Origin of the sequence: Methylobacterium sp. E-025 (assembly GCF_022829705.1) — a bacterium.
Taxonomy (GTDB): domain Bacteria; phylum Pseudomonadota; class Alphaproteobacteria; order Rhizobiales; family Beijerinckiaceae; genus Methylobacterium.
This window is the reverse complement of sequence record NZ_JAKSYR010000090.1, coordinates 1-45,289: the sequence shown is the minus strand read 5'-3', so window position 1 is coordinate 45,289 and position 45,289 is coordinate 1. Positions and strand designations below refer to the sequence as shown.

Here is a 45,289-nt window from a genome sequence, read left to right as displayed (position 1 = left end):
CAAGCGCTTCGAGCGCTCGGGCGGAGCGGCGAGCGGCGCGGGCTGAGGATGGCTGGAGATCGGAAGACGAAGGGCCGGGCGGCGATCCGCCGGTCCTTTTTCGTCGGGTCGATATCGTGAAGCTAGCGAAGTCGGGGGAGGTGCCTCCGCACGCCGCGGGGGAGCGTTTCGCGCGCGGCGCGTCGGGGGAGGCGGGCGCGCTGTTCGGAGAGGTCCCTCCCAGCTACCGCCCCTCCCTCACGCGGGGCCCCGCCTCCCCCGAAGAGGGGGGAGGCAAGGTGCGTCTGCCGCGACGAGGGAGCGAAGGCTCCCGACAGGAAGGAGGGCTCCGGCGGCGAGGCTCACCCGCCGCCCGGGTCGGTATCCTTGTCAGTGCCGCCGCCCTTCGGCCCCATGCCCGGATGGCCCTCGGTCTTCTCGTTCGGGTCCATCACCGCATCGGGTGCGGAATTCGCGGGCTTCTTCGTGTCCGGCGTCTTGTCCGCCGGCTTGTCGTGATCGCTCATTCGCCCTCCTCGCGCTCGGCCTTGTAATGCCCGGAAGCGACGGTCTCGTCGGCCTGCGGGCCGCGCGACGCCTTCTGGTCGGAATGCCCGCCCGACGAACCGCCGGGCGTCGGCGGAGCGCGGCCGGGCTCGCCGCCCTGCTTCCAGTCGGACTTGCGCTCGGGGTCGGACTTGCCGCCCGTGCCCATGTCGGTGATCGCCGACTGCTCGGCGGTGTGGCCGCCGCCGCCGGCCGCGGGCTCGCCGCTGCTGCCGACCTGATCGTCCGGCTTGCGGGTGACGGTCTGCGAGGCCTCGTCCGTGTCGCGGGCCATCAGCGCTTGCCGTCGTCGTGGCCGACCGGCGCGGTGGCACGGTCGATCGCCTCGGAGGCGGAGGCGCCCGGCTGACCCTCGCCGCGGATCGCCCGCAGGTTCTCGGCCGGCGTCTCGGCCTCGGTCTGGTCGGTCGCGTCCTCGCTCGGCATGCCCGAGGCGATCCGCGCGGTCTCGGCCTCGCCCGCCGGATCGCCCTTCAGATCGGCCTGGGTCCGGGCCGGGCTGCCGACGTCGAGAGGCGAATCCTGCCCGAGATCCTGCCCGTTGCGGTCCGCGTTCGCGGAAAACCCCTTCAGCGAGGGGCGGTCTGCGTCGTGCTCGGCCATGATGCGCCTTTCGGGCTGTCGATCCATCGTGTGGACCAACAACACCGACCGCAGGCAGCGGTTGCTTCCGACCGCCGGGCGCGATCGTCACGCGCCCCGCCCGCCACATGGCGCAACGCGGCGTCTTCGGCGTCGCGAGGGCGGCGGAACCGGTCGATCAGGCGGCCGTCTCGGGCTTGCGGGATTCCGGCGTGCCCGAGCGCATCAGCGTCACGAACCGCTCGAACAGGTAGTGGCTGTCGCGCGGGCCCGGCGAGGCTTCCGGGTGGTGCTGCACCGAGAAGGCAGGCCGGTCGGTGAGCGTCAGACCGCAATTCGAGCCGTCGAACAGCGAGACGTGGGTCTCGACCGCGGTCTCCGGCAGGCTCGCCGGATCGACGGCGAAGCCGTGGTTCATCGAGACGATCTCGACCTTGCCGGTGGTCTTGTCCTTGACCGGATGGTTCGCGCCGTGATGGCCCTGGCCCATCTTCACCGTGCGGCCGCCGAGCGCGAGCCCCATCAGCTGATGGCCGAGGCAGATGCCGAAGGTCGGCACCTTCTCGGCGAGCAGCTCGCGGATCACCGGGACGGCGTACTCGCCGGTTGCCGCCGGGTCGCCGGGGCCGTTCGAGAGGAAGACGCCGTCGGGCTTCAACGCTAGGATGTCGGCCGCGCTGGTGGTGGCCGGCACGACCGTGACCGAGCAGCCGGCCTCGGCCAGCAGCCGCAGGATGTTGCGCTTCACCCCGTAATCGATCGCAACGACGCGCAGGCCCTCGCCCGGAACGCCGCGGCCGTAGCCGGCCTTCACGGTCCAGGTCGATTCGCTCCAGTCGGAGCGCTCGCGGCTGGTGACCGGGGGCACGAGGTCGAGGCCTTCCATCGGCGCCAGCGCGGCGGCGCGCGCCTTCAGCGCCTCGCGGTCGAAGTTGCCCTGGGGGTCGTTGGCGATCACCGCGTTCGGCATGCCGTGGTCGCGGATGCGGGCGGTCAGCGCGCGGGTGTCGATCCCGGTGATGCCGAGGATGCCGCGGGCCTTCAGCCACGCATCGAGGTGGGACGACGAGCGCCAGCTCGACGGCTGCGTCACGGCCGAGGCGATCACTGTGCCGCGCACGCCCGAGGCCGGGGCCGCGTCGAGGCTCTCGAGGTCCTCGTCGTTGGTGCCGGTGTTGCCGATATGCGGGAAGGTGAAGGTGACGATCTGCCCGGCATAGGACGGATCCGTCAGGATCTCCTGGTAGCCGGTCATCGCGGTGTTGAAGCAGACCTCGCCGTCGGCGATCCCGGTCTGGCCGATGCCGAAGCCTTCGAGGATGGTGCCGTCGGCCAGAACCAGCAGGGCGGTTGCGACGGGCTCGGCCCAGGGGGCGGGGGCGGGGCGCGCCTGAGCGGCGGCGCCGTCTTTCGGCGCGGAAGCGCTGTCTTGCAGCATCGGCGTGATCTCGCTTATGTCCGGCCTCGACCGGCGCCGTCGAGACGGCGCGAGCGGGCGGCTGATGATCGTGTGCCGCGGTCTTATCGAGCCCGCGGCGATGGGGTCAATGTGGGGCCGCGTCGAAGGCGGCTCAATCACTGCAAACCGCAGGCCAGCCACCCGTTTCTGCACAACAAGGACAACATCGATGCTGCGCGTCCGCCTCACCACCGAGATGAAGGAAGCCATGAAGGCCGGCGAGAAGGCCAAGCTCGCCACGATCCGCATGATCCAGGCGGCGCTGAAGGACAAGGACATCGAGGCGCGCGGGCTCGGCAAGGAGCCGGCGACCGACGACGAGATCTTGGCGCTTCTGCAGAAGATGATCAAGCAGCGCGCCGAATCGGCCTCCGTCTACGAGCAGGGCGGTCGGCCGGAGCTCGCCGAGAACGAGCGCGCCGAGATCGCGATCATCGAGGGCTACCTGCCCCGGCAGATGGACGAGGCCGAGACCAAGGCCGCCGTCGACGCCGCAATCGCCGAGGCGGGCGCCGCCGGCCCGAAGGACATGGGCAAGGTGATCGCCGTGCTGAAGGGCGCCTATGCCGGCCGCATGGATTTCGCGAAGGCGAGCGGGCTGGTGAAGGCGGCGCTGAACGCCAAGGCGTGAGGGCACCTCAGGCACGGAGGTCCATTCTGCGCGCTTCCGCGTTGGCGCGCAGCCCCGCGTCGACGCGGCGAGTCGTTACGATCGAAGGGTCGATCCGGCGCGTCGGCCGGCCGCCTGGATCGGGCGATTCGACCCGGAGGACTCGTTAGGACCGAAAGCGCTATACTCGGCGGCCAACGACATTCGAGTCCCGCATCTCCGTGCGCTACCCGCCCCACATCCTCGAAGAGATCCGCAACCGGCTTCCCGCCTCCGACGTGGTCGGCCGGCGGGTCAAGCTGAACAAGGCCGGGCGCGAGTGGCGTGGGCTGTCGCCGTTCAACGCCGAGAAGACGCCGTCCTTCTACGTCAACGACCAGAAGCAGTTCTACCACTGCTTCTCGTCCGGCAAGCACGGCGACATCTTCAGCTTCCTGATCGAGACCGAAGGGCTGAGCTTCCCGGAAGCCGTCGAGCGGCTCGCCGCCGACGCCGGCGTGACGTTGCCGGCTCCCACCGCCGACACCCGCGAGATGGAGACCAAGCGCCGCGGCGCGATCGAGGTGATGGAGCTGGCCACCGCGTGGTTCGAGGAGCGGCTGGCCTCGCCCGCGGGGGCGGCCGCCCGCGCCTACCTCGACCGGCGCGAGCTCGGCCCCGAGATCCGCAGGAGCTTCCGCCTCGGCTACGCGCCGGCCGACCGCTACGGCCTGCGCGACCACTTGGCGGGCAAGGACGTCGACAAGGCGCTGATGGGCGAGCTCGGCCTGCTGGTGACCGGCGACGACATCGCCGTTCCCTACGACCGGTTCCGCGACCGCATCATCTTCCCGATCGCCGACGTGCGCGGCCGGGTGATCGCCTTCGGCGGCCGGGCGATGCAGGCGGACGCCAAGGCGAAGTACCTGAACTCGCCCGAGACGCCGCTCTTCCACAAGGGGCAGGTGCTGTACAACCTGAACCGGGCGCGGAAGGCCGCCCACGATCGCGGCACGATCATCGCTGTCGAGGGCTACGTCGACGTCATCGCGATGACGATGGCGGGCCATGCCAACACCGTCGCTCCGCTCGGCACCGCGCTGACGGAGGAGCAATTGGCGTTGCTGTGGCGGCATGCCGACGAGCCCGTGCTGTGCTTCGACGGCGACGGCGCTGGGCAGCGCGCCGCCTTCCGCGCCCTCGACGTGGCGCTGCCGATGCTGGAGCCGGGCCGGTCGCTGCGATTCGCGATGCTGCCGGAGGGCCAGGACCCGGACGACCTGCTGCGCTCGGGCGGCTCGGACGCGATCGACAAGGTGGTCGAGGCGGCCAAGCCCCTGGTGGAGATGCTGTGGAGCCGCGCCGTCGAGACCGGCTCGACCGACACGCCCGAGCGCCGGGCGGGCCTGGCCAAGACGCTGCGCGGCCTCGTCGCCGGCATCCGCGACGAGACGGTGCGGGGCTACTACCGCGACGAGATCGAGGAGCGGTTGCGCGGGCTCTCGCCGCGCGGCGCGACGCAGCAGCGCGGCGCCTACCAGCCGGGCGGTCGGCCGAATGCCTACGTCCGCAAGCCGCGTCCCGGCGATCCGCCGCCCTCGCCGCGGCTGACGGCCGGGCCGAGCGCGGGCCTCGCCCGCTCGAACGGCTTCTCCGGCAGCGGCGGCTCGCGCGAGGCGATGATCGTGGCGAGCCTCCTCGTGCATCCCGAGCTGCTCGGGCTCGAAGCCGAGGATCTCGCCGCCCTCGATCTCGAGGACGCGGATGCGGTGGCCTTACGCTCGGTTCTGCTCGACCGCGCCGCCGACGCGGCGGACCCGGACGTGGCGGTGGTCGAGAATCGGCTGGCGCGGGCCGGTCTCGAGGCGGCGAGCGCGCGGCTGGCGGCACGGGTGCGCCCGGGCGACCGCTGGGCCCTCGATCCGCACGCCGATCTCGTCAAGCTGGAGGACGCTTTGCGGCAGGCCGTGATCTTGCACCGCAAGGCCGGCGCGCTAAATAGCGAACTCCGACAGGCGGAACGTGCGCTCGTCGAAGAAGAAACAGAGGCGAACTTCGCTTGGCTGTGCGACGTCAAGGAGCGCTTGGCGGTGATCGCGGGAGCGGAGACCGAGGCGGACCTGCAGGACACGAACGACTCGACTGTGTCGTAGGGCCTGTGCGATGGCGGAATACGACACGCCTTCGCGGCATGGTTAACAATCGGTCAAGCGTCTCGCTTGCATACCGAACTCGAGAATACGACGCGGTCGAAGCGGTTCGCCCGGGTCTCACACGCATTGCGGCGCCGACGGCGCGGCGTGGCCGAAAGGCCCCCGCATCGTGGCGCGCCGAAACAATAGGCTGATCATGGCGACGAAGGCAACGGAACGGGACGAGACGGACACCGCTCCGGCAGAGCAGACCGATGGGCCGCTCCTCGACCTGACGGATGCTTCGGTCAAGCGGATGGTGAAGCTCGCCAAGAAGCGCGGCTACATCACCTACGAGGAGGTCAACGAGGTCCTCCCCGAGGGGCAGTCCGACCCCGACCAGCTCGAGGACGTCCTGTCCCAGCTCTCCGAGATGGGCATCAACGTCGTCGAGGCCGAGGAGACCGACGAGGCTGCCGCCGACAAGCCGGCCAACGGCGAGGCGTCGGACGACGAGGAGAGCGCCGAGGGCACGGAGGTGGCCGAGGTCGCCCCGACGCGCGCCGTCGCCGTCGTCACCGCGACCAAGGAGCCGACCGACCGCACCGACGATCCGGTGCGGATGTACCTGCGCGAGATGGGCTCGGTCGAGCTGCTGTCGCGCGAGGGCGAGATCGCCATCGCCAAGCGGATCGAGGCAGGGCGCGAGGCGATGATCGCCGGCCTGTGCGAGAGCCCGCTGACCTTCCAGGCGATCATCATCTGGCGCGACGAGCTCGTCGACGGCAAGGTGCTGCTGCGCGACATCATCGATCTCGAAGCGACCTATGCCGGCCCCGACGGCAAGAACCCGCAGATCGCGGAAGCGGCCGCCGAAGGCGAGGATGCCGAGCCGGAAGCGCCGACGCCCGAGGGCGGCGACGACGACGACGACATGGAGAACAACGTCTCGCTCGCGGCGATGGAAGCCGAGATCAAGCCGCGCGTGCTCGAGACGTTCGACGCGATCGCCAACAACTACCGCAAGCTGCGCAAGCTCCAGAACGAGGAGACCGAGCGCAAGGCGAACAGCGAGAAGACCACGCCGGCCCAGGAGAAGAAGCAGGCCGAGTTCAAGGACACCGTCGTCGCCGACGTGAAGTCGCTGTCGCTGAACAACAACCGCATCGAGGCCCTGGTCGAGCAGCTGTACGACATCAACAAGCGCCTCATCTCGCATGAGGGCCGGCTGATGCGCTACGCCGAGAGCCACGGCGTCGCCCGCGACGAGTTCCTGCGCCACTACCAGGGCTGGGAGCTCGACCCGAACTGGATGACCCGCGTCGGGACGCTCGGCGGCAAGGGCTGGAAGAACCTCGTCGAGAAGGGCTCGAAGCAGGTCTCGGACCTGCGTGAGCAGATCCTGACGCTCGCCTCCGAGACGGGCCTGGAGATCGGCGAGTACCGCAAGATCGTCAACATGGTCCAGAAGGGCGAGCGCGAAGCCCGCCAAGCCAAGAAGGAGATGATCGAGGCCAACCTCCGCCTCGTGATCTCGATCGCCAAGAAGTACACCAACCGCGGCCTGCAGTTCCTGGACCTGATCCAGGAGGGCAACATCGGCCTGATGAAGGCGGTCGACAAGTTCGAGTACCGCCGCGGCTACAAGTTCTCGACCTACGCCACCTGGTGGATCCGCCAGGCGATCACCCGCTCGATCGCCGACCAGGCGCGCACCATCCGCATCCCGGTGCACATGATCGAGACGATCAACAAGATCGTCCGCACCTCGCGCCAGATGCTGCACGAGATCGGGCGGGAGCCGACCCCGGAGGAGCTGGCCGAGAAGCTGGCCATGCCGCTCGAGAAAGTCCGAAAAGTCCTGAAGATCGCCAAGGAGCCGATCTCCCTCGAGACGCCCATCGGCGACGAGGAGGACAGCCACCTCGGCGACTTCATCGAGGACAAGAACGTCGTCCTGCCGATCGACGCGGCGATCCAGAGCAACCTCCGCGAGACCACGACGCGCGTCCTCGCCTCGTTGACCCCGCGCGAGGAGCGGGTGCTCCGCATGCGCTTCGGCATCGGCATGAACACCGACCACACCCTCGAGGAAGTCGGCCAGCAGTTCTCGGTGACCCGCGAGCGCATCCGTCAGATTGAGGCGAAGGCCCTGCGTAAGCTGAAGCATCCGAGCCGGAGCCGGAAGCTGCGGAGCTTCCTGGACAACTGAGCGTCGGATACGCCATTCTCGAATTCGCCGAATGCGATCGTCGGATCGCGCCGTGCTCGCGGCGCGATCTCGCGTTCCAGGCGGCGAAGGGATGATGGTCTTCGATCCGGATCGATCTCGCCATCGTCAGCCGGAACCTTGCTTTGGCGGTTCGTGAACCCACCTTGGCCGTATGCTTGAGCGTCGCCAGCATCCACCCGTGCCGCCGACCGCCGCAGCCGACGGCTCGGAGGCGGACGACGTGCCGTTCGGCGCGCTGCAGGATTGCGTCGCGATCCGCGACTGGCTGCTGAGCGAAGGCGCCCGCCTGCCCGAGCCCGACGACCTGATCGCGGGCTTCGCCGAGCGCCTCAACGCGGTCGGCGTTCCGGTGGACCGGACCTCGACGGCGATCGATACGCTGCACTCGGAATATTCCGGCATCGGCCGCATCTGGACGCGCGAGTCCGGCACGACGGTGCGCCTGTTCCCGCACGGCGAAGCCTCCGAGCGCGCCTACGCGGCGAGCCCGTTCCGCAAGGTGCACGAGGACGGCGAATGGCTGATCCTCGACCTCGCCGAGACGCCGGACGACGCCTACTCGGTGATCCCCGACCTGAGGGCCGCCGGCTACCGCCACTACATCGTGGTGCCGCTGTTCTTCACCAACGGCACGCATAACGGCATCACCTTCGCCACCCGCGACCCGGACGGATTCCGCGACGAGGACGTGGCGATCCTGCGCTTCATCATGCCGGCCCTGGCCGCGGTGATGGAGATGCGGATCGTCACCAAGCAACTTGACACGGTGCTGCGCATCTACGTCGGCGACGAGCCGCACCGCGCCATCCTGTCGGGCGACATCCGCCGCGGGCAGGTGAAGCGCATCCGCTCGGCGATCCTGTTCGCCGACATGCGCGACTACACTCGCATCTCGGCGAACATGACGCCGGAAGAGGCGGTCGACCTGCTCAACATCTTCTTCGACTGTCTCGTGCCGCCGATCGAGCGGGAGGGCGGCGAGGTGCTGAAGTATCTCGGCGACGGCCTGCTCGCCATCTTCCGCGAGCCGGGTGACGACCTCGGCGGCGCCGCCAAGGGGGCGCTGACGGCGGCACAAAGTGCGCTCGCGGCGCTGGAGGAGGCCAACACCCTCCACCAATTCACAGTGCCGATGATGGCCGGCATCGCGCTCCATCACGGCGAGGCGGCCTACGGCAACGTCGGCTCGGGCACGCGCCTCGACTTCACGGTCATCGGCCGCGACGTGAACATGGCGAGCCGCATCGCCCGGCTCAACAAGACGCTCGGCGAGCCGCTGCTGATGTCGAAGCCCTTCGTCGACTTCCTGTGGGGCGATCCGGTGCCGCTCGGCGAGCACGTGCTCGACGGGTTCGCCGAGCCGATGATGGTCTATCGCCCGCGCCCGAAGCCGCACCGCGGCCAGGGCTGAGGCGGGCCTCAGCCCCGCAGCGTCATCGTCCCGCCGGCGATGCTGAAGTCGCGCACGCGCTTCAGGAACGACATGCCGAGGAGGTTCGTGCCGAGGCGTCCGCTCGGGACGATCACGGCCTCGACGTCGCGCACGGTGACGGGCCCGATCCGGATCGTGCCGATCCGCACCGGCGCGACGCGGATCGTCCCGTTGGCGGTCATCACCGGGCGCGTGAAGTCCCGCGGCCCGACGACGATGCCGAGGCGGGCGGCATCCTCTTCCGCGAAGCTGCACGTCGTGGCCCCGGTGTCGACCATCATGCGCAGCGATCGCCCGTCGACCAGCGCGTCGGCGAGGAAGTGGCCGTTGCGGTCGGCGCCGAGCGCGATCGCCGTCGGCGCGGACGCAACCAGTTGCACCGTCGGCACCGGTGGGGCCGCGGCCTTGCGGCTGGTCAGGCGGTTGCCGATGCCGCCGAGCACCCCCGCAACGAGGCCGGCCGCGAGGCAGAGCATCAGGATCGTCCGCATCGCCTACCTTCGCCCCCGCCGATCGAGGACGCTTAGACGAGCACGACGCCGGTGAACGATGCGTGGCGGCGTGCCCGCCGCCGGACGGAACCGCACGGCCATCTGCCGACAGGGTTTCCGGTCCGTCTCGGCGCGACGACGAATCGCGCGCATCCGCAGGAGGGGATCGGCCCGCGGGGTTGACCGAGGCGGCCGGCGGGACCACATCTGCGGTGTTCCAGGGAGATCCCCGGCAAGGGGCTGAGAAACCGCTGGCAGGCTCGTGAGGGCCCGCGGCGCGGAAATCCTTCGAACCTGATCCGGTTCACACCGGCGTAGGGATTGGACCGTGGGCGCCGTCTTCGACGACGGGGTGCCCCAGCTTCTCAGATGAAGCGTCAGGCCCGGTCTCTGCGACAGCACGCGGAGGATCACTTGGGTCGTCATTCGGGTCGTCACGCAGCATCACCGATCGGGACGCGCCGGACGAGCGGCAGCGCCCGGCCAACCGTCCCGCTGCCGGCGCGTGCCGACGTCGCGATCGTCGGCGGCGGCCTGATCGGACTGTCGATCGCCTGGCGGCTGGCGCAGGCCGGGCGGTCCGTCGTCGTGGTCGAGCGGGAGACCATCGGCTCCGGCGCGAGCCTCGCCGCCACGGGCATGCTGGCGCCGGCGGCTGAGCACGAGCCCGGCTCCGACCCGCTGCTGCCGCTGGCGCTTGATTCGCTCCGGCGCTGGCCGGGGTTTCGCGCCGAGCTCGAAGCGGCGTCCGGCCTCGACATCGACTACCGCGAGGACGGGACGCTGGTGCTGGCCATCGGGCGCGACGAGGTCGAGCGCCTGCGCTTCCGCTTCGACCTGCAGCGCCGCTCGGGCGTCGTCGCCGAGTGGATCGCGGGTGCCGACGTGCGTCGCCGCGAGCCGGCCCTCCGCCCCTCGGTCACCGCGGGCGTGTTCTGCCCGCTCGATCACCAGGTCGACCCGAGCCGGGTGATGGCGGCGCTCGTCGAGGCGTGCCGCGCCGCCGGCGTGGCGCTCGTCGAGAACAGCCCGGTCGTCGCCCTCGAACGCACGGGCGGCCGCGTCGCGGGCCTGCGCACCGCCGACGGCGTGGTGCTGGCCGAGACCGTGGTGCTCGCCGCCGGCGCCTGGAGCGGCGAGGGCGGCCTGCTGCCGCAAAGCCTCGCCCTGCCCGTGCGCCCGCTGAAGGGACAGTCGCTGGCGCTGAAGACCACGGCCCGCACCGGCACGCTCTCCCACATGGTCTGGACCGAGCAGGTCCACATGGCGCCGAAGAGCGACGGCCACATCGTCGTCGGCGCGACGGTCGAGGATTGCGGCTTCCGCCCCGGCGTCACCGCCGGCGGGCTCTATGCCCTGCTCGAAGGCGCGCGCCGGGTGCTGCCCGGCATCGAGGAGATGGAGGTCGAGGCCGTCTGGAGCGGGTTCCGCCCGACCTCGGACGACGACGCGCCGATCCTCGGTGAGATCGCCCCCGGCCTGGTGGTCGCCACCGGTCACCATCGCAACGGCTACCTGCTCGCCCCGGTGACCGCCGACGCGATCGCCGCCCTCGTCACGACGGGCGCGATGCCGGCGGTCGCGCAGGACTTCTCGCTGGCGCGGTTCGCGCCGGGCGCCGAGCTGAGGGCGTCGGCATGAAGCTGACGGTGAACGGACAGGCTCGCGAGATCGAGGCCGCCGACGTCGCCGCCCTGTTCGCGCAGGCGGCGGAGGAGACCGGCAGCTCCGATCCGCAGGGCGTCGCCATCGCGCTCAACGGCCGCGTCGTCCGCCGCCGCGACTGGGACACCACACCGATCTCCGAGGGCGACCGCATCGAGATCGTACGCGCCATGCAGGGAGGCTAGAGAATGGTCGACACGCCCACACCCCTCCGACCGGAGGCCGACGACCCGTTCGTGATCGCCGGCGTCACGCTGGGCTCGCGCCTGTTCATCGGCACCGCGGGCTACCCGACGCAGGTGATCATGCGCGATGCGGTCGCGGCCTCCGGGGCCGAGGTCGCCACCGCCTCGATCCGCCGGGTCTCGCTGCAGGGCCACGGCTCGGACACCGTGAAGATCCTGAAAGGACGCCGCTTCCTGCCGAACACCGCCGGCTGCGAGACCGCCCGCGACGCGATCATGACCGCCGAGCTGGCCCGCGAGGCGCTTGCCACCAACTGGATCAAGGTCGAGGTGATCGGCGACCGCGAGACCCTGTACCCGGACGTCGCCGAGCTGATCGAGGCCTGCCGCCACCTCGTCGACGACGGCTTCGTCGTGCTGCCCTACTGCAACGACGACCCGATCGTCTGCCAGCGGCTCGCCGACATCGGCTGCGCCGCGGTGATGCCGATGGGCTCGCTGATCGGCTCCGGCATGGGCATCGCCAATCCGGCCAACCTCGAGTTGATCTGCCGCCGCATGAGCGTACCGGTGATCGTGGATGCCGGCATCGGCACGGCCTCCGACGCGGTGATCGCGATGGAGCTGGGCGCCGACGCCTGCCTGATCAACACCGCGGTGGCGAAGGCCGACGATCCCGTCCGCATGGCGCGCGCGATGCGCAACGCCGTGCAGGCGGGCCGCGATGCCTACCGCGCCGGCCGAATCCCGCGCCGCGGCCGGGCCGAGCCGTCGAGCCCGCAGCTCGGCCTTGTCGGCTCGTAGCCTGCCGTCGCCGCTCCTTGCGGTGACTGACCGGCACGGGCCCCGCCCCCTGGGCGAAACCATCGCCGCCGTGCTCGACGGCGGGTGCCGGTGGGTCTGGTTTCGCGACAGGGATCTGCCACCGCCCGAGCGCCGGGTGCTGGCGGAGCACATCGCGGAACGCGTCCGCGAGGCCGGCGGCGTGCTCTCGATCGGCGGCGATCTCGAGCTTGCCGCGGCCCTCGGCGCGAGCGTCCATCTCGGCGGCGGCGCGGATCGTGCCGCCATCGCCGATGCCAGGCGCCGCCTCGGCACCTCGGCGCTCGTCGGCGTCTCGGCGCACGGCCTGCGCGATGTCGGGGCGGCGGAAGACGCGGATTACGTGACCCTGAGCCCGATCTTCGCCACGGCGAGCAAGCCCGGCTACGGTCCCGCCCTCGGCCTCGGCGCCATCGCAACGGCCGCGCGGATCGGAATCCCGGTCGTGGCGCTGGGTGGCATCGGCGTCGCCACTGCCGCCGCGTGTCGCCGAGCGGGCGCGGCGGGCGTGGCCGTGATGGGCGGCCTGATGCGGGTCGACGACCCTTCCGCCGAAGCTCGGGCGCTGTTGCGCGCCTGGGAAGCGGCCTCGGATGGGCCACCGTGAGCCTTAAGCAGGATCAGAATTCGACGCTCGCCGATTCAGCCTCGTCTCCACCCTCGATCTCATCCTGAGGTGCCGCGTCGGCGACCTCGAAGGGGGGCTCGAGAAATCGCGCGCGCGCTGCAGGGCTCCTTCGAGGCCTCCGCTTCGCTGCGGCACCTCAGGGTGAGGCTCACGGTTGGAGGATGTCCGGCGTGAGAAACTACTTCGCTGCGGCAGGCCCGTAGGGCGGGCGCGGGATCGCCCGATGCGCGGCGCGGAGCGCCGCCGACCAGCGCTCGCGCAGGTCGTGGAAGTAGCCCTCGCCGGCCTCGATCCGATGATTCACCTCGAGGTCGAGGGCGTTGCGGCGCGCCAGCGCGATGTCGATCGGCAGGCCGACGCCGAGATTCGAGCGCATGGTCGAATCCATCGAGACGAGTCCGACCTTGAGCGCGTCGTAGAGCTCGGTCTCGAACTTCACCGCCCGGTCGAGGATCGGCTTGCCGTACTTGTGCTCGCCGATCTGCAGGAACGGTGCATCGGTGCTGCACTCGATGAAGTTGCCGGCCGAGTAGATCAGGAACAGCCGCATCGGCTCGCTGCCGATCTGGCCGCCGAACAGCAGCGAGACCGAGAAGCGCAGGCTCGCCGCCTCGAAGCCCGCCTTCTCGATCGCGCGCACGTGGCGGATCGCGCGGCCGACGAGCTGGGCCGCCTCGAACATCGTCGTCGTCTCGACGAGCTTCAGCTTGGCCTCGCCGTTGTCGCCGGGCACGCCCTCGGAGAGCAGGCTCAGGACCGATTGCGTCACCGACAGGTTGCCGGCCGAGGCCAGCATCATCACCCGCTCGCCCGGCACGTTGAAGTGATGGAGCTTGCGATAGGTCGAGATGTCGTCGAGCCCCGCATTGGTGCGGGTGTCGGCGATCATCACCAGGCCTTCCTCGACGAGGACGCCGACGCAGTAAGTCATGGGATCAGGCTTTTCGAAGAGGCGCGGAGCGTCAGGATTGCGGTGCCGCCTGGGCTTGCTCCACCCGGAGCTTCACGTCCAGCGTTTCGGTGCCGCCGCCGGTGCGACTGCCGCGAATCGGGGCAGCCCCGAGGTAGTCGAGCCCGGATGCGACGCGGATATAGGCTTCCGTGGTGGCGTCGCCGGTGGTCGGATCGAAGCCGACCCAGCCGAGATCCGGCACCAGCGCCTCGGCCCAGCCGTGCGGCGTCTCCTGCTCGGCGTCGCTCCCCTCCGGGCGGTGGTAGCCGGAGACGTAGCGCGCCGGGATCGCCCGGTGGCGGGCGGCGGCGATGAAGACGTGGGCGAAGTCCTGACATACGCCGGCCCCGGCCTCGAAGGCCTTCGGCGAGGGCACGGCGGCGCTCGCGGGGCCTGGCGTGTAGGCCATGTGCGCGTGCACCGCGGCCATCAGCCGGTGCAGGAAGGGGAGGGCGGCCGGGTCTCCGGCGCTGGCGACCGCGTCGGACAGCGCCTGGATCTCCGGGCTCGGCAGCACGAGGTCGGTGTCGCGCAGGTAGAACGTCTCGGGCAGGCGCTCGACGGCGCCGCGGACGATGCCGTGGGTCTCGTGGGTGTCGACCTCGCCGGTGACGCGAATCACCAGCGCGTCGGAGGCCTGGTCCGGCGTGAACCAGTGGACGACGTTGCCGTAGCCATCCTCGCGCTCGGTGAGCCGTCCGTCGACCGAAGGCTCGATCCGCCAGCGCCGGACGTACTGCCCGTCATGGTCGCGCGGCGTCATCCGCAGGACCTGGATCAGCCCGCGTGCCGGTTGCTCGTAGCTGTAGATGGTCTCGTGGACCACGCGAATGCGCATGCGTCGATTCTGCCCGTCCTGGCTCCGCCGGTCTCGGCGACACGGCGCCCGCGATGGACGCCGCGGCGCCCGGAGTCACACGTTTTACACGACGTTCCGACGGAGCGCGCAACCGCGGAAGCGGAACTGCGCTATTCCGCTGCGGCTTAAGCCTCAGCCGAGATACTGCTCGGCGATGGCGGCGCCGACCTTGTTGTTCTCGCCGATGAAGGCGATCACGAACTCATGCAGGCCGGACGCGAAGACCCGGTCGATCTCCTCGCTTTCCAGCCGTGCGAGCAGGTTGCTCGCCAAGCGCTGGCTGGCGCCGCGGCGTCCGTAGGCGTCGGCGATCAGGTCGAGATGCTCGACGAGGACGCCGTAGCAGTTGGCGAAGGAGCGCGGCATCTGCCGGTTGAGGATCAGGAGGTCGGCGACCAGCAACGGCTTGACGCTCTCGCGATACACCCAGTGATAGGCGTTGAAGGCCGAGACTTCGCGCAGGATCGTCGTCCACTGAAAGTAGTCGAGGCTGCCGCCGATCTTCTCGGTGTCCGGCAGCAGGATCTTGTACTTCACGTCGAGGATGCGGGCGGTGTTGTCGGCCCGCTCGATCGCGGTGCCGAGGCGCGTGAACCAGTAGGTGTCGTTGCGCAGCATCGTCCGGTAGGCCGAGCCGTCGAAGGTCAGCGAGATGCCCTTCACCCAATCGAGGAAGCGCGTGAACGCGTCGCGGTCGAGGTCTTTCTTCTCGTAGGACCGCAGCTCGAGCCAGGCGCCGTTGATCGTGTCCCACATCTCGGTGGTGAGCGCGGTGCGCACGCTGCGCGCGTTCTCGCGGGCGCTCTCGATGCAGGAGCGGATCGAGGACGGGTTGTGCGGGCTGAAGGCGAGGAAGTCGCACACCGTCGCGGCGTTCACGCCGTCGTAGTGCGGCTTGAACACCTCCGGATCGCCGGCCGAGGCGAGGGCCGAGGCCCACTCGTTGGTCTCGCCCCCGCCGTAGCTCGTCGGCAGCGAGGCCAGGCGATGCGCCGCATCGAGGATGCGGGCGACGAACTCCGCCCGTTCGACGTAGCGCGAGAGCCAGTAGAGGTTGTCGGCAGTCCTGGAGAGCATGGCTGTTTCGCTGGGGTCTCTTCGGCTTCGGCCCGGGGGCGTCCACCGCTGGGCGGTTCTCGGTGAAAGCAGGCGTCACGCCATCACGCGTCGAGAACCCAGGTGTCCTTCGTACCGCCCCCTTGGCTGGAATTCACCACCAAAGATCCTTCCTTCAGCGCCACGCGGGTGAGACCGCCCGGCACGATGCGGATCTCGTCGGCGCCGCACAGCACGAAGGGGCGCAGGTCGACGTGGCGCGGGGCCACCCCGGAGGCGACGAAGGTCGGGCAGGTGGAGAGCGACAGCGTCGGCTGGGCGATGAAGCCGTCCGGGGCGTGGCGCAGGCGCTTGGCGAATTCCTCGATCTCGCGCTTGGTCGCGTGCGGCCCGACGAGCATGCCGTAGCCGCCCGAGCCGTTGACCTCCTTGACCACCAGCTCGGACAGGTTGTCCATCACGTAGGAGAAGGCCTCCTTCTCGCGGCAGCGATAGGTCGGCACGTTGTGCAGGATCGGCTCCTCGCCGGTGAAGAACTTCACGATCTCCGGCATGTAGCTGTAGACCGCCTTGTCGTCGGCGATGCCGGTGCCGACCGCGTTGGCGAGCGTCACGCTGCCGCGCTCGTAGGCGTTCATGATGCCCGGCACGCCGAGCATCGAATCCGGCCGGAACACCAGCGGATCGAGGAAGTCGTCGTCGAGGCGGCGGTAGATCACGTCGACCCGGCGCGGGCCTTCGGTGGTCCGCATGTAGACCACGTCGTCCTTGGTGAAGAGGTCGCCCGCCTCGACCAGCTCGACGCCGAGCTTGTCGGCCAGGAACGAGTGCTCGTAGAACGCCGAGTTGTAGCGCCCGGGCGTCAGCAGCACGACGGTCGGGTCGCGGGTCGCTGTCGCCGGCGCGAGGCTGCGGAGCGTCGCCAGCAGCGCGTCCGGATAGTTCTCGACCGGCGCGACGCGGTGGCGGGAGAACAGGTCCGGGAACAGCCGCAGCATCACTTCGCGATTCTCGAGCATGTACGACACGCCGGACGGGATGCGGGCGTTGTCCTCGAGCACGAAGAAGTCGTTCTCGCCGGTGCGGACGATGTCGATCCCCGCGATGTGCACGTAGAGGTCGTGCGGCACCCGGAACGACCGCATCTCCATGCGGTAATGCGCGTTCTTGTAGACGAGGTCGGCCGGGATGATGCCGGCCTTGATGCATTCCTGCGCGCCGTAGATGTCCTTCAGGAACATGTTGATCGCGGTGACGCGCTGCTTCAGCCCGCGCTCCAGGAAGCCCCATTCCGGCTTGGTGATCACCCGCGGGATGATGTCGAACGGGATCAGCCGCTCGGTCGATTCGTTGTCGCCGTAGACCGCGAAGGTGATGCCGATGCGCCGGAACAGCAGTTCGGCCTGGCTGCGGCGGGTGTTGAAGTGGTCGGCCGGCGTCGTGTCGAGCCAGTTCTTCAGCTGACCGTAGGCCTCGCGGACGTCGTCGGGACTCGTCGCGGCGCCTGCGAAGGCGGTCATCTCGTCGAAGGCCACGGCCGCCATTCAGTCTCTCCCAGATCCGTCACGCTAGAGGCAAGAGGCGCGCCACGCAAAGGGATTACGGCCTCGTTCGGGGCTCGTTCCAAACACGCGTCAGATGAGGCGCAGGCCTTTCAGGCTGGCATGGCCTGACCGGCCGAGGATGACGTGGTCGTGCACCACGATCTTCAGCGGGCTGAGCACGGCGATCACTTCGCGCGTCATCGTCACGTCGGCGGCCGAGGGCGCCGGATCGCCGGACGGGTGGTTGTGCGCCAGGATGATCGCGGTGGCCGAGAGCTCCAGCGACCGCCGCGCCACCTCGCGCGGGTAGACCGGCGTGTGGTCGACGGTCCCGCGCCCCTGGATCTCGTCGGCGATGAGGTGGTTGCGCTTGTCGAGGAACAGCACCCGGAACTCCTCGCGGGTGGCGAAGGCCATGGTGGCGCGCAGGTACTCGATGAGCTCGGCCCAGGAGGAAAGCAGCGCGCGCTGGGCGATCGCGCCGCGCGCCAGCCGGCGGCCCGCCGCCTCCATCAACTTGAGGTCGGCGACCACGCCGGCGCTGACGCCCTCGACCTCGGCGAGCCGGGCCGGATCGGCGCTCAGCACCTCGGCGAAGCTGCCGAAGCGGCGGATCAGCGCCTTGGCCAGCGGCTTCACGTCCCGCCGTGGGATCGCGCGGAACAGGGCAAGCTCGAGCATCTCGTAGTCGGGCAGGGCGTCGGCCCCCTGCTTGGCGAAGCGCTCGCGCAGGCGGTCGCGGTGGCCGAGATAGTGCGGCGGCTCCTCGGGCTTCGGCGCGACGGCCGGCCGCTCGGCGAACAATCCGCCCTCGGCCGCGTCGCCCGGGCCCGTCACGACCTCAAGCGCCCGGGTTGCCGGGCTGGTGCAGCCCCTTCGGCGAGACCGTGAAGATCTCGACGCCGGTCTCGGTGACGGCCACCGTGTGCTCGAACTGCGCCGACAGCGAGCGGTCGCGCGTCACCGCGGTCCAGCCGTCGGAGAGCACCTTCACCGCCGGCCGGCCGAGGTTGATCATCGGCTCGATGGTGAAGAACTGCCCCGGCCGCAGCGGCACGTCGTAGCTCGCCTCGACGTAGTGCAGGATGGTCGGCGCATCGTGGTAGCTCCGGCCGAGGCCGTGGCCGCAGAAGTCGCGCACCACCGAGCAGCGCTCGCCCTCGGCGTAGTCCTGGATCGCGCGGCCGATGTCGTTGGTCGATCCGCCGGGCTTCACCGCGGCGACGCCCCGCATCAGCGCCTCGTAGGTGATCTCGCACAGGCGCGCCGCCTTGCGCGGCACCTCGCCGACGAAGGCCATCCGGCTCGAATCGCCGTGCCATCCGTCGAGGATCAGGCACATGTCGAGGTTGACTATGTCGCCCTCGCGCAGCGGCTTGTCGTTGGGGATGCCGTGGCAGACCACGTGGTTGATCGAGGTGCAGATCGACTTCGGATAGCCGCGGTAGAGCAGCGAGGCCGGGTAGGCGCCGTGATCCATCGCGAACTCGTAGGCGAGCTTGTCGAGCGCCTCGGTGGTCACGCCCGGCTGCGTCGCCTCCATCAGCACGTCGAGGCCTTCCGCCGTCAGGCGTCCGGCGCGGCGCATGCCCGCGAACCCCTCCGGCCCGTGGATCGGTGCCTGGGGCACGCGCCGCGTCGCTTGGTCTTGCTGGGTCATCGAGGGGCTTGTCCGCGCCGGGTCGGTCTTCGAAGGCTTATGTACGGCGTGGCCGCCGAGGCGCCAAGTGACCGGCGTTCGCCCCCAGGCTTGCGCCGGACGAACGCACGGCGGCATAAGCGGGGCTCGGGCGACCCGGTGCGAGGGGTCCCAAGGCACAGGACGGCGCGATGGCTGACAGGGCGGTACCGCACTTCCACAACGAACTCGGCGTCGCGGTCATCCATGTCGGCTCGCGGGAGTTCATGTGCATCGGCGCATTGCCGCCGTTCGATCATCCGCACGTGTTCCTCGACATGGGCGCCGACAACGAGATCATCTGCCAGTATTGCTCGACGCTGTATCGCCACCGCGCCGACCTGAAGGCCGGCCATGCCGACCCGGCGGCATGCGTCTGGCACGATCAGAAGGCGGCGGCCGAATAGGGTCATGCCCCGAGACCCTCAGCCGCCGCTGACCGTCGCTATCGTCGGAGGCGGGATCGGCGGCCTGACCGCGGCGCTGGCGCTGAACGCCGCCGGCCATGCGGTGACGGTGGTCGAGCGCCGCACCGGCTTCAGCGAGGTCGGCGCCGGCCTCCAGCTCTCGCCGAACGCGAGCCGCGTGCTCGCCGATCTCGGGCTCGCGGCGGCGCTCCGGCGCGCCGGCTCCGAGCCGCCGGGCGTGACCGTCCGCGCCCTCGATTCGGGCCGGCGGATCGGGGCGGTGGCGCTGGGCGCCAAGGCCCGCGAGCAGTTCGGCGCGCCGTACTACGTCATCCACCGGGCCGACCTTCAGACTCTGCTCCTCGACGCGGTGCGCTCCCGCCCCGGCATCCGCCTGATGATGGGCCGTGCCGTCATGGGCCTCACCGAGACCGAGGACGCCGTCACTCTTGCCCTCGAAAGCGGCAACGGCACCCGCAACGACAGCCTCTCGGCCGAGCTGGTGATCGGGGCGGACGGCCTGCGCTCGCGCATCCGCGGCCACCTCGACCCACGCCCGCTCGCGACCGCCGGGATGGCGGCGTGGCGGGCGATCGTGCCGCGCGGGGCCGTGCCCGAGGCGCTGGCCGGCGAGGCGACCGGGCTGTGGCTCGGGCGCGGCCGGCACGTGGTCCACTACCCGATCCATGCCGGCCGAGACCTCAACGTCGTGGCGATCGTGCCCGAGCGGCAGGGCGACGAGGATTGGGGCCGGCTCGGGGATCCGGCGGTGCTGCGCGCGCATTTCCGCACCTGCGCGCCGGAGCTGCTCGAGCTGCTGACCGTGCCGGATTCCTGGCTGGTCTGGTCGCTCGCCGACCGCCCGGTGGCGCGGCCGATCGCGCGCGGCCGGGTCGCGCTGCTGGGCGATGCCGCCCACCCGGTGCTGCCGTTCCTGGCGCAGGGGGCGGCGCTGGCGATCGAGGACTGCTCGATCCTGACGCGGTGCCTCGCCGAGCATCCGGTCGCGGACGCGCTCGCGACCTACACCAAGGCGCGCCGGCGCCGCGTCCGCCGGGTGCGGCGCGCCGCCCGCGTCAACGGCCGGACCTATCATGCCGGCGGCCTCACCGCCTTCGTGCGCGACGCGGTGATGCGCCGCCTCGGGCCCGACGGCATGCGCGCGCGCTACGCCTGGCTCTACGGCTGGACGCCGAACGCTTGATCTCGCCGACGCCGGCGGCTACCGCTTCGGCACATCGAGGGGCCGCTTGCCGAAATTGGTAGACGGAAGGCACTTAAAATGCCTCGGGCTTCGCCCGTGTGGGTTCGAGTCCCACAGCGGCCACCACGCCCCGATCCTTGCCCGGCACCGGCCGTCCTGATACGCGAGCGGGATCATCTCCAGGGATTGCGGGGAAGGGTGCGACGCGCACGCTCCGCAGAACCGTACCGCGCAGGGTTCGCCGCGGGCAAGGCGCGTGCCTGCCCGTGCGGCCCTGTACCCGTCATCGGGCCGGGCGCGCTCCCGCGCCGGCCCCGCCGAACCTGATAGGATGCCTGCGATGGCCCGCGAATTCATCTACCACATGAAAGGCCTGACCAAGACCTACACCGGCGGGAAGAAGGTGTTGGACAACGTCAACTTGTCCTTCTACCCCGACGCCAAGATCGGCGTGCTGGGCATCAACGGCTCGGGCAAGTCGACCCTGCTGAAGATCATGGCCGGCATCGACACCGAGTGGACCGGCGAGGGCTTCGTCGCCCAGGGCGCCCGTGTCGGCTACCTGCCGCAGGAGCCGCAGCTCGATCCGACGAAGTCGGTCCGCGAGAACGTGATGGAGGGCGTCGCCGAGAAGCAGGCGCTGCTCGACCGCTACAACGAGCTCGCGATGAACTACTCCGACGAGACGGCGGACGAGATGACCCGCCTCCAGGACGAGATCGAATCGAAGAACCTGTGGGAGCTCGAATCCAAGGTCGACCAGGCCATGGAGGCTTTGGGCTGCCCGAGCGACGAGCAGCCGGTCGCCACGCTGTCGGGCGGCGAGCGCCGCCGCGTCGCGCTGTGCCGTCTGCTGCTGTGGGAGCCGGAGCTGCTGCTGCTCGATGAGCCGACCAACCACCTCGACGCCGAGACGGTGAACTGGCTCGAAGGCCACCTGAAGAACTATCCCGGCGCGATCCTGATCGTGACCCACGATCGCTACTTCCTCGACAACGTCACCAGCTGGATCCTCGAGCTCGATCGCAGCAAGGGCATCCCGTACGAGGGCAACTACTCGGCCTGGCTGGTGCAGAAGCAGAAACGCCTGCAGCAGGAGGGCCGCGAGGACATGGCTCGCCAGCGCTCGATCGCTCGCGAGCAGGAGTGGATCGCCGCCTCGCCGAAGGCGCGCCAGTCCAAGTCGAAGGCGCGCATCACGCGCTACGAGGAACTGGTCGCCAAGCAGAACAACAAGGTCGATGCCGCGGCCCAGATCGTGATCCCGATCGACGAGCGGCTCGGCAACAACGTCATCGAGTTCGACCACCTCAACAAGGCCTTCGGGGACCGGCTGCTGATCGAGGACCTGTCGTTCAAGCTGCCGCCGGGCGGCATCGTCGGCGTCATCGGCCCGAACGGCGCCGGCAAGACGACGCTGTTCAAGATGATCACCGGCCAGGAGAAGCCCGACGGCGGCGCGATCTCGGTCGGCGAGACCGTGCATCTCGGCTACGTCGACCAGTCGCGCGATGCGCTCGATCCCAACGCCACGGTCTGGCAGGAGGTCTCGGGCGGCAACGACATCATCTATTTCAACAAGCGCGAGATCAATTCGCGGGCCTACTGCGCGGCCTTCGCCTTCAAGGGCGGCGATCAGCAGAAGAAGGTCGGCACGCTGTCTGGCGGCGAGCGCAACCGCGTGCACCTCGCGCGAACGCTGAAGGGCGGCGCCAACGTGCTGCTCCTCGACGAGCCGACCAACGATCTCGACATGGAGACGCTGCGGGCGCTCGAGGACGCGCTGGAGGATTATGCCGGCTGCGCGGTGATCATCAGCCACGATCGCTGGTTCCTGAACCGGATCGCGACCCACATCCTCGCCTTCGAGGGCGACAGCCACGTCGAGTGGTTCGAGGGCAACTTCTCCGACTACGAGGCCGACAAGATGCGCCGCCTCGGTGCCGATTCGCTGATGCCGAAGAAGATCAAGTACAAGAAGTTCTCTCGCTGAGGCCGGTTTCCCTCCCCCTTCTGCGGGGGAGGGTGGCCCGCGAAGCGGGTCGGGTGAGGGGGCAACGCTTCCGGAGAGGCCGATCCCCTCTCCCGACCCTCGCTGACGCGAGGCCCACCCTCCCCCGCAGAGGGGGAGGGGATCATGCGGCGGACGATCAGTAAAATCCTAGAAGTACGACTTCAGCGTTCCGCGACGGCGCACGTCGAGCGTCGCGCAGTGGAACGAGCCGCCGAACGGGCCGTAGCTCAGGAACGGCGCCGGGATCGGATCGAAGCCCCAATCTTTGAGCGCCTTGATCAGCGTCGGCTGGCTCTGGTCGACGACGATCTTCTTCTCGTCGATGGCGAGCACGTTGATCGAGGTCCAGGGCGAGCACATCGAGATCTTGCTCATGAAGCCCTCGACCGGGTCGGGACGCGGGGCGACCAGCACGTCCCACTTTTTCAGCACCGCCGGCAGCTTCTCGACGTCGATGTAGTCCGGGTTGACCAGCACCTTGCCGGGCGCGAGCGGCATGAACGACGAATCTATGTGCATCGGCTGCGGGCAGCGGCTCTCGATCTCGTGGACGCGGAAGCCGGACCCGAGGTGGCGCCGCAGCCACTCGATGCCCATGAGGTTGGTGACGTTCGAGCGGGTGACGAAGATGTCGCGGCCGCAGCGGACGAAGTCGGCGGCGTCGAAGACCGGCTCGAACTCGTTGACCGTGAACTGCATCGGCTCGCCGGCCTTCAGGTTCGGCACGCGATAATCGTAGTTGTAGAGCTCGTCCGTCAGCTGCGGCCGCGGTGCCGAGGTCCAGCGCGCGCCGTTGCGGAAATACTCCTTGAACAGCGAGCGGTAGGCGTCGCCCTCGAAGTAGCGCGAGCGCCAGCACATCGGGCTTTCGATGATCTCGTCGCCGATCACCAGGTACGGGTCGCGCGGGCAGGCGACGCAGAAGCCGCGGGACGACCAGCGCGGGGCGCGGTACTTCTTCGAGAAGTCGATGCTGTCCGGGCGGCGGATCTTCACGCCCTCGCCAGCTAGGATGCCGATGAAGTTGTCGAGCTCCTTCTGCGCGAGCTTCTTCATGAAGGCCGGATACCGGAAGCCCGAGGCGAAGCGGTAGAACGGCTGCGCCGCGCGCGGCAGGTTGAAGATCACGGTCAGGTGGTGCGTCGGGATTGTGGCGCCGTCGAGCGAGCCGACGATCACCTCCTCCAGCGGGTCCCACTCGTTCCAGGCCATCACCGGCGAGTGCGGCGCCGGCACGCCCGGGTCGCCGCGGACGAAGCCGTCGGTACGGGCGTCGTCGAGCACGGCCTCTCCGGCCGAGTGGGAAGCGTCGCGGTCCATGGTGATCCCTTCGTGATACGCTGCGCGGGCGGTCTGCTCGGGGCGAAACCCCTGGTGCCGCTTTGGTCCGCACTGTGTCTATCGGGTGATAGACATTGCCGATCGTTGCTGCAACTTGAGCCTTACTCCTCGTCCGCAGCGATCTTTTTCGGTCGAAATCGCGGCGAGAATCCAGCATCAAGCCACCCCCGAGCTTGAAAGAGGATCATGAAGCGTCTGACGACCCTGGCCTTGATCGCCGGCCTCTGCACGGTCGTCGGCCTGTTCCTGTCTTCCGGTCTCGAGGATGTGGCGGCGGCGGTGGTGAGTGCCGGCTGGGGCGCGCTGGCGGTGGTCGCCGCGCGCGCGGTCGCCGTCGCCTGGGCCGGCCTCGGCTGGTTCGTGATCTTCCCCGTCGCCGGCCGCCCGAGCCTGGCCGCCTGCATCAACCTGCGCTTCGTGCGCGAGGGCATCAATACGCTGCTGCCGGTCGCGACGGTGGGCGGCGACTTCATCGGCGCGCGCCTTCTGGCCAAGCGCGGCATCGCCGGGGGCCTGGCCGGCGCCAGCATGTTCGTCGACATGATGACGCAGGCGCTGACCCAGCTGCTCTTCACCGTCGCCGGCCTCGGGCTCCTGATCTGGCTCGCGGGCGACGGGCCGATCGTGCGCACCGTCGCCGGCGGCCTCGCCATCGCCGCCCCCGCCATCGGCGCATTCTACCTGATCCAGCGCCGCGCCGGGCACCGCCTGATCCAGGGGATCGTCGACCGCTTCGCCTCGGGCCGCGAATGGCAGGCGCTCGGCGCCGTCGACGTGCTCTACGACAACCTGCGACGCCTCTACGGTGCGCCCCTGCGCATCGTCTCGGGCATCGGCGTGCACCTCGTCGGCTGGGTCATCGGCTCGCTCGAGGTCTACGTCTGCCTGCACTTCATGGGCTATCCGGTGAGCTTCGCCGAGGCGATCGTGATCGAGAGCCTGGCCCAGGCCGTGCGCGGCGCCGCCTTCGCGGTCCCCGGCGCGCTCGGCGCGCAGGAGGGCGGGCTGATCGCGCTCTGCGCCCTGTTCGGCATCCCGGCCGAGGCGGCGCTCGCCCTGTCCCTGGTCAAGCGCCTGGCCGACCTCCTCGTCGGCGTTCCCGGCCTGTGGCTCTGGCACACGCAGGAGGGCCGCCTGCGCCGCGAGGCGAGCGAGCCCGGGGCCTCCGCGCAGGAGGAGGGCCGGACCACCTTTCGCCGGGTCGGGGCCGTCCCCGCACCCGCGACGCTCGGACCGTTCTACAGCTATGCACCCCCCCGCGGGCAGAGCGCCCACATCGAGGACACCGCGGTGCCGGAGTTGAAGAAGTGCGCCTGATGCGCCGGTTGATCCTCGCGCTGGCGCTCGTCGCCGGCACCGTTCCGGCCTTCGCCGCCGACGACCCGGCGGTCGCGGTGGTCGACGGGCTCTACGCCCGCTTCGACGCCGCCGTGAAGAACGGGGCCGGCACCCTCAAGGACCGCATCGACGCGGTCGGCCCGACCCTGGAGCGGTCCTTCGACTACCCGGCGATGGTCCGCCTGGCGATCGGCGCCAAGTGGGCGGAGTTCTCGCCCGAGCAGCAGGGCGCGATCACCGAAGCGTTCCGCCGCAACTTCGTTGTGACCTACGCCAACCGCCTCGCACGGGCGGCGGGCGCGAAGTTCGAGGTGACGCGCAAGAGCGAGGCGAGCGGAACGAACCAGCGCGTCCTCACCCACGTCACCACCCCGGACGGGGACGATTCGCAGATCGACTTCGTCGTGAATTCCGACAACCGCATCCAGGACGTCCTGCTCAACGGCAACGTCAGCGAGGTCGCGGGTCAGCGGGCGAGCCTCGGCCAGCCGCTCAAGGTCGGCGGCGCCGACGCGGTGCTGAAATTCCTGCGCGAACGCACCGACGGCATGCTGAACGCCAAACCGGCGCCTTGAACGGCCTGCACAGAGCTTTCGTGCCGCACGCCGCGGCCCATCGATCCCACGCACCTTGCGACCGAGCGACGTTCCCATGGACCTGACCTGGCTCTCGCCGATCCTTCTGGTCCCCGCGCTCGCGGGTTGCCTGTACGCGCTCACCGCGGCGTTCCTCGCCGGGCGGTGCTCCGCGAGGGTGGCGCCCGCCTTCGCCGACGATGCGGCGCGGCCCTCGGTGACGGTGCTGAAGCCCCTCTGCGGCCTCGAGCCGAACCTGTTCGAGAACCTGCGGACCTTCTGCGCCCAGGACTATGCCGGCGCGGTGCAGATCGTGTTCGGCGTGCAGAGCGCCGGCGACCCGGCGATCGGCGTCGTGCGGCGCATCGAGGCGGCCTTCCCGCAGCTCAGCATCGACCTCGTCGTCGACGCGCGCCAGCACGGCTCGAACCGCAAGGTCTCGAACCTGATCAACATGTCGGAGGTGATTCGGCACGAGGTGGTGGTGCTCGCCGACAGCGACATGGTGGTGCGCCCCGACTATCTCGAGCGCGTCGTGGCCGAGCTGTCCGCCCCCGGCGTGACCGGGGTGACCTGCCTGTACCACGGCGTTCCCGGCGACCGGGGCGTGTTCGCGCAGCTCTCGGCGCTCGCCATCGACGTGCAGTTCCTGCCCAACGTCGTGATGGGCACGGCGCTCGGCCTCGCCAAGCCGTGCTTCGGCTCGACCATCGCCTTCACCGCCGCGTCGCTGGCGAAGATCGGCGGGTTCGCCACCTTCAAGGACGACCTCGCCGACGACTATGCCATCGGCGAGGCGCTGCGCGGGCTCGGCGGCCGGGTCGCGATCCCGAACTTCACCATCGGGCATACCTGCGTCGACACCGCGATCACGGGCCTGTGGAGCCACGAGCTGCGCTGGAACCGCACCATCCGCAACGTCGACCCGGCCGGCTATGCCGGCTCGATCGTCACCCACGCCTTCCCGATCGCGCTGATCGCCGCGCTGATGCCGGAGGCCGGCGCGACCGCGCTCGGCGTCGCGGCTCTGGCACTCGCCTGCCGCATCATCCTGTCGATGCGGCTGGAGCGTGCCTTCGGGATCGGCCCCCATCCGTACTGGCTGTTGCCGATCCGCGACATCCTCTCGTTCGCGAACTTCTCATGGAGCTTCGTATCGGGGGCGGTGACATGGAAAGGTCACGATTATCGCGTCGTTGCGGATGGAACGCTTATTCCGGAGGGCAATCTCGGCCAGGATGCTGAGTCGCCCACCGTCTGACCTTGCCGTCCCGTCGTTTAAACTTGCCATCCTCGATCCGTCATCCTTTCGATCCGATCGCCCTGCTCTGAGGCCTTGAACCCCATGCGCACGCTCTTCCTCCAGGCTCCCACCTTCGACGGCTTCGACGGCGGCGCCGGGTCCCGCTACCAGGCCAAGCGCGAGATCAAGTCGTTCTGGTACCCGACCTGGCTCGCCCAGCCGGCCGCCCTGGTGCCGAACTCGAAGCTGATCGACGCGCCGCCGCACAACATCAAGCTGGCCGAGATCGTGGCCCAGGCCAACGACTTCGACATGGTGGTGCTCCACACATCAGTGCCGTCGTTCAAGTCGGACGTGAAGACCGTCGAGGCGCTCAAGGCCGCCAACCCCAAGCTGATCGCCGGACTGATCGGCGCGAAGGTCGCGGTGGACGCCGCCGGCGCGATGGCCCAGGCGCCGTGCATCGACTTCTGCGCCCGCAACGAGTTCGACTTCACCGTCAAGGAAGTCGCCGACGGCACGCCGATGTCGGAGATCAAGGGTCTGTCCTATCGCAACGCCGACGGCGTCGTGGTCCACAACGAGGACCGCGAGATCATGACCGACATGGATCAGCTTCCCTTCGTCACGAGCGTGTACAAGCGCGATCTCGAGATGGAGAAGTACTTTATCGGGTACCTCAAGCACCCCTACATCTCGTTCTATTCCGGCCGCGGCTGCAAGAGCCGCTGCACGTTCTGCCTGTGGCCGCAGACGGTGGGCGGGCATACCTACCGCACCCGCTCGGTCGCGCACGTGATCGAGGAGATCAAGTACTGCCTGAAGGAGTTCCCGCAGACGAAGGAGTTCTTCTTCGACGACGACACCTTCACCGACAACCTGCCCCGCGCCGAGGAGATCGCGCGCGAGCTGGGCAAGCTCGGCGTCACCTGGTCGTGCAACGCCAAGGCGAACGTTCCGCGCGAGACCCTCGAGGTGCTGAAGGCCAACGGCCTGCGCCTGCTGCTGGTCGGCTACGAGTCCGGCAACCAGAAGATCCTGAACAACATCAAGAAGGGCATGCGCGTCGAGGTCGCCGAGAAGTTCACCAGGGATTGCCACGACCTCGGCATCGCGATCCACGGCACCTTCATCGTCGGCCTGCCGGGCGAGACCCGCGAGACGATCCAGGAGACGATCGCCTTCGCCAAGCGCATCAACCCGCACACCATCCAGGCCTCGCTGGCGGCGCCGTACCCCGGCACCTTCCTCTACAAGCAGGCGGTGGAGAACGGCTGGCTCGACGTCGAGAACGCCGAGCTCGTGGATGAGAACGGCGTGCAGATCGCGCCGCTGCACTATCCGCACCTGTCGCACGCCGAGATCTTCGCGGCGGTGGAGGAGTTCTACCGGAAGTTCTACTTCCGCGCTCCGAAGATCGCCTCGATCGTCTCCGAGATGGTGCGCTCGCCCGACATGATGAAGCGTCGCCTGCGCGAGGGCGTGGAGTTCTACCGCTTCCTCAAGGAGCGTCAGGGCACCGCCAAGGCCGCCTGATAAGGGCGCCTGAGCCCCATCGCATGACCGATCCAGACGGCCGGGCCCCAAAGCCCGGCCGTCTTCGTTCAGGGGTCCGGGCCCGAGGCCCCCGGCAAACAGCCGCGCCCCCGTACACCGGAGTGTCTCGTGAAGCGTCTCGTCGTCACCGCCGACGATTTCGGCCTGAGCCCGGAGGTCAACGAGGCGGTCGAGCAGGCCCATCGCAACGGCATCCTCACGGCGGCGAGCCTGATGGTCTCGGCCCCCGCCGCCGCGGACGCAGTCGCCCGCGCCAAGCGGATGCCGTCGCTGCGCGTGGGATTGCACCTGGTGCTCGTCGAGGCGTGGCCGACGCTGCCGGCCGCCATCTTGCCGGATCTCACCGATGACGCCGGCCTGATGCGTCGCGACATGGAACGCCTCGGCCTCGACCTTGCGCTGAGGCCGGCGGCCCGCCGCCAGCTCGCCGCCGAGATCACCGCGCAGTTCGAGGCCTACCGCATCACCGGCCTGCCACTCGATCACGTGAACGCGCACAAGCACTTCCACGTGCATCCGTTGATCGCCGGCGCGGTGCTGTCGATCGGGCCGCGTTACGGGATGCGCTCGATCCGCGTGCCGCGCGAGCCGCGGGCGGTGCTGAAGCGTGCCGAGCCCGGTGCGACCCCACGGGTGGCCCACGATACGGCACCCTGGGCGGCCCTGCTCGCCGTCCGGGCCCGGATGCTGGGGCTGACCATTCCCGATCGAACCCTGGGTCTGGCCTGGTCCGGAGCGATGACGCCCGCCCGCGTCGCCGGCCTGCTCGCGCACCTGCCCGACGGCCTGACTGAGCTCTACACCCACCCGGCCACCGCCGGCGGCTTCCTCGGCGAGGCGCCGGGCTACGCCTACGCCGCGGAGCGGGACGCGCTCGTCGCGCGGGCCTCCGTGGATGCGGTCGCGCGGTCGGGGATCGTCTGCGGCGGGTTTTCGGATTTCGCACCGAATAGACGATGACGACGTCATCACGGAGCCCGCAGAAGCTTTCGCCTCAAACGCTTCAGAAACGACACCGTCAAACGACTGTATATCTTCGCAAATAGCTCATCAGGACTTGCGTTTCGGAAGCATGTCCGATTGATGACCAAAATTTCATGCAACGTGGGCTTCGGCGCCCGCGTTCCGACAGCAGCCCCAGGGCACAAGACGATCGTCGCAACAGACCCTCGCCGCCGCATGGGACGGATCGGAGATGTCGTCATGACCCGCTACACCCTCCTCGCCACCGTCTTCACCGCCTCCGTCGCCCTCGGGGGCGCCGCCTACGCCGCCGACCAAGCCGCGACGACCGCCGCCTCCCACGAAACCGCGATCCAGAAGGACGTCGGCAAGCTGTCGGCCGATGGGGCGAAGGGCTTCCGCGACCTGCATCTCGCCCGGATCGCGATCTTCGATGCCGACCCGGCCCAGGCCAAGACGCTGGTCCACGATGCGCAGGCGGTCCTCGCAAAGGCGAAGACCGACGAGAGCGTGTTCACCAAGGCGGAGGCCGATCTCAAGCCGCCCGCCGCCGCCAAGGCGATGCCGGCCAAGGGCACCGGCGTCGGCGACATGAAGCAGCCCGTCGCGTGGCTGCCGGTCGACGGGCAGCTGCTGCTCGACGAGGATTTCGTCGCCACGCCGCAGAAGGCGGCAGCTGTGGCCGATGCCAACAAGAATCTCGAGAAGGGCGACCGGAAGGGCGCGGCCGAGAAGCTGAAGCTCGCCGGCGTGAACGTGAACTTCACCATGGCCGTCGTGCCGCTGGCGAAGACGACGGCGGATGTCGACCAGGCTGCGACGCTGCTGGACCAGGGCAAGTACTACGAGGCGAATGCCGCGCTGAAGCAGGCCGAGGACGGCGTCCGCTTCGACGTCATCGATGCGACGAGCCTGCCGCAGGCCTCCAAGGCCGCGGGAGCATCCGCCAAGGCGAACGTGACCGAGCCGACCGGGACCGGCACCGCGAAGCCCGCGCACTGATCGCAGCCCGCACGCCGACCGAGGTCGCTCGCGGATAAAAGCCTGCCCACCAAACGAGAACGGCGCCGTCTCCGTGGGACGACGCCGTGCGTTTGAGCAGAAAGGCCTTCCGTCCGTCACTTCACGGCGGCGGGCTCCGGGCGGACGGCCTGGCCCGTGCCGGGCAACCGGCCGGCCTCTTCCCCTTCGGGGCGATCGGCATCGGGCTTGGCCGGCGGCGGACCGAGGAAGGCCGGCACCACGAAGAAGGCGGCGATGAGCGTGAAGAACAGCGACAGCGCCAGCAGCTTGCCCATGCTCGCCGTGCCGGGATGGCTCGACAGCACCAGCGAGCCGAAGGCGGTCCCCGTGGTCAGCGCGGAAAAGAAGATCGCCCGCGTCAGGCTGGAGGCCAGCATGTCGGTGACGCCGGCCCGCCAAGCGATCACGTAATAGATGTGGAACGCCACGCCGACCGCGAGCATCAGCGGCAGGGCGATGATGTTGGCGAAGTTCAGCGGCATGCCGGCGACGTGCAGCGCCATCAGCGTCCACAAGGTGGCGAGCACCAACGGCCCGAGCGTCATCGCCACGTCCCAAGGCTTCCGCAGCGCCACCGAGAGGATGATGAAGATCAGCACCAGGGCGGTCACCGCCGCCTGCACGAAGGCGCCGAGGATGGTGTAGCTCGACGAGGTCGTCGCGATCGGCGCGCCGGTGGCGTGCGGCGCGACGCTCTGGATCTCGGATGCGAACTGCCGCAGCACCTCGTCGTCGTTGGAATTGCCCTTCGGATGCACCTCGATGCGGGCGCGGCCGTCGGCGGCGACCCATTCGGCCTTCAGCTGCGGTGGCAGGTTGGCGAGGGTGATCTTTTCGGGATGCAGCACCGTCCGCAGCCGCGAGAGCAGCGGGCCGAGATCGGTGGTGAGGGCGACCGAGGCGGCCTCACGCGTCGCCGGCTTGGCGGCTGCCAGCTTGTCGAGCGTGCCGGAGAGACGGCCGGCGGTCTTGTTGCCGGGCGCATTGCCGCCGGCGATGCCGGTCAGGGCGGCCGCGGTGTCCTTCAAGGCCTTGACGTTGTCGGCATCGGTCGGCGGCGACGGCTTGCGCGTCGGGTTGAGGATCGGATCGAGCAGCTCCGCCGTCTCGGCGACGGTGGCGAGCTTTTTGTCCTGGTCGCGCGGCACGAAGGTGTCGATGCTCATGATGTCGGCGGCCAGCGGCAGCGCGGCGAGCTTCTTCGTGACCTCGGGCACGGCGTCGACGCTCGGAGCCAGCACGTCGGCGACGTTCGGGCTCGTGGCGGGATCCTTGATCAGGTCGAGATAGGTCGCGATCGATTCCACGTGCGGGCTGCGCAGGTGCATCGGGTTCGAATCGAAGGGCAGCTTCCACAGCAGCGGGGCGCCGGCCAGCGTGACGAGGCCGACGACGATCAGCACCGGCTTGCGATTGCGGATGATCCACGGATCGACGCCTGCGAGCCACGTGGTCTCGACGGCGGCCTTCTCGCCCTTCGGCCGGAACACGGCGATCAGCGCCGGGAGGAGGGTGATCGCGAACAGGTAGGCGACGACCATGCCGACGCCGGCGATCAGGCCGAGCTCGGACACGCCGCGGAACGCGGTCGGCAGGAAGGCGAAGAAGCCGGCGATCAGCGACACCGCCGCCAGGGTCAGCGACCAGCCGACCCCGCGCGCGGCGGCGCGGATCGCGTCCTCGAGCGTCGGCTGCTCGTAGCGGTCGGCGCGGTAGCGCACCGAGAACTGAATGCCGAAATCGATGCCGAGGCCGACGAACAGAGCCGCGAAGGCCACCGAGATCGGGTTGAGCTCGCCCACCATCAGCAGCCCGAGCGCCGCCGTGACGATCAGGCCGGAGAAGGTGGTGATCAGCACCGATACCACCAGCGGCGCCGAGCGCAGGGCGAGCCAGAGGAACAGGACGATGGCGCCGACGGTGACGAGGTTGTTCAGCAGCGCGTCGTCGGACAGCGTCGCGAACTCGTCGTCGGCGACCGCGACCGGGCCGGTGAGACGCATCTCGAGCCCGTGCTCGGGATCGATGTTCAGCTCCTTGGCGACGTTCCGGATCAGCTTCGTCGCGGTGTAGCCCGGCTGCAGCGCGTTGAAATCGAGCACCGGCTGGATCAGCACGAACTTTCGCAGGTCGGTGGTCTTGCTCTCGCCGCCCGACAGCAGGAGCTGCCAGGACATCCGCGCCGGCTTGCCGTCGAGCACCGTCTGCAACGTCCGGTCGATCTCGCCCATCGGCTTGTCGAGATCCTCGATCTTGGCGTCGCCGCTCTTGATGCCGCGGGCGCCGAGCGCCAGCACCCGCATCACGCCGCGCAGGCTCGGATCGGAGGCGAGCGGCCCGAGCAGGCCCTGCTGCTGCACCAGCTGCTCGGTGGTCTTCTCCAGTTCCGCCTGCGGCAGCAGCAGCAGGCCGTTCTTCTCGAAGAAGGGGCCGCCGTCGGGCCGGTAGACCGTCTCGATCAGGTTCTTGTGGACAGCGATCGCCTTGGCGAAGGCGCTCGCGGCCTCTTCCGCCTGCTCCGGCGTCTTGCCGTCGATCACCGCGACGACCGTGTTCGTGCGCTGCGGGAACGCCTTCTCGTAGTTGATCTCGTCCTGGCGCCAGGGCTCCTTCGGATCGATCAGCCGCTCGACATCGGTGTTGATGCGGAACAGATGCGCCGCGATGCCGGTGCTGGCGGCGGTGACCAGGGCCACCAGAGCGATCACGACCCAGCGATGTCGGACGGAAAACGCGACGAGACGTTCGATCACGAGTACCCTACCTGCCTGGAGCGGCTGCCCTTCGAGGCCGCACGACTCTCACATCTTGTATGCTGCCGGGACGGTTCCCGCGGGACCCGTCGACGGCGCGAGACCTTCGCCACATCCACCCGGTCGCATCGAGGCAGGATCGGACCTGATCGAGACGCGGTCGTCTCACGATGCCGTGTGGCCGAAGACGCGGCGCCGACCCGGTGAACGCACCGGACGACGCGGGATGAGGACGCATCCGAGGCACGATCGTTGCGCCAAGGCCGCAGCGCTCAGTAATCTTGCAGCCCTGCGATTGCAACGCAGCGACCTCCGACGCGGGTGGCTCTCCCCATCGATGTGTGGCGCCGGCGCCGTTTCGCACCGCAATATCACGGGATGCGCCGTTTCGCGGGACTGCCGTCGCATTGCCGACGCATTGGCAGGATGGGGTCCCCCCCGAAGCAGGACGCGTTCGCAGGAACGGCCCTCGGGCTGTGGCGCGGTTGCGTCAGCCCCGCAAACACGCACGCGAAACGGCCCAGGACCGGCCCGTTCAGATCGGTTCCAGGCTAGAGCGCTGGAATTCGAATTTTTTTCACGTTAAGCAGCCCCTTGGTTCGGGGCTACGCAAACAGGAGCCGTATCTTGGGAATCCCCCTCCGGTATGTCGCGACGATCGGCAGCTACATCATCAAGCAGCATCTCACCGGCCGGAAGCGCTATCCGCTCGTGATGATGATGGAGCCCCTGTTCCGCTGCAATCTCGCCTGCGCCGGCTGCGGCAAGATCGATTACCCCGACGAGATCCTGAACAAGCGCCTGCCCGTGGCGGACGCGCTGGAATCCGTGCGCGAGTGCGGCGCCCCGATGGTGGTGATCGCCGGCGGCGAGCCGCTGCTGCACAAGGACCTGCCGCAGATCGTCGAGGGTATCATCGCGCAGAAGAAGTTCGCGATCGTGTGCACGAACGCGCTGCTGCTCGAGAAGAAGATCAAGGAGTACAAGCCGAGCCCGTACTTCACCTGGTCGATCCATCTCGACGGCGACAAGGAGATGCATGACGGCTCGGTCTGCCAGCGCGGCGTCTACGACAAGGCCGTGGCGGCGATTGCCAAGGCGAAGGAGATGGGCTTCCGCGTCACCATCAACTGCACCTTCTTCAACAACTCGTCCTCGGACAAGATCGCCGACTTCTTCGACAGCGTGACCAAGATGGGCATCGACGGCATCACCGTCTCGCCCGGCTACGCCTACGAGCGCGCGCCCGACCAGCAGCACTTCCTGAACCGCAAGGCGACGAAGGACCTGTTCCGTGGCGTGTTCCGCGCCGGCAAGGAGAAGGGCCGCCAGAAGTGGGCGTTCCAGCAGTCGGGCCTGTTCCTCGACTTCCTCGCCGGCAACCAGACCTACCATTGCACGCCCTGGGGCAACCCCACCCGCACCGTGTTCGGCTGGCAGAAGCCCTGCTACCTGCTCGGCGAGGGCTACGCGGCCACGTTCAAGGAGCTGATGGAGGAGACCGACTGGGATTCCTACGGCACCGGCAACTACGAGAAGTGCGCCGACTGCATGGTCCACTCGGGCTACGAGGCCTCCTCGGTGGTCGATTCGGTGCGCAAGCCCTGGAAGCCGCTGATCCACGCCATCCGCGGGATCAAGACCGAGGGCGAGATGGCCCCCGAGGTCAGCCTCGAGAACCAGCGCCCGGCAGAGTTCGTGTTCTCCCGCAACGTCGCCCAGAAGCTCTCCGAGATCAAAGCCTCCGGCGTCGACACCAAGCGCGAAGCCCGCAACCGCACCGCGGCCTGACGGCTCGGCCACGCGCATTCGAGGAGGCCCGCCCGGGAAACCGTGCGGGCCTCCTTCGTTTCGTCGAGGCTCGGTGGAGCGTCGTGCCTTTCGCGACACGGTGCCTGCAGCCGACCCAACGCAGGACAAATATCCTTCCTGCCGTCACCGGGCCGTCACGCCCGATCCCTAGCTGCGGCTCAGCTCGAGTGGCTGGGGGATCCCGCGATGGTGACACGGTACGGCGCGGCGCGAGCCGTGGGCTCATTCGGCGTGGTCGCATTTTTGGCGGGCGCGGCCTCGGCCCAGGCGATCCGCACGCCGAACCTGACGACGGCCGACGGCCCGGTGGCGGTGACGGTCGGCGATGCGACCGTCGTGAACCAGGGTCTCCAGGGCGTCGGCCGGCTGCCGGCCACCACCCGCGACTTCCTCGGCGACACGCTGGGCTCGTTCTCCGCGCTCGCGATCGACCTCGCCAGCTGGCGGCGCTCGGGGGCCACCTACAGCGGCACGCTCTACACGCTGCCCGATCGGGGCTACAACGATCCGAGCGGCGGGCTGTTCTCCGATTACGCCGGCCGGCTGAACCGCTTCAATCTCAGCTTCACGCCCGATCCCGGCGCGGGCCTGCCGCAATCGACCGCCTCCCAGCGGCAGATCGCGATCGTGCCGAACGGCGGCATCGTGCTCACCGACGCCAACGGCCGGCGCTTCAGCGGTCTCGATCCGGCCTCCGGCACCACGACCCAGCTCGGCGCGGTGCTGCCTTCGGCGGCGAGCGAGCCGAGCGCAGGCCGGATCAGCCTCGATGCGGAAGGTCTCGCGCGGCGACTCGACGGCTCCTTCTACGTCAGCGACGAGTACGGGCCGAACATCTATTACTTCAGCGCCGGCGGGCAGCTTCAGGGCGTGCTCGGCGTGCCCGACGCGATCCGGCCGCGCACGGCCGGGGCGCTCGACTTCAACTCGATCAACCCGCCCGACACCGGCCGACGCAACAACCAGGGCTTCGAGGCGCTGTCGCTGGCCCCCGACGGCCGCAGCCTCGTCACCATCCTGCAGAGCGCCACGCTCCAGGATTCCGGCCCGAATCAGCAGCAGCGCAACAACACCCGCATCCTGATCTACGACCTCGCCGGCAGCGCGGTACCGGCCGCGCCCGCGCGCGAATACGTGCTGCAGCTGCCGACCTACCGCGACACCGGCAACGGCGGCGCGCCGAACCGGACGGCGGCACAGAGCGACATGCTGGCCCTCAACGACACCCAGTTCCTCGTGCTCTCGCGCGATTCGAACGGGCTCGGCACCGGCAACACCACGCCGATCGTCTACAAGAGCGTCCTGCTGGTCGACATCGCGCAGGCCACAAACATCGCCGGCACCCCCTACGACGGGGCCACCCCGATCTCGCCGGGGGGCACCCTGCGGCCCGGGGTCCAGCCGGCGCAGACGACCGAGATCGTCAACCTGCTGAACCCGGTCCAGCTCGGGCGCTTCGGCATGTACCTCAACACCAACCCGGCGACCCAGACCACGCTCTCGGAGAAGTTCGAGGCCCTCGGTCTCGTGCCGGTGCTGAGCGAGCGGGCGCCGAACGACTATTTCCTGCTCGTCGGCAACGACAATGACTTCCTCACCCGGCAGGGCAGCATCAACGGTCAGGGCTACGATGCCGGCATCAACAACGATTCGGTGCTGCTCGCCTATCGCTTGACGCTGCCCACCTACGTCGATCCGCTCTCCCTCGCGGTGATGAAGCAGACGGCGCCCGTGGTGCTTCAGGGGCTCGGCGGCGCGACCCTCGGCTTCGCCGCGTCGGCGACACGGGGCGTGCAGGACCACCTCTTCGCCCTGCGCCGCGGCCAGGGCCTCGCCGGGCCCTGGAGCCAGTCCGGCGGCTTGTGGATCGGCGGCGATGTCGTGTTCGCCGACCAGCCGCGCGACGGCGGCCTCGCCCTCGACCGCACCATCGCGCAGGGCAGCGCCGGACTCGATCTTCCGCTGCCCGGAGCTTGGCGCGCGGGCGTCGCCGTCGGCGGCGGCGGCGGGTCGCTCAGCCGCGCCGGCGGCTTCCGGCAGGACCAGAGCGCCTTCACGGTCTCGGCCTATGCCGGCTACTACGGTGCGGACTTCTACGCCCAGGGCATCGTCGGCGGCGCGCCGGAGGTCAGCCTCGACGGGATCCGCCGACCTGCGGCCTACGGGCTCACCGCGTCCGGGCGCAGCTCGGGCAGCGCCTTCGCGATCGACGGCGAGGCGGGCGTGCCGATCCGAGCCGGCGACCTCGGGCTGACGGCGTTCGCAGGCATCACCCACCTGTCCGGCACCGTCGACGGCTTTACGGAGACCGGAGCGGCAGGCAACAACATCGCGTATCGCGACCTCGCCCTGGTTCAAACCACGGTGCGCTTCGGCGGCGAGCTGGCCTATTACGGGCTCGGCGGACTGATCCCGTCGGTGCGCGTGGCGTACAACCTCGCCACGGGTCCGCAAGGCAGCAGCGGCACCGTGCGTCTCGCCAGCGTCCAGAACGGTCTCGCCACCGCCGCCGTGGCCGTGCCGTTCCTGCGCGACGACTTCGTCAGCGCCGGCGCCGGCCTGCAGGGCAGCCTCACCGACACCCTGGGCTGGCGGGTCGATTATCAGGCGGCCATCGGCACCCGCACGGGCGTCGCCCACGGCGTCACCGCGGGACTTCGCTATCAGTGGTAGCAGGCGAGCTGGAGGATCGCGGAAGCCGCACGCTCAGGCGCCGCGGCGATCCTCGTGCGGCGGCACCCCGAGGCTCGGGCCGAGGAGCGTGCGGCAGCGGCTGAGCGCCGTGAAGGCGGCGTTCGAATCGCGCGCGAGGCGGACAAGATCGCCAATCCGGGCCGATCCTCGTGCGAGAGCCGAGAGGACGGCGAGGATGTCGGGCTCGCCATTCGGCTTGAGGGCCTGCGCGGCGAAGGCGGGTAAGGCCCGGTGCGCCGGATCGCAGACTACCCGGATCGCCGCGAACGGCAGACCGTGCCGCTCCGCGAAGGCGGCGGCGACGTGCGATTCCATGTCGACGGCGAGCGCCCGGGTGCGCGCCCGCAGCTCGGCCTTGCCCGGGACGCTCATCACCGCAGCATCGACGCCGGCGAGGTCGCCGGAGCGAACCGTGTCGCCGGGCAGACCGAGGCGCGCGAGCATGGCGGCCGCGACCGCCGGATCGGCCTCGTAGCGCCGGTCCGCCGCGACGATCCCGGCGGCGACCACCACGTCGCCCGGAACGAGGTCCGGATCGAGACCGCCCGCGATGCCGATGCTGACGATCGCGCGGCAGCCAGGCGGGTCCCGCGACGCCAGCAGGGCGGCGAGACGGGCGGGATTTCCGCCGGCGCCCACCGCCTCGACGCCGGGGCCCGAGGCGAGCTGGCGTTCCTTGGCGATGCCCGTGACGGCGAGCACCGGAAGGCTCGACGCGGGGTCGGGCGCATGGAGACCGACCGCGCGGGCAAGGGACGCCGGCTCCACGCGAGTCATGGGTCGACGATCGTGAAGGGTGGCATCCGCGAAGCGATCACCGGCGGTCCGTCCTACAAATTACCCCGACCGCTCGCCGAGCCCGGGGGGGCGCAGGCGGTCCTTCCCGCCCGTGCCCGCTCCGTTCGGATCGCGCAAAGTCGGCCGATCACATCCCGAACGCCACCCGGCGGCTGTTGCCGCGCTTGAGGTTGCGGTAGCGCGCCATCGCCCAGAGCGGGAAGAACTTCGGATAGCCATGGTAGCGCAGGTAGAACACCCGCGGGAAACCGGTCGCGGTGTAGCGCTCCTCGTTCCAGAAGCCGTCGGTTCCTTGCGTGCGCGCCAGGAAGTTGATGCCGCGGGTCACGGCCGGGTCGTCGCATTCCCCGGCGGCCATCAGGGCGAGCAGCGCCCAGGCGGTCTGCGATGCGGTGGAGGAGCCGGCCTCGAACGCCGGATCGATCTTGTAGCTTGACGCGTCCTCGCCCCAGCCGCCATCCGGGTTCTGGATGCGGATCAGCCATTCCACGGCGCGCCGGATCTCGGGCGAGGCGGGATCGACCCCGGCCGCGTTCAGCGCGCACAGCACCGACCACGTGCCGTAGATGAAGTTCATGCCCCAGCGGCCGTACCAGCTGCCGTCCTGCTCCTGGTCGTTGAGCAGGTAGGTCACGCCGCGATCGAGGGCCTTCGACGATTCGCGGGTCTCGCCCAGCTGCGACAGCATCGACACGACGCGGGCGGTCACGTCCGCGGTCGGCGGATCGAGCAGCGCGCCGTGATCCGAGAACGGGATGTGGTTGAGGTACATGTGGTTGTTGTCGGCGTCGAACGCCGCCCAGCCGCCGTCCTTCGACTGCAGGCCCTCGACCCATTCGCGCGCCCGGGCGATCGAGGCGGTGTAGTCCGGCATGTTGGCCACCAGCCCGTGCTGGCGCATGGCACGGTCCATCGCCATCACCACGACGGCGGTGTCGTCGAGGTCCGGGTAGTGGGCGTTGGCGTACTGGAAGGCCCAGCCGCCGGGGCGGACCTTGGGCTTGGCCGCCGCCCAGTCGCCGGCGATGTCGAGCACCTGGCGCGGCAGCAGCCAGTCGAGGCCGGCGCGGGCCTGCCCCTCGGCATCGGTGCCGCCGGCCTCGAGCAGCGCGTGCCCGGCCAGAGCGGTGTCCCAGACCGGCGAGACGCAGGGCTGCACGTAGGCCTCGTGCGCCTTCACCACGACGAGCTTCTCGATCGCGTCGCAGGCGACGCGGACCTGCGGATGGTCCGGGCCGTAGCCCATCGCCTCGTACATCAGCACGGTGTTGACCATGGCCGGGAAGATCGCGCCGAGCCCGTCCTCGCCGTTCAGGCGCTCGCTGACCCAGGCCCGCGCCTTCTCCATCGCCCGCAGGCGGACGCGATGGGGGAAGTAGGCCTCGACCTTCTGCAGCACGCGGTCGATCGCGCCGAAGATCGGCGTCCACGGCCAGGTCGCGTGCGGGCTGCCGGGCCAGCGGCGCACGCTGGACGGCGGCGTCAGGAACAGCTCGCCGATGCCGACGCCGCGCGGGTTCTTCGCCCGCGGCTTGGTCGCCTGCAGCACGAAGAGCGGCACCATCACGCAGCGGGCCCAGTACGACACCTTGTCGAGGTGGAACGGGAACCACTTCGGCAGGAACATCACCTCGACCGGCATCACCGGCACCGCCGACCACGGCACCTCGCCGTAGAGCGCCAGGATGAAGCGGGTGAAGACGTTGGATTGCGCCGCGCCGCCGCGCGACAGGATCGCCTCGCGTGCCCGGCGCATGTGCGGCGCCTCGATGTCGTCGCCGATCATCTTGAGGGCGAAGTAGGCCTTCACCGTGCAGCTCATGTCGAACGGCCCCTCGTGGACGAGGGCCCAGCCGCCATGCTTCTCCTGCGTGCGGCGCAGGTAATTGCCGATCTTCGGCTCCAGGCCCTCGGGGGGGCGGGTGTCGCGGAACTGGTGGAACAGGATGTACTCGGACGGGATCGTGGCGTCGGCCTCGAGCTCGAAGCAGATGTGCCCGTCGGCCTGGGCGAGAGCGGTCAGGGCGCGGGTCGCCCGCGCGACGCCGTGATCGACGTCGTCGAGGGAAATCGCCTGGGTCTTCGGGCGTTGCAGCGCCTCGACCTTGTTTACAGCCTCTCGCATCATCCTCGCCTCAAACGGCCACAACTCTCGATCCGCGCCCGATCGTCCCGGATCGGATCACGGCTCGCCCGTCTCGTCCTGCCTACGCATGGGCCGTACCGGCCCTTCGCCGGTCCGAACGCATGCTCGTCTCGGTCCTGCCTCATGCGGCGCCGCGCGTGCGTGCCGGATCGCACGACAGGGCGAGGGCGGCCGTCTTGCCCGAGCGGATCGACCCCTCGATCGTCGAGGGAAGCCCGGTGGCCGTCCAGTCGCCTGCGAGCACGAGGTTCGACCACGCCGTCTCCGCGCCGGCGCGGCGCGCGGCTTCGGCCGGCGTCGCGGCGAAGGTCGCGCGCTTCTCCTTGACGATCTGCCAGCTTGGCAGTTCCGGGGCAAGGTCGGCCACGGTCGCGATCTCGGCCCAGATCTGCTTGGCCAAGTCTTCGCGCGGCACGTCGAGTAGCCGGTCAGCGCCGCTGATCGTCACCGAATAGCGGTCGGGATAAGCGAACAGCCATTCGGTCAGCGAGTTCACAATGCCGAGGATCAGCGGCGAGCCTGCCTTCGGCACCATCTTGAAATGGGCGTTGACGATCGAGCGGAACGCCTTCGGCGCTGACAGGCCGGGCAGCATCTCGGAGGCGACCCAGGGCGGCAGGGCCAGCACCACCGAATCGTCGGCCGCCACGTCGACCGCCCCGTCGGCGAAGTCGAGCCGCTCGACGCCGGCCGTGCCGAGGACCAACCCGCGCAGGCGCCGGCCGAAGCGGACGGAGGCGTCGCGGGATGCGAGGTACCGCAGCGCCGGGTCGACGAAGGCGTAGGACAGGCCCTTCACCGCGACCAGCGGGCGGCAAGCCGCCCCGCCGGCGCCCAGCGTCTCGCGGAGAATCTTGGCGGCCAGCCCGACATCGCTCTCGGCGACCTCGGTGTTCAGCGCCGCCAGCAGGACCGGATGCCAGAGCCGGTCGTAGAGCGCGCCCTCGCAGGCCATGCTGGCGCCGATCGTCCCGCCGGCGCCGTCCGCCTTGCCGGCTGCCGCCCGCAGGATGCCGAGCGGCGCGAGGTAGTCGCGCGCACGGCTGCCCGGCACGCGGCGCGCCTTGCTCAGCACCCACCACGGCACCCGGCCCGCATTCGGGCGAAGGGTCCAGCGCTCGCCGGTCTTCAGGTCGGCGAACGGGAAGGCGGCCTCGTCCGGGCCGGTCAGCGCGTCGTCCGGCGCGCCGACGCGCTTCAGGAACTCGAGGGCGTCGGCGTTGCCCGACAGCAGCAGGTGATTGCCGTTGTCGAGCTCGAGACCGAGCGTCGGGTCGTAGTACGACCGGCAGCGGCCGCCGGCCTGCTTGGCCGCCTCGTGCACGACGACGCGCGCCCCGCGCTCCGCCAGCGACACCGCGGCCGACAGGCCCGCGAGCCCGGCACCGACGACGTGGACCGTCGCCATCAGACGATCCCGTGCCGAAGCGCCACGGCGACGAGGGCGAGCTTCCTCGGCTTCACCCGCGCCCGCGGCATCGCCCAGCCGCGCTTGAGCAGCGCGACGAGGTAGAGCCGGTAGGCCGCCGCCATCAGACGGGCCGCCTTGGTGGGCTTGCGCGGGCTCTTGGCGATGATCGCCCAGGTCGCGGCGTAATGCGCCTCGGCCTCCGCCGCGAGCGCGGCGCAGACCTCGCCGATGCGCGGATGCGTGATCGCCGCGTGCGGCGTCGGATCGGTCAGGCCGATCGCGGCGAGCCTTTCCCGCGGCAGGTAGAGCCGGCCGCGCTCGGCATCCTCGTCGATGTCGCGCAGGATGTTGGTGAGCTGCAGCGCCCGGCCCTCGTGCCAGGCGAGCTCGATGCCGAGCGCCTCCGGCATGCCGAAGATCCGCACGGACAGGCGCCCGACGGCGCTGGCGACCCGGTCGCAGTAGAGGTCGAGGGTCGCCGCGTCGGGCGCGACGATGTCCTCGAACGCGTCCATCGCCATGCCGTCGATCACGGCGTGGAAGTCTTCCCGCTTGAGGTCGTAGCGCTGCACCGGAACCACGAGGTCGCGCACGCGCGCCGCGGGCCTGCCGGCATAGAGCCCGTCGATGTCGGCGCGCCAGCGGTCAAGCTCGGCCGCGCGCAGGTCGGCCGCGCCGCCGTCGTCGGCGACGTCGTCGACCGCACGGCAGAACGCGTAGACGGCGTACATCGCCTCGCGCCGCTCCTTCGGCAGCAGGCGCATCGCGGTGTAGAACGACGAGCCGGCCGCCGGCAGGGCCGGGGCCTCGTCGGCGGGCAGGGCCGTCGCGGTGGCGGTGACGGTCATGGGTAAGCCTTGCCCTGCGGCGCCGCGCGGACGATGCGGCCTCGGAACGGCCGTCGGGCCAGCGTCGCGCCGATGCCGCCGAGCGCCGTCAACGCGAAACCGGCCTTGCCGTGATGGACCTTCTCCGAGAGCGGATCGCGATCGAGCAGCCCGCGGGCGAGGACGACGGCGAGGCGGTGGATCGCCGCGATCTCCAGCGACAGGCGCAGGTCGTCGATCAGGTCCGGCAGCACCTTGCCCGCGTCGAGCAGGCCCAGCGTCCGCTCGGCCAAGTCGCGGATGACCGCGCGCAATTGCGGCGTCGCCCTGGCGGCTCCCAGCATGGCGACGGTGGCGCCGTGCCGATCGAGCGCGTCCTGCGGGATGTAGACCCGGTCGAGAGTGCGGAAATCCTTGCCGCAATCCTGGAGATGGTTGACGATCTGGAGCGCTGCGCAGATTGCGTCCGAGGCGGCCCAGACCCGGGCGGGATCCTCGCCGTGCACGTCGAGGACGTAGCGGCCGACCGGCATCGCCGAGTAGCGGCAGTAATGGATCAGCTCGTCCCAGTCGGCGTAGCGGTTCTTGCGCGCATCCATCCGGAACGCGTCGAGCAGCTCAAGGGCGTGGCGCGGCGGCAGCCCGCGGGCGGCGAGCTCGCGCTTGAGCGGCTCGGCCTCCGGGTCGGCGGCCCCCGCGCCGGTCAGGGCGTCGGCGAGACCGTCGAGAAGCACGAGCTTGCGCTCGGGCGACAGCGCGGCATGGTCGGCGACGTCGTCGCCGGCGCGGACGAAATCATAGAACGCGAGGATCGCGCCGCGATTCTTCGGATGGATCAGGTGCGAGGCGACGGGGAAGTTCTCGTCGTTCGCGCCCTTGCCCGAGCGCAGCTCCGTGGCGGTGCCGGATGCGCTCATCGCTGGGCTCCCGGCAGGTATCCCGCGCCGCGGAACCAGTCGATCGCGTCGGACAGCCCCTCCCGGTAGGGGCGGGCGGCGTAGCCGAGCTCGGCCCGCGCCTTCGCGTCGGAGAAGAACATCCGGTAGCGCGACATGCGGATGCCGTCGATCGTGGCGAAGGGCTGCCTGCCGGTGATGCGCGCCATCTGCTCGGAGACGAAGGCGATCGGGTAGACCACGGCCCGCGGCAGGTTCACCGTCGGGGGCTTGCGGCCGACCATGCTGGCGATGTCGCCGAGCATCTGCGAGAGCAGCACGTTCTCGCCGCCGAGGATGTACTTCTCGCCGATCCGCCCCCTGCGCAGGGCGAGCAGGTGGCCGGCGGCCACGTCGTCGACGTGGGCGAGGTTGAGGCCGGTGTCGACGAAGGCCGGCATCTTGCCGAGCGCCGCCTCCTGGATGATGCGCCCGGTCGGCGTCGGCTTGACGTCGCGCGGGCCGATCGGCGTCGACGGGTTGACGATCACCGCGGGCAGTCCGCTGCCGGCCACCATCGCGTCGACCACGCGCTCGGCCACGACCTTGCTGCGCTTGTAGGCGCCGATGGCGGTCTCAGGCGTCAGCGGCCGCGTCTCGTCCGAGGGCGTGACGCCGTCGTCCGGCGGCTTGATGGTGGCGACGCTGGACGTATAGACCACGCGCTCGACGCGCGCCTCGAGGGCGGCGCGCATCAGGTTGCGGGTGCCGTCGCGGTTGGTCCGGACGATCTCCTCCATGTCCGGCGCCCAGAGCCGATAGTCGGCGGCGGCGTGGATCAGGTAGCGCTGGCCCCGCATCGCGGCCGCGCAGGCCTCCGGGTCGCGCATGTCGCCCTCGACGACCTCGACGTCGGACCAGGTCAGGTTCGTGCGCGGGCTCGTGGCGCGCACCATGATGCGCACCGGAAATCCGGCGTTGCGGAACACGTCGACCAGGGCCGGCCCGAGAAAGCCGCTCGCGCCGGTGATCAGCACCGGGCCGAGGTCGGAAGAACCGCTTGGGGTCGCCTCTGCCATCACGCTCGAATCGTCACGGGAACGCGGGCGATGCCTTCGTTTTGGGCATCGCACCGCAGCAAGCCGGCTTTTGTCATCGAATGACGTGCACGACAAGGCGATCCGGGCCACAGGCGGCCCGGATCGTGGCGCGCGACGACACCCTCAAGCGAGGCGCAGACGCGAACGCCCTTCCTGACGCTCGGGGAGGATGTCCTCGACCTTCCGGACGATGCTGGCGGCGTCGAGGCCGGCCTCGGCGTACATCTTGTCCGGGCTGTCGTGGTCCTGGTAGCTGTCGGGCAGGGTCATCGTGCGCACCCGCAGCCGCATCGCGTCGAGCACGCCGCGCTCGGTCAGCAGGTGCAGCACCTGCGCCCCGAAGCCGCCGCGCGAG

General features: G+C 69.8%; 39 protein-coding genes, 1 tRNA gene and 1 riboswitch. Of the genes, 20 read left to right on the top strand and 20 right to left on the bottom strand.

Features of this window, described 5'->3' with window-relative positions; genetic code table 11:
• Positions 1–341: 341 nt before the first annotated feature.
• The 4 genes from MKK64_RS11250 to carA form a co-directional block, all read right to left on the bottom strand.
• Complete coding sequence (locus MKK64_RS11250) at positions 342–506, bottom strand: hypothetical protein (RefSeq protein ID WP_243934751.1); 165 nt, start codon at positions 504–506, stop codon at positions 342–344.
• Positions 503–820, bottom strand: a complete 318-nt coding sequence (locus tag MKK64_RS11245) for a hypothetical protein (RefSeq protein ID WP_147728666.1) — start codon at positions 818–820, stop codon at positions 503–505. Before MKK64_RS11245 ends, MKK64_RS11250 begins: the two co-directional genes overlap by 4 nt.
• Positions 820–1,149 carry a hypothetical protein gene (locus MKK64_RS11240; RefSeq protein WP_147728665.1) on the bottom strand — a complete coding sequence of 110 codons (330 nt, stop codon included), beginning with the start codon at positions 1,147–1,149 and terminating at the stop codon, positions 820–822. Before MKK64_RS11240 ends, MKK64_RS11245 begins: the two co-directional genes overlap by 1 nt.
• Before the next feature lie 157 nt (positions 1,150–1,306).
• Entirely contained in the window at positions 1,307–2,566 is a 1,260-nt protein-coding gene (gene carA, locus MKK64_RS11235) for a glutamine-hydrolyzing carbamoyl-phosphate synthase small subunit (RefSeq protein WP_147862853.1), read from the bottom strand.
• 190 nt (positions 2,567–2,756) lie between these two features.
• On the opposite strand from carA, the gene MKK64_RS11230 reads away from it, so the two are divergent.
• From MKK64_RS11230 to MKK64_RS11215, 4 genes are all read left to right on the top strand, one after another.
• Positions 2,757–3,218 carry a GatB/YqeY domain-containing protein gene (locus MKK64_RS11230; protein WP_243934749.1) on the top strand — a complete coding sequence of 154 codons (462 nt, stop codon included), beginning with the start codon at positions 2,757–2,759 and terminating at the stop codon, positions 3,216–3,218.
• Positions 3,219–3,418: 200 nt separating this feature from the next.
• On the top strand, positions 3,419–5,329 hold the full coding sequence (gene dnaG, locus MKK64_RS11225; RefSeq protein WP_243934747.1) for a DNA primase: 1,911 nt from the start codon (positions 3,419–3,421) through the stop codon (positions 5,327–5,329).
• Positions 5,330–5,525: 196 nt separating this feature from the next.
• Entirely contained in the window at positions 5,526–7,520 is a 1,995-nt protein-coding gene (gene rpoD / locus MKK64_RS11220) for an RNA polymerase sigma factor RpoD (RefSeq protein ID WP_147842138.1), read from the top strand.
• 172 nt (positions 7,521–7,692) lie between these two features.
• Entirely contained in the window at positions 7,693–8,952 is a 1,260-nt protein-coding gene (locus tag MKK64_RS11215; RefSeq protein ID WP_147842139.1) for an adenylate/guanylate cyclase domain-containing protein, read from the top strand.
• Between the two features lie 8 nt (positions 8,953–8,960).
• Here MKK64_RS11215 and MKK64_RS11210 read toward each other — a convergent pair whose 3' ends face one another.
• Positions 8,961–9,464: a TIGR02281 family clan AA aspartic protease gene (locus MKK64_RS11210; RefSeq protein WP_243934744.1), complete on the bottom strand. Its 504-nt coding sequence runs from the start codon at positions 9,462–9,464 to the stop codon at positions 8,961–8,963.
• Between the two features lie 210 nt (positions 9,465–9,674).
• Positions 9,675–9,803, top strand: a riboswitch (TPP riboswitch).
• Between the two features lie 75 nt (positions 9,804–9,878).
• Between MKK64_RS11210 and thiO the strand changes: the two genes are divergently transcribed.
• Genes thiO through MKK64_RS11190 form a run of 4 tightly spaced genes read left to right on the top strand, consistent with a single transcriptional unit; the run spans position 9,879 to position 12,743 of the window.
• Positions 9,879–11,105, top strand: a complete 1,227-nt coding sequence (gene thiO / locus MKK64_RS11205) for a glycine oxidase ThiO (protein ID WP_279593139.1) — start codon at positions 9,879–9,881, stop codon at positions 11,103–11,105.
• Complete coding sequence (gene thiS / locus MKK64_RS11200) at positions 11,102–11,314, top strand: sulfur carrier protein ThiS (protein WP_243934737.1); 213 nt, start codon at positions 11,102–11,104, stop codon at positions 11,312–11,314. Before thiO ends, thiS begins: the two co-directional genes overlap by 4 nt.
• A gap of 3 nt (positions 11,315–11,317) precedes the next feature.
• Positions 11,318–12,118: a thiazole synthase gene (locus tag MKK64_RS11195; RefSeq protein ID WP_243934735.1), complete on the top strand. Its 801-nt coding sequence runs from the start codon at positions 11,318–11,320 to the stop codon at positions 12,116–12,118.
• Positions 12,119–12,140: 22 nt separating this feature from the next.
• Positions 12,141–12,743, top strand: a complete 603-nt coding sequence (locus tag MKK64_RS11190) for a thiamine phosphate synthase (RefSeq protein WP_243934733.1) — start codon at positions 12,141–12,143, stop codon at positions 12,741–12,743.
• Positions 12,744–12,942: 199 nt separating this feature from the next.
• On the opposite strand, the gene MKK64_RS11185 is transcribed toward MKK64_RS11190, so the two are convergent.
• The 6 genes from MKK64_RS11185 to map all read right to left on the bottom strand — a co-directional run bounded on the left by MKK64_RS11185 (position 12,943) and on the right by map (position 18,835).
• On the bottom strand, positions 12,943–13,695 hold the full coding sequence (locus MKK64_RS11185) for a peptidase (protein ID WP_147726286.1): 753 nt from the start codon (positions 13,693–13,695) through the stop codon (positions 12,943–12,945).
• A gap of 31 nt (positions 13,696–13,726) precedes the next feature.
• On the bottom strand, positions 13,727–14,554 hold the full coding sequence (locus MKK64_RS11180; protein WP_243934731.1) for a transglutaminase family protein: 828 nt from the start codon (positions 14,552–14,554) through the stop codon (positions 13,727–13,729).
• Positions 14,555–14,707: 153 nt separating this feature from the next.
• Positions 14,708–15,652, bottom strand: a complete 945-nt coding sequence (locus MKK64_RS11175) for an alpha-E domain-containing protein (protein WP_147726288.1) — start codon at positions 15,650–15,652, stop codon at positions 14,708–14,710.
• A gap of 83 nt (positions 15,653–15,735) precedes the next feature.
• Positions 15,736–17,175: a circularly permuted type 2 ATP-grasp protein gene (locus MKK64_RS11170; protein WP_147726289.1), complete on the bottom strand. Its 1,440-nt coding sequence runs from the start codon at positions 17,173–17,175 to the stop codon at positions 15,736–15,738.
• 90 nt (positions 17,176–17,265) lie between these two features.
• Positions 17,266–18,012 (bottom strand): RadC family protein, encoded by a 747-nt coding sequence (gene radC / locus MKK64_RS11165; RefSeq protein WP_409567932.1) that lies wholly within the window; start codon positions 18,010–18,012, stop codon positions 17,266–17,268.
• 4 nt (positions 18,013–18,016) lie between these two features.
• Complete coding sequence (gene map / locus MKK64_RS11160) at positions 18,017–18,835, bottom strand: type I methionyl aminopeptidase (protein WP_147726291.1); 819 nt, start codon at positions 18,833–18,835, stop codon at positions 18,017–18,019.
• Between the two features lie 170 nt (positions 18,836–19,005).
• Here map and MKK64_RS11155 point away from each other — a divergent pair, with 170 nt between their 5' ends.
• The 4 genes from MKK64_RS11155 to ettA all read left to right on the top strand — a co-directional run bounded on the left by MKK64_RS11155 (position 19,006) and on the right by ettA (position 22,457).
• Positions 19,006–19,260 carry a zinc-finger domain-containing protein gene (locus MKK64_RS11155; protein ID WP_147726292.1) on the top strand — a complete coding sequence of 85 codons (255 nt, stop codon included), beginning with the start codon at positions 19,006–19,008 and terminating at the stop codon, positions 19,258–19,260.
• Positions 19,261–19,264: 4 nt separating this feature from the next.
• Positions 19,265–20,464 (top strand): FAD-dependent monooxygenase, encoded by a 1,200-nt coding sequence (locus tag MKK64_RS11150; protein WP_243934723.1) that lies wholly within the window; start codon positions 19,265–19,267, stop codon positions 20,462–20,464.
• Between the two features lie 40 nt (positions 20,465–20,504).
• A tRNA-Leu gene (locus tag MKK64_RS11145) sits at positions 20,505–20,590 on the top strand.
• A gap of 214 nt (positions 20,591–20,804) precedes the next feature.
• Positions 20,805–22,457 (top strand): energy-dependent translational throttle protein EttA, encoded by a 1,653-nt coding sequence (gene ettA, locus MKK64_RS11140; protein WP_147728950.1) that lies wholly within the window; start codon positions 20,805–20,807, stop codon positions 22,455–22,457.
• Positions 22,458–22,625: 168 nt separating this feature from the next.
• Here ettA and MKK64_RS11135 read toward each other — a convergent pair whose 3' ends face one another.
• A complete protein-coding gene (locus MKK64_RS11135) occupies positions 22,626–23,798 on the bottom strand; it encodes an amidinotransferase (RefSeq protein ID WP_147842102.1) in 1,173 nt (390 codons plus the stop codon).
• 207 nt (positions 23,799–24,005) lie between these two features.
• Here MKK64_RS11135 and MKK64_RS11130 point away from each other — a divergent pair, with 207 nt between their 5' ends.
• From MKK64_RS11130 to MKK64_RS11105, 6 genes are all read left to right on the top strand, one after another.
• On the top strand, positions 24,006–25,136 hold the full coding sequence (locus MKK64_RS11130) for a flippase-like domain-containing protein (protein ID WP_147842103.1): 1,131 nt from the start codon (positions 24,006–24,008) through the stop codon (positions 25,134–25,136).
• On the top strand, positions 25,127–25,732 hold the full coding sequence (locus tag MKK64_RS11125; protein WP_409567931.1) for a phospholipid-binding protein MlaC: 606 nt from the start codon (positions 25,127–25,129) through the stop codon (positions 25,730–25,732). Before MKK64_RS11130 ends, MKK64_RS11125 begins: the two co-directional genes overlap by 10 nt.
• Before the next feature lie 76 nt (positions 25,733–25,808).
• Entirely contained in the window at positions 25,809–26,993 is a 1,185-nt protein-coding gene (hpnI, locus tag MKK64_RS11120; RefSeq protein WP_243934719.1) for a bacteriohopanetetrol glucosamine biosynthesis glycosyltransferase HpnI, read from the top strand.
• A gap of 84 nt (positions 26,994–27,077) precedes the next feature.
• Entirely contained in the window at positions 27,078–28,511 is a 1,434-nt protein-coding gene (hpnJ, locus tag MKK64_RS11115; protein WP_243934717.1) for a hopanoid biosynthesis associated radical SAM protein HpnJ, read from the top strand.
• Between the two features lie 129 nt (positions 28,512–28,640).
• Complete coding sequence (hpnK, locus tag MKK64_RS11110; protein WP_243934715.1) at positions 28,641–29,492, top strand: hopanoid biosynthesis-associated protein HpnK; 852 nt, start codon at positions 28,641–28,643, stop codon at positions 29,490–29,492.
• A gap of 243 nt (positions 29,493–29,735) precedes the next feature.
• Entirely contained in the window at positions 29,736–30,497 is a 762-nt protein-coding gene (locus MKK64_RS11105; protein WP_243934706.1) for a YfdX family protein, read from the top strand.
• 116 nt (positions 30,498–30,613) lie between these two features.
• On the opposite strand, the gene MKK64_RS11100 is transcribed toward MKK64_RS11105, so the two are convergent.
• Entirely contained in the window at positions 30,614–33,271 is a 2,658-nt protein-coding gene (locus MKK64_RS11100; protein WP_243934698.1) for an MMPL family transporter, read from the bottom strand.
• A 627-nt stretch (positions 33,272–33,898) separates the two neighbouring features.
• Between MKK64_RS11100 and hpnH the strand changes: the two genes are divergently transcribed.
• Positions 33,899–35,062, top strand: coding sequence for an adenosyl-hopene transferase HpnH (gene hpnH / locus MKK64_RS11095; protein ID WP_147725747.1), 1,164 nt, complete (start codon positions 33,899–33,901; stop codon positions 35,060–35,062).
• 252 nt (positions 35,063–35,314) lie between these two features.
• Positions 35,315–37,756, top strand: coding sequence for an esterase-like activity of phytase family protein (locus tag MKK64_RS11090; protein ID WP_243934696.1), 2,442 nt, complete (start codon positions 35,315–35,317; stop codon positions 37,754–37,756).
• Positions 37,757–37,789: 33 nt separating this feature from the next.
• Here the strand turns inward: MKK64_RS11090 and MKK64_RS11085 are convergent, their stop codons facing one another.
• The 7 genes from MKK64_RS11085 to MKK64_RS11055 form a co-directional block, all read right to left on the bottom strand.
• Positions 37,790–38,554 carry a phosphorylase gene (locus MKK64_RS11085; protein ID WP_243934688.1) on the bottom strand — a complete coding sequence of 255 codons (765 nt, stop codon included), beginning with the start codon at positions 38,552–38,554 and terminating at the stop codon, positions 37,790–37,792.
• Between the two features lie 148 nt (positions 38,555–38,702).
• Complete coding sequence (shc, locus tag MKK64_RS11080; RefSeq protein ID WP_243934685.1) at positions 38,703–40,700, bottom strand: squalene--hopene cyclase; 1,998 nt, start codon at positions 40,698–40,700, stop codon at positions 38,703–38,705.
• A gap of 142 nt (positions 40,701–40,842) precedes the next feature.
• Positions 40,843–42,129, bottom strand: a complete 1,287-nt coding sequence (gene hpnE / locus MKK64_RS11075; RefSeq protein ID WP_243934683.1) for a hydroxysqualene dehydroxylase HpnE — start codon at positions 42,127–42,129, stop codon at positions 40,843–40,845.
• A complete protein-coding gene (hpnD, locus tag MKK64_RS11070) occupies positions 42,129–42,980 on the bottom strand; it encodes a presqualene diphosphate synthase HpnD (protein ID WP_243934676.1) in 852 nt (283 codons plus the stop codon). Before hpnD ends, hpnE begins: the two co-directional genes overlap by 1 nt.
• Positions 42,977–43,876, bottom strand: coding sequence for a squalene synthase HpnC (gene hpnC, locus MKK64_RS11065; protein ID WP_243934674.1), 900 nt, complete (start codon positions 43,874–43,876; stop codon positions 42,977–42,979). The genes hpnD and hpnC overlap by 4 nt, the downstream gene beginning before the upstream one ends.
• On the bottom strand, positions 43,873–44,913 hold the full coding sequence (hpnA, locus tag MKK64_RS11060) for a hopanoid-associated sugar epimerase (RefSeq protein ID WP_243934672.1): 1,041 nt from the start codon (positions 44,911–44,913) through the stop codon (positions 43,873–43,875). Before hpnA ends, hpnC begins: the two co-directional genes overlap by 4 nt.
• A gap of 144 nt (positions 44,914–45,057) precedes the next feature.
• The coding region (locus MKK64_RS11055) for a transketolase C-terminal domain-containing protein (RefSeq protein WP_279593137.1) at positions 45,058–45,289 on the bottom strand (232 nt) is incomplete at its 5' end.

Coding starts and splice junctions, on each gene's coding strand:
- MKK64_RS11250 (WP_243934751.1), bottom strand. CDS start 506: ATGAGCGATCACGACAAGCCGGCGGACAAGACGCCGGACACGAAGAAG.
- MKK64_RS11245 (WP_147728666.1), bottom strand. CDS start 820: ATGGCCCGCGACACGGACGAGGCCTCGCAGACCGTCACCCGCAAGCCG.
- MKK64_RS11240 (WP_147728665.1), bottom strand. CDS start 1,149: ATGGCCGAGCACGACGCAGACCGCCCCTCGCTGAAGGGGTTTTCCGCG.
- carA (WP_147862853.1), bottom strand. CDS start 2,566: ATGCTGCAAGACAGCGCTTCCGCGCCGAAAGACGGCGCCGCCGCTCAG.
- MKK64_RS11230 (WP_243934749.1), top strand. CDS start 2,757: ATGCTGCGCGTCCGCCTCACCACCGAGATGAAGGAAGCCATGAAGGCC.
- rpoD (WP_147842138.1), top strand. CDS start 5,526: ATGGCGACGAAGGCAACGGAACGGGACGAGACGGACACCGCTCCGGCA.
- MKK64_RS11215 (WP_147842139.1), top strand. CDS start 7,693: ATGCTTGAGCGTCGCCAGCATCCACCCGTGCCGCCGACCGCCGCAGCC.
- MKK64_RS11210 (WP_243934744.1), bottom strand. CDS start 9,464: ATGCGGACGATCCTGATGCTCTGCCTCGCGGCCGGCCTCGTTGCGGGG.
- thiS (WP_243934737.1), top strand. CDS start 11,102: ATGAAGCTGACGGTGAACGGACAGGCTCGCGAGATCGAGGCCGCCGAC.
- MKK64_RS11195 (WP_243934735.1), top strand. CDS start 11,318: ATGGTCGACACGCCCACACCCCTCCGACCGGAGGCCGACGACCCGTTC.
- MKK64_RS11185 (WP_147726286.1), bottom strand. CDS start 13,695: ATGACTTACTGCGTCGGCGTCCTCGTCGAGGAAGGCCTGGTGATGATC.
- MKK64_RS11180 (WP_243934731.1), bottom strand. CDS start 14,554: ATGCGCATTCGCGTGGTCCACGAGACCATCTACAGCTACGAGCAACCG.
- MKK64_RS11175 (WP_147726288.1), bottom strand. CDS start 15,652: ATGCTCTCCAGGACTGCCGACAACCTCTACTGGCTCTCGCGCTACGTC.
- MKK64_RS11170 (WP_147726289.1), bottom strand. CDS start 17,175: ATGGCGGCCGTGGCCTTCGACGAGATGACCGCCTTCGCAGGCGCCGCG.
- map (WP_147726291.1), bottom strand. CDS start 18,835: ATGACCCAGCAAGACCAAGCGACGCGGCGCGTGCCCCAGGCACCGATC.
- MKK64_RS11155 (WP_147726292.1), top strand. CDS start 19,006: ATGGCTGACAGGGCGGTACCGCACTTCCACAACGAACTCGGCGTCGCG.
- MKK64_RS11150 (WP_243934723.1), top strand. CDS start 19,265: ATGCCCCGAGACCCTCAGCCGCCGCTGACCGTCGCTATCGTCGGAGGC.
- ettA (WP_147728950.1), top strand. CDS start 20,805: ATGGCCCGCGAATTCATCTACCACATGAAAGGCCTGACCAAGACCTAC.
- MKK64_RS11135 (WP_147842102.1), bottom strand. CDS start 23,798: ATGGACCGCGACGCTTCCCACTCGGCCGGAGAGGCCGTGCTCGACGAC.
- MKK64_RS11130 (WP_147842103.1), top strand. CDS start 24,006: ATGAAGCGTCTGACGACCCTGGCCTTGATCGCCGGCCTCTGCACGGTC.
- hpnI (WP_243934719.1), top strand. CDS start 25,809: ATGGACCTGACCTGGCTCTCGCCGATCCTTCTGGTCCCCGCGCTCGCG.
- hpnJ (WP_243934717.1), top strand. CDS start 27,078: ATGCGCACGCTCTTCCTCCAGGCTCCCACCTTCGACGGCTTCGACGGC.
- MKK64_RS11105 (WP_243934706.1), top strand. CDS start 29,736: ATGACCCGCTACACCCTCCTCGCCACCGTCTTCACCGCCTCCGTCGCC.
- MKK64_RS11085 (WP_243934688.1), bottom strand. CDS start 38,554: ATGACTCGCGTGGAGCCGGCGTCCCTTGCCCGCGCGGTCGGTCTCCAT.
- shc (WP_243934685.1), bottom strand. CDS start 40,700: ATGCGAGAGGCTGTAAACAAGGTCGAGGCGCTGCAACGCCCGAAGACC.
- hpnE (WP_243934683.1), bottom strand. CDS start 42,129: ATGGCGACGGTCCACGTCGTCGGTGCCGGGCTCGCGGGCCTGTCGGCC.
- hpnD (WP_243934676.1), bottom strand. CDS start 42,980: ATGACCGTCACCGCCACCGCGACGGCCCTGCCCGCCGACGAGGCCCCG.
- hpnC (WP_243934674.1), bottom strand. CDS start 43,876: ATGAGCGCATCCGGCACCGCCACGGAGCTGCGCTCGGGCAAGGGCGCG.
- hpnA (WP_243934672.1), bottom strand. CDS start 44,913: ATGGCAGAGGCGACCCCAAGCGGTTCTTCCGACCTCGGCCCGGTGCTG.